This is a genomic window from Gluconobacter vitians (genome assembly GCF_015244565.1).
Classification (GTDB): domain Bacteria; phylum Pseudomonadota; class Alphaproteobacteria; order Acetobacterales; family Acetobacteraceae; genus Gluconobacter; species Gluconobacter vitians.
Map to the genome: position 1 here is coordinate 1 of NZ_JABCQG010000018.1, position 42558 is coordinate 42558.

Below are 42558 nucleotides of genomic sequence, written 5' to 3' on the forward strand. Positions count from 1 at the left end.
CTTCAGGATCCCTATGATCTGCTCTTCCGTAAAACGACTGCGCTTCATCCGTCCGTATCCTTCTCGATCGGACTCTACTTTTAAATGGTTACATTTCCGGGGGGCACGTCAGCTCGGCGGACTGGTCGTTATCCAGAAAGATATTGGTATAGGCGCCTACAGGGGCACCGGCATCCAGAAACAGATTTTCAAATGCGAGGGCACATTGCGGCACGTTCGGGGCGTGTTTGGCAATGACGACATTCCCCGCCATGAGATTTGGTCCTGCAACGCGGGCAAGCTGGTAATACGGGAAATTCCAGGGTTCGATACAATAAATGATCCCCAGCGGCTGATTGATGATCTTCGCCCGTCCCGTTTTCACCTTAAGCGTTGTAGGCGCAAGAAATTCTTCTGCCCCATCTGCATAGAAAGACAGGATGTCGGCCGTAACATCAATTTCCTCAAGCGCGTCAGAGAGTGCCTTGCCCATTTCCGTGGCAATCAATCGGGCATGAAGCTCACGGTCCTTGCGGAGCAGATCAGCGGCCCTGGACACCACTTTCTTACGCTCTGCAATGCTCCGCAGCTTCCAGTCCGTTTTCCAGACCTGATCGGCGCGATCCGTAATCTCTTTCATCTGTGCTGGCGTATGCAGATCAAAGCTGCGTTCGACATTTTCCGTTGTCGGATTGAGAGTCTGATAGACGATCATGTCGGCTTTTCCTCTTCGTGAAATAACAGGAACTGTAGCCAGGGACTTCTTTCCCACTATGTGTTGTCGTGAGGAAGAAAGCAGGTGATCAGGCCGAATTGAAAACAGCACCATCCTTTTGATTCTGTCATTCAAGATTGTCCCGTTGACTTTGCCACGCAAGAACGCACATAAACCGCCATTAGTGTCAGGAATGATACCATGCCGCGAACACGTCACACGATCCTAGACTGTAGTCCAAGCTGCACAGTCGAAGCCACGCTCGAACTGTTCGGCGGGAAGTGGAAAGCGCTGATCCTTTATCATCTCTTTGAGGATCAGGTACTGCGCTTTGGCGAATTCCGTCATCGCCTGCCCAATGTCACACAGCGGATGCTGACCAACCAGCTCCGGGAACTGGAAGCAGACGGTCTCGTATCGCGAACCGTGTTCCCGGTTGTACCGCCGCATGTCGAATACAGGCTGACGGAACTGGGAAAGACCCTGAAACCCGTCATTCAGGCGCTCAAGACGTGGGGGGATCAGTATGCCCATTCAGTCGAAAGAGAAAAAAAGGCGAAATCAGATCAGACCGTGTAAATCACCGCACGTTTCAGTAGATTTTAGATGCGCTTTCTGCCGAAAGTTCCCCGCATCATCCCAATAAACACCCCAAGAAAGTCAGAATTAATTTACTTCCTGAATGGGCAGATGCGTCGTCATTTTGAATTTCGGTTTCTATTGCCTGAAAACAGGAGACACGCCATGCCCCTCATTCGCTTTGACATGCTGGAAGGCCGTTCCGAAACCAAACTGGCCGCCATTCTTGATACGGCCCATCAGGCCGTACTCGACGCATTTCATGTGCCGCCCCGGGACCGCTACCAGATTGTTCATGAACACAAGAAAAGTCGTGTGCGGATCGAGGATACGGGACTGGGCATCCCCCGCACCGATAATGTGATGATCATTTCGATCACAACGCGCCCGCGCACCGTTGAGGAAAAGACGGCTTTTTTCCGCATACTGACCGAAGCGCTGGAGCAAAAATGCGGTATCGCGCCCAGTGACGTCATGGTGAATTACGTCGAAAACACCGATGCCGACTGGTCCTTCGGCAACGGAGAAGCCCAGTTTCTGAACGGAAAACTCGGTAAACCCCAACCATCATGACGGGAGAGTTCTGTCTTTTTTAAGTGATCTGAACTCTTGCCGTCTCCAGCCATTGAGTCGTCTCATTCATGGAGGCGACAATGCCTTTCTCACAAAACGACCATCCCAGAAATCCGACAAAAGCTCCCGGCTCTCCTGATGAACGGGAACATTTTGATCCTTATCCCGACAAAAGCCCGGTCATTGACGAACCGCCTGAGGAAGACACCCCCGAGAACACACATTCTCCGGAAAAGCCGGCCCACCGCGCACAGGTCCCGATGGGTCATTGAAGGCAGGTATCTGGCAATGATGAACGGACGAGCAGACACCCCCGTTACAGCAAAGTTCGGCCCTGAACATGGAAGCGTCTCCCATTTTGCTGACCGGGCTCTTTCAGCTTTCAGATCGGGCCTCGCATCCATTCGTGGACATTCCACGGTGTGGAAAAAGCAGAGAATTGTCGCAATCCCTGTATGCAATGAGGAAGAGCATATTGCTCCATGCCTTCTTGCACTGGCGGCCCAGAAAACCCTCCCGGACAAGGTTGTGCTATGGGTCAACAATACCACAGACGATACCTGTAACCGGGCACGTTCCCTGATCGACAGACTTCCGTTTGAACTGGACATCGTCGCGGTCTCCTATGACCCGGCATTGGCCAGTGCCGGTCTGGCACGACGTGACGCCATGGCCTATGCTGCCAGAGAAGCATCGCCCGATGCCATTCTTTTCACAACGGATGCCGACAGCGAAGTTGCCTCCGACTGGATCGAAAACACGCTTGCGGCTTTCGCACATTATCCCGCCGAAGCCGTTTTCGGCCGGGTTCTGTTGATGCCGGAGGAATACAGCAAAATTCCGCTTCATCTGCATGAAGATGAACAGGCTGAAAGAGCCTACGGTGCACTTCTCGAACAGATTGGGCTGATACTTTGTCCGGAAGCGCATGACCCCTGGCCCCGGCATCAGGAACATTCCGGTGCGAGCATTGCCGTCACGCATGAGGCCTGGCGCAGGACCGGCGGCATTCCGCACGTTCCCTCTGGCGAGGACAGAGCATTTTATCAGGCCCTGCGACGCAACGGGATACCGGTTCGGCATGATCTGGAAGTCAGTGTATATGTCTCGGCACGCCTTCAGGGACGGGCCCAGGGCGGCATGGCGGAAACACTGGCCCGGCGCCTGATCACGCAGGACGAATATATTGATGATGCCTTCGAGCCGGTCTCAAGACGCCTGCTGCGGATCCGCAGGGAACAAGCTTACTGGAATGCAGATCAGTATTCATTTCCTATGCAGTCCTATCCGGACATGCCGCTCGTCCATATCCGTCGTCAGGACCTTCCCAGACATCATGAACGCGCCCGGCGTGTCCTCAATGTCCTCCGTCAGCTGAAATGCCGCTTTCCAGAAGGGTTGCAGACCGGCACAGCCGGTCAATCCGATATCCCTCTCCACGCTCTGACAGATCAGACTGCCAGCCTGCCTCACGGCAGATTTGCATGAAATGCTCAGCCGCCTGGTCACCGGTACAGGGCGTATCCGTCTCTCCCGTCCAGTTTACGAGAAGGATATGCCCTGCAGGGACAAGGCTTTCCGCCACCATGACGGCAAGGCGCTGAATATCTTCTGCCGTCAGAAAATACAGAACCTCTGAAATGAGGACGAGATCACAGCCCGAAGCCTCTGCAACAGGATAATCCACAGGCAGAAATGCCCTGAGGAACGTGACATGGTCCTGTGCCCCACATCGCTGCCGCGCAATGGACAGGGCATTTTCCGACGCATCAACAGCCAGAACCCGCCCGCAACGCTGCGCCAACGCCAGCGTACCGACACCGATCGCACATCCAAGTTCAACAGCAAATGAAACAGGGCAGTCTGGAAGACACTCCAGCACCCTCGCCAGTTTCTGCTGCTCATAGGAACTGCTCTCGAACCCCCACGGATCAGAACTGCTCTGAAACAGGCGCTCGAAAACCTCCGGTTTCCACGTTTCGCGGCTCATGACGCGATGAAGATTTCATAAGGCTGGATGATTTTTCCCAGAAGATGTTCCGGCAAAACAAAACCTTTCGGATCGTCTTCCACAACCAGACCTCTCTGGCTCCGATGCGTCTCAACGGCTTTGCGTTTCCTGTCCAGAAAATCCCGCACATCAAGGCGCCATCCCATCGGGACCGACTCATCGATTTCCATATCAGGCGGAAGTGTCAGGCCCCAAACCGGATAAGCCAGTATCCTGAGATCCGGCAGAAAAGCTTTCAGTTCCTGCCCCATAATCCAGACAGCTTCGTGATCGCAGTGCGGATCATACCGCCAGGGCACCAGAACCGTGCTGCAGTCATAACGCCTGACAATCCCGGCCAACTGTTGCAAGGCATCATCCAGCCCCCTGCCTTCACTCGGCACCGCCGTGTCCCGAAATCCCAGAAACAGCAACCGTTCGGAAGGCAGACCCAGCACAGCCGCAGCCTCCCGGCTTTCCTCCTGCCTGCACTGCGCCAGTCGCTGCGGTGGCCAGGACACAGACCCCGGATGAGACGCCGATCCATCGGAAACAATCACCACCACCGGCGGCCGTCCTTCGCTAACAGCACTGGCAATAAAGCCCCCACATCCCAGACTCTCATCATCCGGATGCGGTGAGAGCACAAGCGATGTACCGGGCGCAATCTCATCCAGAGACGCAAATGGGAAACTGGTAAAATGCCTCAGCATCTCTTCGATTTTCATGCGACATCCTCCGGCCAGTCATGGCTGACGAACCAGCCCGCAGCATCAGTCAGTGCTTCATCCGGCGCCGGCTGTCTCAGATAGGTCGCCAGATCCCGCATGACCTGTTCGACGGCCCTTCCCTTCACAAAAGCCGAAAGACCCAGCCCCCTCTGCACAAGCGTGATCAGCTCCAGAGCAGCCCGTTCAACCGCCAGCCGCGCAAGATTGACGGTCGCTGTAATCTCTTCCGGACTCACCTCCGCCTCCCCATACGCCGCCTGAGCGGCCTGCCCGGTCCAGAGCGCCGCCGTTTTCTGAAGGATAAGCGCTTCTCCGATGCGACACAGCTGATGCGGATTATCCGCCCGCCCCCGCGCCACAAGCTCCTGCCGCAGCAGATCCACCAGCCGGTCCATGGCCCCGAGAGCAACGGCCGATCCGCGCCAGGCTCCGGCAGAAAACTCGGGCTGTCGCAGATAATCGCCTGCCGATCCAAGAATATCTTCGGCTGAAACAAGCAGATCAGTGAAATCATAGGCACCGGTCCCGCTCGCCTGCATGCCCGTCAGTTTTCCGGGTCCCGGTCGCCTGCGACTGGGATCGGTGGTCGGAGCAAGCACCATGACCGACGCATCATCCACGGTTGTCGCTGTAATCAACGCCAGCCCGACCTGACTGACACCGCTGGAAAACCCCTTGATCCCAAACAGCCTGTAGCCGTCGCTTTCCTTTTGGATCGTCACAGGGGGATCGCCATCCGTCACCCATATCCCTGCCAGAACTCCGCCTTTAAGCATCCGGGCCAATTTCCTGCGCTGATCTGCACTGCCATAAAGCGCAACAAGGCGAATGACATTCACATGCCCCTCAAGGCATCGGCCAAGGGAAAGGCTGAGATACCCGGTCCGTCGCAACAGGGTCAGGAGCGCACCACGTCCCGCCGGCGAACTGGCCACACCAAGCCCTCCGTCTTCGAAAGGAAGCAACGCATCCAGTGCACCGATTTTCCTTAGAGAAGCGAGCAGTTCCTCAGGAAACATATCCTCCGAAGATCGGAACGGCCTGGCCTTCCACTCCATAAACAGGCGTTGAAGCCTGTCCTGAAACACGGCAAGGCCTTCGCAGGAGATCTCCCGACCTGAATTCAACATGCCCGAGCATCCTTCCGCGTCAGCCAGCACACGCAACGTCTGGCAAGCGGTCAGGGATGCGCAGTCGAACTCCGTTTCTTGGTCACTCTTTCGAGGGCAGGCAACCCGGGACGCCGCACATCAGGCCGGATCGGAACCATGAGGATGGGTTTCCGGCATCCCCCAGGCAAACAGACAGGCCACGGCCGCCCCCGTCAGACCAAGGATCGTGAAGGTCATACTGAACCCGTAAGCCGATGCCAGTGCACCGCCCGCAAGGTTGGACAGAAGCGCTCCGATGGTCCCCAGCGCCAGACCCAGCCCGATCAGCAGATTGCGCCGGCCGCTTCCCGAAGCGATATCGGAGAGAATGGCGTAAAATAGCACCAGAATAATGCCCGAAGACAACCCGTCTAGGATCTGAACAAGAGCCAGCGTCGGCCAGCCCGCACTCAGAATTATCAGCCCGTCACGAACAGGCTGCAAAGCGAGCGCAAGAACAAAAAGCGGCTTGCGAGGCCATTGCGGCGCCTTTCTGCCCACGAGGAGTGCGACCGGCGCCATCGTTATCTGGGCCACAACAATGCAGATGGCCGTCACATCTGCCGGATTACCAAGATGGTAAAAGGCATAACGCTCGATCATGAGCGGAACAACCGCGCCATTGGCCACATTGAACAGCAGATACGTCACCAGAAAAACGGCCAGTCGCGGCTCGGACAGCAGGCTCATAACGGCATGCAGCGTCTCACGCACAGACGCCGCTTCCCGCGACTGGCCCGAAGGCTCGTCAGCCCGCGACGAAAACCCACCAACCAGGAGAAGACTGACCGCTGCAAGCCCTCCCACACCCCATAACGGCGCCACCGGCCCCATCATGCGCCCCAGAAGACTCATCAGAAAGCCGGAAGACGCATTGCCCAGATGGTTGAAGGACTCATTGCGCCCCATCCGTTCGATATAACCCCTGGCCCCTGCCGTATGATGACTGATGGCTGCCAGAATGGGCGTAAAGAGAGCCCCCGCCCCACCGGCAATAAAATGCGCCACAACAATGGGATAGAACAGCGGCACCCAAGCCATTATCGCAACAGACACAAACGTTACAACACAGCACAGAGCCATCATCAGACGGCGACGGGCAATAATATCCAGCGCCCAGCCCCCTATGAAACGCGCCAGAACGGCCCCAAGCCCGCCCGCAGCGATGGCGGCCCCGATCCGGCTGGAAGGCCAGGTCTGTATCGTCAGGAAAGCAGTCAGGAAGTTCCCGAGATTGTCCTGAACATCCGCAAGAAGAAAGCTCAGTCCGTCGAGGGAAAGATCATCCTTCCGGTGTCGGGTCTGCGCTCTGTTTTCCGTCACACTGGTTCCCATCAAAATTTTCTGACACGCCGCACGGGTACTGAAACCCGGCCGCTTCGATATTAAACGGCCAGATCCCACTCACGTTACGAAGCCGCTGAAAGAAAAATGCTTTTTCAGCCCCCGCCCGCAGTCGCCGCCCGGTTCTTCAGCCTGACAACACTTCCGTGTCCCCGAATTATCGGGAGCAGCATGAAACTTGCCGCCAGCGTTGCTCTTACACTTCGACATACCTGCAAAAATGACGCTGAACGGAGCGAATTTCCAACGACTGATGTGTCCGTCACCAGCCCCTGTCGCCTCCAGATCAATGGAGAGCCCTGCACCGTCGATATCCCACCCAGCGTCACCCTGCTGGACCTGCTCCGGGAACGTCTGGACCTCACCGGAACCAAGAAGGGCTGCGATCACGGGCAGTGCGGCGCCTGCACCGTTCTCGTCAATGGCAGGCGGGTCAAAAGCTGCCTCATCCTCGCCGTCTCGATCCCCGATGCCGAGGTCACAACGATCGAAGGTCTGAGCCGGGACGGACAGATGCACCTCATGCAACAGGCCTTTCTCGATCAGGATGCGTTTCAGTGCGGATACTGAACACCGGGCCAGATCATGTCAGCGGTAGCGCTTATGGAAGAAGGACATGTCCACACCCGCGAGGAAATCCGCGAATTCATGAGCGGCAATCTCTGCCGGTGTGGCGCCTATAACGGCATCCTCGATGCCATCGAGCAGGTCATCGCCCAGCAACAGCAGGACCGGGCCGGAGAAGCCGCATGAGACAGTTCTCCTATTCCCGCCCCGACACGCTCGATACCGCCTGCCACACACCGGACCACACGCGCTTTCTCGCCGGCGGCACCAATCTCATTGATCTGATGAAATCGGACGTCGAACGGCCCGAACATGTCGTCGATCTCAGTGCCCTGTCCATGAGCCAGATCGAGGAACGCCCGGATGGTGGCCTGCGCCTCGGCGCCCTCGCCACCAATGCCGACACGGCGGCCCATCCGCTCGTCACCGAGCGCTATCCCCTTCTGGCCTCTGCCATCCTCGCCGGTGCCAGCCCACAGATCCGCAACAGGGCCACGAACGGTGCAAACCTGAACCAGCGCACCCGCTGCCATTATTTCTATGACCCGGACATGGCCTGCAACAAGCGCTCCCCCGGTACGGGATGTTCCGCCAAAGGCGGCCGTAACCGGATCATGGCCATCCTCGGCACCAGCGATGCCTGTATCGCCACGTTCCCATCCGATATGTGCGTGGCCCTCGCGGCCCTGAACGCGACAGTGAATCTCACAGGCCCCGAAGGTGAGCGCACCGTTCCAATGCGCGACTATCACCGCCTCCCGGAAGACACGCCCTGGCAGGACAACATCCTGCGTGCCGGTGAAATCGTCACGTCCATCGATCTGCCGTCGATCTCCTTCGGCCCCCATCACACCTATCTCAAGATCCGCGACCGCCTGTCTTTCGCCTTCGCCATCGTCTCCGTCGCAACGGGGCTACAGATGGAAAACAACACGATCCGCAAGGCCTGCATCGCCATGGGTGGCGTCGGCACAAAACCCTGGTGCGTCCCGGAGGCCGAAGCCCTCCTTGAGGGGAAAGCGCCGTCCCCCTCCCTGTTCCGCGACGCTGCCGAATGCCTGCTGCAAGGTGCTGTCACTGATCGAGATAACGCCGCAAAACTGAAGCTGGCCCCCCGCGTGATCATCCGCGCCCTTTCGCAGGCCTCTGCAGGCACGCCCCAGTCCCAGACGCAAAAGACCATTTTCTGAAAGAACCCGGGTATGACCCTCCATTCAGCAAAAATCGGACAGCCCGTCTCCCGGATCGATGGCCTTGCCAAGGTGACGGGACAGGCCCGCTATGCCGCCGAACCCCATCCTGCCGGCATGCTGTACGGTTTCATCGTCAACAGCCCCATCGCCCGCGGCCGGATCGAGGCGATCCGGGATGAGGCCGCCCGCGCAGTGCCGGGTGTGGTGGAGATCATGACGCATCTCAACCGCCCCCACAGCGCGCTTTTTGAAAAATCCTACATGGATGGTCTGAGCGTCCCCGGCTCTCCCTACAGACCACTGCATGACGCGGAAATCAGCTTCAACGGTCAGCCCGTTGCCGTTGTTTTGGCAGAGACATTCGAAGCCGCCCGTGAAGCCGCCATGCTCCTCGAAGTGGATTACGAACGCTGGCCGCATAACGCGGATTTCGAAGCGTCCCTGCACCAGAAATACATGCCGGGCAAAACCCGCAGCAACTATGTCCCGCCCAAATCACGCGGAAACGCTGCCGAGGCCTATGCCCTCAGCCCGATCAAGGTCGAAGGGCGCTACCACCTCGCCCCCGAACATCACAATCCCATGGAGATGCACGCAACCACCGTCCTCGCCGAAGATGACGGCAGCTTCACGGTCTGGGACAAGACACAGGGTCCGCAGGCCGTCCAAGCCTATCTGACCAGCGCCCTGTCTCTTTCAAAAGATCAGATCCGCGTGCGCAATCCCTATGTCGGCGGAGCATTCGGCTCCGGCCTGCGCGCCCAGCACAACGTCTTCCTCGCAGCGCTGGGCGCAAAAATGCTCAAGCGCTCGGTCCGGATCACCCTGACACGCCCGCAGATGTTCACCCATGTCTTCCGTCCGGAAGCCGTCATGGACATCGCGCTCGGCGCGCAGCCGGATGGCACGTTGCAGTCCATGATCGTCGATGGCGTAACGGACACGTCGCGCTTTGAGCACAACATGGAAAATCTCGTGATTTGGGGCCTGATCAACTACAAATGCCCCAACGCCACGGCCGATTACAAAGTCGCCCCGCGTGACACCTACACTTCCAGCGACATGCGTGCTCCCGGAGCCGCCACGGGCGTCAATCTCTTTGAAATGGCCATCGATGAAATGGCCTATGCCTGCAACATGGACCCGCTGGCCTTTCGCCTGCACAACTATTCCGACATCGACGCCATGCATGACATGCCCCTGACCAGCAAGGCGCTGAAAGAGGCCATGCATGAGGGCGCAGAACGGTTCGGCTGGTACAACCGCCCAATGGCCCCGAAAACCATGCGTGACGGAAAAGAGCTGATCGGCTGGGGCATGGCGACAGGCATCTGGGACGCGATGTTCTCCCCCACTTCGGCCCGCGCCACACTGACCGCAGACGGACGCCTGCACATCGCAACTGCGGCCTCTGATATCGGAACCGGAACCTACACAATCCTGGCCCAGACCGCTTCGGAAACCTTCGGAATCCCTATCGAGATGATCGATATCGAACTGGGCGATTCAACCCTTCCCGAATGCCCGACGGAAGGCGGCTCATGGACAGCCGCCTCCGCAGGCGCCGCCGTCTGGCTCGCCTGCCAAAGCCTGCGCGAGAAGCTGTTTAAGGCTGTAGGCAAAAGCGGAAACATTTCCGCTTGGCTGACGGAAGGACTGTCGAACAAGACCACAGTGCTAAAGGACGGATTTCTTCAGGATAAAGGCGCAGATGAAAACCTCAGACTGTCCCTCTCCGAAGCCCTGTCCCTGACAGGTCAGGAAAAGCTCGAAGTCGAGGAAACAGCAAAGCCGGGCCTGCGCGGCACCATCAGCCAGATGAGAAAAGCCCGCTTCACACACAGCGCGGTCTTCTGCGAGGTCCGCGTGGATGAGGAACTTGGCATTGTCCGCGTGACACGGCTGGTCAATGCTGTCGCGGCCGGTCGCATCATGAACCCCAAAACTGCAGCCAGTCAGGTCCGTGGCGCCATGGTCATGGCAACAGGCATGGCACTTCACGAAGAGTCCCTGATGGACGAACGCGTCGGCCGCTTCATGAACCACAATTTCGCCGAGTATCACATCCCGGCCCATGCCGACATTCCGGACATGGAGGTTCTTTTCGTCGAGGAAAAAGACCGGGAAGTCAGCCCGCTCGGGGTCAAGGGCGTGGGCGAAATCGGCATGTGCGGAACAGCCGCCGCCATCGCCAACGCCATCTTCCATGCCACGGGCCAGCGCCACCGCAGCCTGCCCATCACACCCGGAAGCTGATGATCCCCAAACCTCTTCCGACACACCAGCCGGAAGAGGCGCAGAGAAACATCCTCAGCCGTTAATGATCATACCGCCATTCACATGCAGCGTCTGTCCTGTCACGAAGGACGCATCTTCGCTCGCCAGGTAGACATAGGCCGGACCAAGCTCGGCCGGATCACCACAACGCCCCATCGGCGTATCCTTGCCTAGATCGGCCACGGACTGCGGATCAACGACACCCCAGCTCGCCGGCTGAAGCGGCGTCCAGACCGGCCCCGGCGCCACGGCATTCACCCGGATCCCCTTCGACACCAGCTGAAGCGCAAGAGACCGCGTCATCCCCATCTCCGCCGCCTTGGTCGTGGAATAGGCCAGAAGCGCCTTGTTTCCCGCAAACGCATTGATGGATGACGTGTTGACGATGGCGCTTCCCTTCTTCAGATGCGCAAGCGCCGCCCGGACGAGATAGAAATAGCCGTTGATATTGGTGTCCATATGGCGCTGCCATTCCTCATCAGAGATGGCTTCGATGTCTTCCTCGACAATCTGCACGCCGGCATTGTTGACGAGAATATCGAGACCGCCCAGCTCATCCACCGTGCGTGCGACGGCATCATTGCAGACCTGACTGGAAGAGACATCACCGGCAATGGCCAGCCCCTTGCGCCCTTCCTTCTCAATGAGCCGAACAGTCTCCTGTGCATCCTCATGCTCCTCCAGATAGAGGATCGCCACATCCGCACCCTCACGAGCGAAATGGATAGCCGCAGCACGTCCGATCCCGCTATCGCCACCGCTGATCAGGGCCTTCTTTCCCTCAAGCTTACCGCTTCCACGATAATCAGGCCGGATATGAATGGCCTTAGGCTGCATCAGTCCTTCAAGACCGGGCTGGTGATCCTGCGATTGCGGAAGAATATGATCAGGCATGAAACAGTACTCCAAAAGAGTTCTGGCGCTTTCAGGGGTCAGCACCTCTGCCATGATCAACCATCGAAGCCGACAAGTGTTGCCTCAACTCATCCTGTCGCGGCCCCGGATGAAGCATAGTTCATGGAAAACCGCAGCCACAACCAGCCGACCAGCGCAGAAAAAACAGAGCCGGCAAAGATGCCCAGCCTGGCGGAAGATGCGAGGTCCGGCGCGGGAAAAGCCAGCCCGGCAATAAACAGACTGATCGTAAATCCGATCCCGCACAGCAGCGACAGACCAAAAATCATCCTCGTGGATGTTGCGACCGGAAGGTCGGCAATTTTCAACTTTGTCGCGATCCATGTCGCACCAAAAACGCCCAGAGGTTTGCCGATCACAAGCCCTGCCATGATCCCCAGCGGAACAGCCTTCAGCATCATTTCCGGACGGAAACCCGTCAGCGACACCCCCACATTCATGAAGCCAAACAGCGGCAGAACACCCCAGGTCACGAAAGGTCCCAGCTCAGCCGCTACCCGCTCAAGCGGAGACGCGTCTCCCACAACCCGTCCGGACACACCCGCAGGCAGACACAGCCCGGTCACAACCCCGGCAAGTGTCGGATGCAGACCGGAATACCGCAGCGCGATCCACAGCAGAACGCCCCCGATCCCATAATTCCACAGGTTCATGATCCCGGCCCTGTTCGCCCCGATCAGCGCTCCCGTAAGGATCATGACGGCACCCATCGCCGGCCAATACAGGGCGTGCCCGTAGAACAGGGCAATCACCATAATCCCCAGAACATCGTCGAAAATGGCCAGTGCCATCAGCCAGGCTCGGGCCCCCGGAGACACGTGTCTGCCAAGAGCCAGAATGATCGGCAGCGTAAACGCGGCATCCGTTGCAACCGGAACAGCCCAACCCCGGACCGCCTCCGGATGCCCATATGTTACCAGCAGATATATCAAGGCAGGCACGATCATCCCACCCACCGCCCCGATGAGCGGAAGGGCGATACGGCGGAATGACGAGAGATGCCCGGAGACAACTTCCTTTCTGATCTCAAGAATAACCACCAGAAAGAACAGGCTCATCAGCCCGTCCGATACCCATGCACCAACTGTCCCCGGACCGCCCGCTCCCAGCCAGGAAAGCCGCAAAGGAAATGTCGTCAGGCCAGCATAAGCTGAGGCCCATGGTGAATTCGCCAGAACAAGCCCTGTAAGCGACGCAAGCAGAAGAGCAGAAGCCCCCCATGCGGGAGACGCCAGAAGACGTCTGAGATACGCACGGGGTCCGGCAGAAAAGTCAGTCATTCCGTCTTGTTGGAGGATACGGATCATCAGCACAAGCGACCACTGTTACACGGGATCGTCCTGTGCCCGTTTGTCAGGAATTTCGGCTGGACTGACGCAGCGCTTCAAACAGCGTTCTGATAACCGGCCGGACACCATGACCGGAAAACTGCTCGATATAGTAATTCCCCAACCCTGAAATAGCAGGGAGAACAGTGCAGACACTCAGCCCCAGCGCTTTAACCAGATTCTGGGACGCAGGCCAGGGAACAAGGGCCAGAGCCGAACTTTCCTTGACCATCATGAGCGCCAGCGGGGTCATGTCCACCGATTCCACCATCAGGGAAGGCTCGTCGGAAAGCCCGGGATAGCGGGCCAGCAACGTGTTCCACCCGACCGCATGTGACCTGACGTCAAGCAGCTTGAAACCGACGACATCATTTGCCGAAGTGATCCGCTCCACATCCTGCGGCTGACCCACAACAACATGGCTGATCCCCATCAGCCATCCCGGATGCTCCCGCGTCGACATGGCATAATCGAAACGGATGGCAAGATCCGGCTCCCGGTGCCTCTGGGAGTCTTCGATAATGACATCCACCCGCACGGAAGGATGGTTTTTTTCAAACTCGCACAAGCGCCGCGGCAGCCAGCTCATCGCCATCAATTGGCTGGCAACAAGAGAGACGCGCTCCACATCCCGTCTGGGAAACAGTGCAGCGGATTTCGCCTCTATGGCCCGGAGGGAAACCTGAACGGTAGGAAGAAATTCGTTGCCTTCCTGCCTCAGCCTGACCTTGTTGGCACTGCGCAGGAACAGGGGCTTCTTGAGATAGGTCTCTAGCGCAAGGATCTGCTGGCTGACAGCGGCGGCCGACATGTTCAATTCACGCCCAGCGGACGCAAAACTCTGGTGCCGTGCCGCGGCATCAAAGACGCGAAGCCAGTTCAGGGACGGAATACGATGAGGCTGCATTCCTCAAGCGTAAGCTCAGCTTATGCTTTCTGCCAAGAAGAAATATATTCCGATATCGCATTCAACGCCATAAAGCGGTGAGTGAGCCTTTTTTGCAAACGTCTCAGCGGAAACTCCATGGATGTCTGTTCGTGCGACATGTCTGCTCCTTCCGTTTCTGCTTCTGGCCTTTCCGCCCCTTGCCACCGCAGAGGATCTTCCCCGCCACATCACGATTGGCACGGAAGGCACCTATCCGCCCTGGACCTTCGCAAAGCCAGACGGCTCCTATGCCGGCTATGAAATGGATCTCGTGAAGGTTCTCTGCCAGCGGATGCACGCAACCTGCAAGGTCGTCACACAGGACTGGAACGGGCTTATCCCCGGGCTTCGCGTAGGGCAGTACGACGCCATCATCGCCTCCATGGACGTTACGGACGAGCGGCGCAAAGTTGTCTCGTTCTCGCATCCCTATACCCGGGCGCCGAACGGTTTTCTGACATCGGGCACAGGGTCCCTGACCCGTCTGGCCCATACGGGTGTGCCTTTTGACCTGACGCGCGGGCCGCAGGAGGCACAGGCGGCCCTTGCGGAGCTGAAGACTGCCCTGGCCGGGAAGGTCATCGGGGTGCAGACGGGCTCGACGGCGGCGGGGTTTGCCGATGCCTATCTTCAGGGCCTGAAGATCATGGAATACCCTTCCCTCGACCAGCTTGGACTGGAGCTGATTGCCGGGCGCATCGATATTGCCATCGCCAATGTCACCACCTTCGGGACGATGATGGAGGCGGCTCCCCAAGGGGCGCTCGTCATGACCGGGCCGACATTCTCGGGCGGAGTGCTGGGGTCGAACACGACCAATATCGCCTTCCGCCCGGATGATGATGCGCTGCGCAATGCCTTTGACGCGGCCCTGACATCCGTCAATCGCGACGGCACCAATCAGAAGCTGTCAGAAAAATGGTTCGGCACGGACATCTCGATCCATGAATGAGTCCTTAACCCGCCCCGCCTTTGCCTATTCCTCTGGCCTTCAACCGGGACCGAAGATGTTTTCAGACCTCGCCCCCCTCACCGATGCGGTCACCCTGTCTGTTGACGGGCAGCCGGTCCGAGCCCGTGCGGGTGAGACCGTTGCGGCCTGTCTGCTGCGGGCCGGGGTGCCGTATAACCGCCTGACACCGGTTTCCGGCGCCCCACGCCTGCCCTACTGCATGATCGGGCACTGTTTTGAATGTCTCGTCGAAATCGACGGGATCGGGAACCGGCAGGCCTGCCTGACGCTGGTGCGCGACGGCATGAAGGTACGCCGGCAGGACGGGGCGCCACCGGCGCTGGAGCCGTCCGTCCCATGAGCATCAACGCGCCTCTCCCTGATGCGGATGTCATCATCGTCGGTTGCGGGCCGTCCGGAATGGCGGCTGCGGTCGAACTGGCGGAAGCAGGCTGCTCCGTCATCGTACTGGACATGCAGCCCACGCCCGGCGGCCAGATTTTCCGGAACCTTGAAGCCAATCTGTGCGACACGAGCCTCGCAGGCCAGAGCCTTCTGGCCGCGCTGGGGCCTGCCTATCGGGCAGGTGCGGATCTGATCCAACGTTTCAGGGCCTGTTCCAGAATTGATTACCGGCCGCAGACCACCGTGTGGGAAGTGCGGCCCGATGGAACCGTGGGCTGGCTGCAGGGCATGAATGTCGGATATGTGCGGGGGCGGCAGGTTCTGCTCGCGCATGGAGCGATGGAGCGGCCTGTGCCGTTCCCGGGCTGGACACTGCCCGGCGTCATGACGGCCGGTGCGGTGCAGACGCTGCTCAAGGCCGGGCATCTGAAGCCTTCGGGCAGGATCGTTCTGGCGGGGACGGGGCCGCTACTGCTGCTGCTGGCCAACCAGTTGCACCAGCTTGGCGTCAAACCGGCGCTAGTGGGCCGGACCGACCGGCTTTCCGATAGTGTGCGAGCTATGCGGCATCTGCGTCCGGGTGGGCTTGTGCTGCTTGTGAAGGGGCTGGGCTGGCTGGGGCGTCTGAAGCTGGCGGGTGTGAAATCCGTGACGGGGCTTGAGAACCTGGCCGCGGATGGGGCGCAGAGCGTCGAGAGCGTGAGCTTTACGGTTGGGGGCAAACGGCAGACGCTGCCCTGTGATCTGCTGATCGTGCATGACGGCATCGTGCCCGCCATCGATATTCCCAATGCGGCCGGGCTGCGTCTGCAATGGGACGGGCCCAATGCGAGCTGGCGTCCGGCGACGACGCCGGATGGGCTGGGCGCCTCCACTCTTCCGCCGGAAATGTCCGCAGGGCCGTGCGTGCTGCGTGTTACGGGTGATGCCCGGAAGATCGGGGGCGCGGATGCGGCCATGGCGCATGGCAGAGTGGCCGCGCAGGCCATTCTGGCGGCGCTGGATCATGGTGCGGGGCCGTCCGCAGAGGCTCTGCGGGCGGTCGATAAGGCGCTGTCCGTGCGTCCGTTTCTGGATGCGGCGTTTCCGCCCGGCTTAGCGCAGGATCTGCCGGATGATGACACGATCGTCTGCCGCTGCGAGGAGCTGACGGCCGGGGATCTGCGGGCGAAAATCCGCTCGGGCTTTCGGAACATGGATGCGCTGCGCGGCGAAACACGCTGCGGCATGGGGCCGTGTCAGGGCCGGAACTGCATGGTGACGGCGGCACGGCTGCTTCAGGATGAGACGCGTGCTGCGGGTTGCCTGCCGACGTTCCGGGGACGGCCGCCGATCCGGCCGATCCCGCTTGGGGCGGTGGCGAGGCTGTCGGGTCTTGCCCCCCGCGCCACCATCCGGCTGACACTTGAAGACAAGCCCGAAAATGCATCAGAGGATACGGTCGATGCCCCGGCAGAATGAAACCGCTCTGATCATCGGTGCCGGACTTCAGGGTTGTTCGATCGCCCTGTTCCTGGCGCGTGCGGGCTGGAATGTCACGCTGCTCGACAAGAATGTCGCGGGGCGTCATGCCTCCAGCGTCAATGCGGGGGGCCTGCGGACGCTGATGCGGGACTGGCGGGAATATCCGCTGTCCGAACTGGCCATGGAGCACTGGCGGCATCTCGACCGGCTCGTCGGCGCGATAGCGGCGGAAAGCTGTGAGGTTCGGCTCGGCGTCGGGCAGATCGCGGTGGCGCTTGATGAGGCGGAGATGTCCTGGACGCTGGGCCGCGTGCAGGAGATGGAGCGGCGGGGACTGGGGACGGAAGAGCTTCTCTCCGCCACGGAAGTCCGGAAGATGCTGCCCGGTCTGACGGATCAGGCTCTGGGCGGGCTTGTTTCGCGCGGGGACGGACATGCCAATCCGGCCGCGTCGACCCGGGCTTTCAGGCAGGCCGCCATGGCGGCGGGGGCAAAAATCGTCGAGAACTGCCGTGTTCTGGGGCTGGAGCGTCTGCCGGGCGGCGGATGGTCCGTTGCGTCATCGTCGGGGCGGTATGAGGTGGGCATGCTGGTCAACTGCGCCGGGGCCTGGGGAGCGCAGGTGGCGGCCATGGCGGGGCAGACGCTGCCGCTGAAGGTGGTCGCCCCCTCCATGATGGTCACGGCACGGGCGCAGCCGTTCCTTGAGCCCGTTGTCATCGGGATCGACCGTCCGCTGTCCTTCAAGCAGAGCGCTGTTGGATCGCTGGTGATCGGCGGGGGCATTCTTGGAAAGCCCTGTGCGGATCATGACACGTCCTTTACGGTCATGGACCGGATGCCCGAGGGCGCGGCCGCCACGCTTGAGGCGTTCCCGGCCCTGGCGCATGTGCCGGTCCTGCGGACATGGACCGGGCTTGAAGGCGCGACGCCGGACGGGATTCCCGTGATCGGGCCGGGCGAAGGCACGCCGGATCTGTGGCATGTCTTCGGGTTCTGCGGGCATGGGTTCCAGCTTTCGCCGGCGGTGGGCGATGTTGTGGGACGCTCTCTGGTCAGCGGGACGGTTGATCCGCTGCTTGCGCCGTTCAGCGGCAGGCGCTTTGACGCGGGAGACGCCGCGTGAGCACACCGGCCTTCACGCTCATCGGGTTTGGCCCGGAAGGCTGGGGGAAGCTCCTGCTGCTGGCGGCCGGGCTGACGCTCGTGGCGGCGGTATGCAGCTTTGCTCTGGGCAGTCTGCTTGGAGCGGCAGGGGCGGTGCTCAAGCTGGCATCGTCGCGGAGTCTGCGGGGAATTGGCACTTTTTACACGACGGTTTTTCGCGGGATTCCGGAGATCCTCGTCGTCTATCTGTTCTATTTCGGGGGCTCGCTCGCGCTGACGCGGCTGATGCATCTGGCGGGGTTTCCGGGGTTCTTCTCCCTGCCCTTTTTCATCATCGGTGTCGTGGCCATCGGGTTGGTTTCGGGGGCCTATCAGACCGAGGCCTATCGCAGCGCCTATCTGCGCCTCGAACGCGGGCAGATCGAGGCGGGCAAGGCCTGCGGCATGTCCAGGTTTGTCCTGCTGTGGCGTGTCATAGCGCCGCAGACCCTGCGGTTTGCGCTGCCTGCCCTGGGCAATATCTGGCAGTCCGTCCTGAAAGAGACGGCGCTTTTGTCCATCATCGGGCTTATCGAGCTTCTGCGGCAGTCCACGATCGCGTCCGGCGCGACACGGCAGCCGCTGCTGTTCTACGGTGTGGCTGCTCTGCTTTATCTTGTCATGGGGCAGATCACGGCGCTGGGCATCCGGACTGTCGAGAAACGTCTTGCACGCTGCTGGGGGCGATAGGATGGACTGGCCTTTTCTTTTCGCAACGGCAAAGACGCTTCTCACGGGCGTGCCGCTGACCCTCCGGCTGGCAGCAACGTCGCTCTGCGCGGGGTTTGTGCTGGCGGTCGGGATCGCTGCCCTGGCCGGGAGCCGGTTTGCTCCGGCGCGCTGGATTGCGGCGCTGTATGTGATGCTCTTTCAGGGCACGCCGCTGCTGGTGCAGATTTTCATCGTCTATTACGGCTTCGGGCAGATCGATTTCCTGCGGGCGTCCTTTGCCTGGCCGTTTTTGCAGCAGGCCTATTGGTGCGCCGTTCTTGCGCTCTCGCTCAACACCTCGGCCTATGGTGCGGAAATCATCCGTGGCGCCATCGCGGCGGTTCCCGCGCGGGAGATCGAGGCGGCGCGCGCGATGGGCATGTCCGGGTTGCTGCTGCGCCGGCGGATCATCTGGCCGCAGGCTCTGCAATACGGGCTGGCGAATTACGGTAACGAGGCCATCCTGCTGCTCAAAGCAACGTCGCTCGCGAGTGTGATCACGCTGATGGATGTCACAGGTCTGGCTTACAGGCTGGTCTCGAAGACCTATCGTTCGGAAGAAATCTTCACGGTCGCCGGTCTGATCTATCTTGCGCTGACTTTCGTGATTGCCACGGGGGTCCATCTCCTTGAACGCCGCCTCACGCCCTGTCGCCAGGTCTGACCCGGACGCCCCCGTCTTTTCCGGAGTTTCCATGGAACCGATCCAGTCCGCCACAGGGGCCCTGTCCGCCTCCCCCGTCATCAGCGCCACCGGCCTGACGAAACGCTATGATGCCCTGGACGTCCTGCGGGGCGTTGATCTGGACGCGCATGAAGGCGAGGTGATTTCGATCCTGGGGGCTTCCGGCTCGGGAAAATCCACGTTCCTGCGCTGTCTGAACCTTCTGGAAGTTCCTTCGGGCGGCGCGTTCAACGTGCTGGGCGAGGATGTCCGTTTCCGCATGAAGGGCGCAGAGCGGCAGATTGCGGATGCGCGGCAGGTCAACCGGCTGCGGTCGCAGGTCGGCATGGTGTTCCAGAACTTCTGCCTGTGGAACCACCGGACGGTGCTGCAGAATGTCATGGAAGGGCCGGTCCATGTTCAAGGACGCAACCGCCACGAGGTGCGTGAAGAAGCCGAAAAGGCTCTGGACCGTGTCGGTCTGCTGAACCGGGCGGATTACTATCCGTCCCAGCTCTCCGGCGGGCAGCAGCAGCGGGTCGCGATTGCCCGCGCCATCGTCATGCGCCCGCGCGTCCTGCTGTTCGATGAGCCGACCTCCGCGCTGGACCCGGAACTGGTCGGCGAAGTGCTCAAAGTCATGCAGGGTCTGGCGGCCGAGGGCAGGACCATGCTGATTGTCACGCATGAAATGGCGTTCGCGCGGGATGTCTCAAGCCGGGTCGTGTTTCTGGAAAAAGGAACCGTCCGCGTCCAGGGTGCCCCGCAGGATCTGTTCAAAGGCGGTATGGATGAGCGCTTCGACAGGTTTGTCAGCCATTTTTCGCGTCAGGGCTGAAGCCCGGGCGCAGAGTATCGGAAAGGAGTTGAGATGAAGACGTGCCAGATTCTGGGAGTCCCCACCCAGAGCGGAACCTCCGAAAGAGGCTGCATCATGGGCCCGACGGCCTTTCGCATCGCGGGACTGCCCGAAATCCTGCAGGAGCTCGGATGGCAGGTTGAGGATGTGGGAGACGCCGTGCCGGCTGCGATGCCGGATGTGAGCCATTCCAACCCCGCCGTGCGCAATCTGGACGCGATCATCGCCTGGACGAAAAGCGTCGGTGAGCGGGCCTATGAGATGGCGAAAGCCTGCGATTTCCCGATTTTCCTGGGTGGCGATCATTCCATGTCCGCAGGAACGGTCTCCGGCGTCGCCCGCCACACGCAGGAGCTGGGGCAGCCCCAGTTCGTCCTGTGGCTGGACGCCCACACCGACCTGCACACACTGCACACGACCACCAGCGGCAACCTGCACGGCACGCCTGTCGCCTATTTCACAGGACAGTCGGGGTTCGAGGGCTTTCCGCCACCAGCCGCGCCCGTCGATCCACGCAATATGTGCATGATGGGCATCCGCTCGGTCGATCAGGCCGAGAAGCGCCATGTCGCGGAAATCGGCATCACCGTCTTCGACATGCGCGCCATTGACGAGCAGGGCATCGTCGGACCGCTGAACAGCTTTCTGGACCGCGTTCGCGCAGCCAATGGCCGCCTGCATGTCAGCCTGGACGTGGATTTCCTCAACCCGGACATCGCACCCGCGGTCGGCACCACCGTCAATGGCGGCGCGACCTTCCGCGAGGCACATCTCATCATGGAGATGCTTCATGACAGCGGGCTCGTGACGTCGCTGGATCTGGCGGAGCTCAACCCGTTCCTCGACGTCCGCGCCAAGACCGCCCTGCTCATGACCGATCTGGCCGCCAGCCTCTTTGGCCGTCGTGTTCTCAAACGCAAGACAAGGACCTACTGAGATGACTTCCTCCGCCCCTGCCCCTTCCCATCTCGCCTTCGTGCCGTTCGTCTCGGTCGAGAACATGATGGCGCTGGTCCACACCATCGGGATCGAGACCTTCCTGCGCGAGCTTGCGGAGTATCTTGAAGCCGACTTCAAACGCTGGCCGGAATTCGACAAGACCCCGCGCGTGGCCGCGCATTCGGCTGAAGGCGTCATCGAGTTGATGCCGACGAGCGACAGCAGTCTGTATGGCTTCAAATACGTCAACGGCCATCCCAAGAACACGAAGGAAGGCCTCCAGACGGTTACGGCGTTCGGCATGCTGGCGGATGTGGCTTCGGGTTATCCGACGCTCCTGTCCGAAATGACGCTGCTGACGGCCCTTCGCACGGCGGCAACGTCGGCCATGGCTGCGAAATATCTGGCACCGGCAAATTCGAAGACGATGGCGATCATCGGCAACGGTGCGCAGTCCGAGTTCCAGGCCATGGCGTTCCGCGAGATCGTCGGGATCCGCGCGCTGCGGCTGTATGATCTGGACCGGACGGCTTCGGAAAAATGCGCCCGCAATCTGAGCGGACAGGGCTTCGACATCACGATCTGCGGCAGCAGTGAAGAGGCCGTGGACGGGGCGGACATCATCACGACCGTCACGGCTGACAAGCAGTGCGCGACGATCCTGTCCGACAACATGGTTGGCGCGGGGATTCACATTAACGCGGTGGGCGGGGACTGCCCGGGCAAGACGGAGCTTCAGCGCGACATCCTGCTGCGGTCCTCGATCTTTGCGGAATATCCGCCGCAGACGCGCATTGAAGGCGAGATCCAGCAGTTGCCAGAAGACCATCCGGTGACGGAGCTGTGGCAGGTCATCAATGGCGAGGCGAAGGGCCGCGCCAGTGACAGCCAGATCACGCTGTTTGATTCCGTAGGCTTTGCGATCGAGGATTTCTCGGCCCTGCGCTATGTGCGCGACAAGCTGGACGCAACCGGCCTTTACGAGAAGCTGGACATGCTCGCCGATCCGGATGATCCGCGCGATCTGTTCGGAATGCTCCAGCGCTCCAAGGGCGCTGACACGCCCTGAGACAGGCTTCTGGCTGCCGCGTCGGGGCAGCCAGAAGCGGCCTTCAGAGGCCGCCCTGTTCGACGATGAAGCGGGCGATTTCAGACACACCTCCGCCGGCGCGGATATTGGCGAAGACGAAGGGCCGCGTACCGCGCATCTTTTTGCTGTCACGGTCCATTACGCCCAGATCGGCACCGACATAGGGCGCGAGATCAATCTTGTTGATGACCAGCAGGTCGCTTCGGGTAATGCCGGGGCCGCCCTTGCGTGGGATCTTGTCGCCGGCCGAGACGTCGATCACATAGATCGTCAGATCAGCCAGTTCGGGACTGAAGGTCGCGGCCAGATTGTCGCCGCCGCTTTCCACCAGAACCAGATCCAGCCCTTCGAAGCGCTCCGTCAGTTCGGCGATGCCTGCCAGATTGATGCTGGCGTCTTCGCGGATGGCCGTATGGGGGCAGCCGCCCGTTTCGATCCCCTTGATCCGTTCCGGTGGGAGGGAGCCCGCGCGGGTCAGGAACTCGGCGTCTTCGCGCGTGTAGATGTCGTTCGTGATGGCGGCGATGTTGTAGTCGTCACGGAAGGTCCGGCACAGGGCATCCATCAACGCCGTCTTGCCCGTTCCGACCGGACCGCCGATCCCGACCCGCAGCGGGCCGTGTTTTGCTTTTGTCATGTTCTGAACAACCTTGTTGTCTGGGTTTCGTGATGCATGGCCGCAAGGTCGGAGCGGAAACAGGCGCCCCCGACATCGTCCAGGGTCCGGTTTTTCGTAACGGTTACAGCGCGCGAGAGAAGCGGTTCCAGCTTGGCCAGCGCGTGCAGGCCGTCCGTCTGTCCCAGTGGCACGAGGCGCACGGCTGCGGAAACGAGAGCGGCGATGGTGGCGTATCCACCCGAGAGCAGCGCCTGTTCCAGCGCCAGACCGCCGCGCCGGAAGACCAGCCCCTGCGCGACTGGAAGCGGCCAGCGCGTGCCGCGCAGTTCGGACGGATCGGGCGTGACCGGCCAGACGGACGCGGCCTTGAGGAAGGCTTCGCCCTGATAGATGGTTTCGTCATAGCGCTCCCGCGATGAGGCGCAGGCGCAGGCAAATTCCGCCAGTTCGTGCAGACGGGGCATGTCGTGCGCGGCGCTCCATGCTTCCTGAAGAATGATCAGGTCGCTGCCCGGCGCGCCGTGCTCCAGCAGGCAGCCGATCCAGTCGCAGAGTGTTGCGACATCCGTGACGTCTCCGCTTTCCACCGCCCATTCCAGACCGTGGCTATAGGCATATCCGCCCGTCGGAAAGGCTGGCGACACCCAGGACAGGAGGCGCAGGAAGGCGGCGCCTGTCTGCGGGAGCGGGGTTTCAGTCATGCGTGTGGTGATGGTGCCCGTCTCCGTGGTGGTGCGGCTCGTGGCCGCCCGCGCGGGAGGCATAGGCTCCGCTTTCCGGGTCGAATGGCGCTTCCACCATGCGCACATGTCCGCCCAGACCATGGATCATGTCGGCAATGACGTGATCGCGGCGCACGAGAATGGCGTGTTCCGAAATGGCGGCTGGCAGGTGGCGGTTGCCCAGATGCCAGGCGAGCTGAAGCAGTTGCAGCGGGTTGTGGGCGGTGACTTCCATCAGCTCTTCGGGCAGCGCTTCCACGCGGATGATGCGGCCGTCCTCCAGACGCAGCCCCTCCCCGGCCTGAAGCAGGCGGGCATGTTCCAGCTCCAGCCGGATTTTCTCGCCGTTTTGCAGGGTCAGCATCATGCGGCGCCGGTGCCGCCCTTCATAATCGGCGGCGAAGGTGCCGCTGGCCTCGGCTTCAAGCCAGCTTCCGGCGGGAAGGATATCCAGGATTTGGGTCATCAGAACAGGAAATACCTCTGGGCCATGGGCAGGACTTCGGCGGGCTCACAGGTCAGGAGCACGCCATCAGCCCGCACTTCATAGGTTTCGGGATCGACTTCGATATGGGGCATGGCGTCGTTATGGATCATGCTGCGCTTGCCGATCCCGCCGCGCACGTTCGAGACAGCCGAGAGCGGCCGGCGCAGACCCAGCTTGCGTCCGATATCGTCTTCCAGGGCGGCCTGTGACACGAAGGTCAGGCTCGTATGGGTCAGCGCGCCACCATAGCCGCCGAACATCATGCGCCCATGCACGGGCTGCGGCGTGGGGATCGAGGCGTTGGGATCACCCATCATCGCATAGACGATAGCCCCGCCCTTGATGACCAGATCGGGTTTGACGCCGAAGAAAGCGGGGTCCCACAGGACCAGATCCGCCAGCTTGCCGACTGCGACCGATCCGACTTCATGGGAGAGACCATGCGAAATGGCGGGGTTGATGGTATATTTGGCGATATAGCGCTTCACGCGGGCATTATCCGCAGCCCCATCCCCGAGCAGAGAGCCGCGCTGGATTTTCATTTTATGGGCCGTCTGCCATGTGCGGAGCGGGACTTCGCCCACGCGGCCCATGGCCTGACTGTCCGACGACATCATCGAGAGCACGCCCATGTCATGGAAGATGTCCTCGGCGGCGATCGTCTCGCGGCGGATGCGGCTTTCGGCGAAGGCGATGTCTTCCGGCACGCGCTGGTCCAGGTGATGGCAGACCATCAACATGTCCAGATGTTCGTCCAGCGTGTTGACGGTGAACGGGCGCGTGGGGTTGGTCGAGGACGGCAGGACGTTGGGCAGGCCGGCCACGCGGATGATGTCCGGCGCATGGCCCCCGCCCGCGCCTTCCGTATGGAACGCATGGATCGTGCGGCCCTGAAAAGCGGCGATCGTGTCCTCGACGAAGCCGCTTTCATTCAGCGTATCGGTATGGATCATGACCTGCACATCCATGCGGTCGGCCACGCTCAGGCAGCAGTCGATGGCGGCAGGAGTGGAGCCCCAGTCTTCATGCAGTTTGAGGCAGCAGGCCCCGGCGCGCACCATTTCCTCCAGCCCGTCCGGACGGGAGGCGTTGCCCTTGCCCGCAAACGCCAGATTGACCGGGAAGGCCTCTGCCGCCTGAAGCATCCGCGCCAGATGCCAGGGGCCGGGAGTGCAGGTCGTGGCGGCCGTGCCGGTGGCGGGGCCGGTTCCGCCGCCGAGCATGGTCGTGATGCCCGATGCCAGCGCTTCCTCGATCTGCTGCGGGCAGATGAAATGGATATGACTGTCGATCCCGCCGGCGGTCAGGATTTTGCCCTCGCCCGCGATGATTTCCGTGCCCGGGCCGATGATGATGTCCACACCCGGCTGGATGTCGGGGTTGCCCGCCTTGCCGATGGCCGCGATCCGCCCGTCGCGGAGTGCGATATCGGCCTTCACGATCCCCCAGTGATCGATGATGACGGCGTTCGTGATGACGGTATCCGCCGCCCCTTCGGCCCGCGTGACCTGTGACTGGCCCATGCCGTCACGGATGGTTTTGCCGCCGCCGAAGCGGACTTCCTCGCCATAAATCGTGTGATCACGCTCGATTTCCACGAGCAGCGCGGTATCGGCGAGGCGCAGGCGGTCGCCGACCGTGGGGCCGAACTGTCCGGCATAGTCATGTCTGGAAAGACGCATCACTGATCCACACTTCCCATGACATCGCCCCGAAAGCCCACGACGCGCCGCAGCCCGCGCAGGGGGACAAGCGTGACTTCACGATCCTGCCCCGGCTCAAACCGGATGGCCCCACCGGATGCGACGTCCAGACGCCAGCCTGTGGCCTGCGCACGGTCGAATTTCAGGGCCGGATTGACCTCGGCAAAATGATAATGGCTGCCGACCTGCACCGGCCGGTCGCCAGTATTCGTCACCAGAAGCGTCCGGCGCGGCTGGCCTTCGTTGAGCACGATCTCGCCTTCGGCGGGCAGGATTTCGCCGGGAATGGCACCGGCTGTGAGGGATTCAGCGTATCGGGTCATGAACGGTCACCAGCTTTGTGCCATCGGGGAAGGTCGCTTCCACCTGCACGTCATGAATCATCTCGGCCACGCCCTGCATGACCTGGTCGCGCGTCAGAACGCGGCCACCACTGGCCATGAGTTCGGACACGCTTTTGCCGTCCCGCGCGCCTTCGACGACGTGATCAGTGATGAGGGCCACGGCTTCCGGATAATTGAGCACGACACCGCGTTCCAGCCGCCGGCGCGCAACGTTTGCCGCCATCGCCACCAGCAGCTTGTCCTTTTCACGGGGGGTAAGTTTCATGTCCTGCTCCGTTCCGAACTCTGTGTCATGACCGCCATGTGGCCGGCATGGGGCGCCCGTCCCGCAGGACCGGCAGGATCTGTCTGATCGTCTTTTCCAGCGGCCAGCCGCCCGACGCCACCCCGCGGATAACCAGCATGCCATTCCACGCCGATGCTGCAAACTCGTGCGGCGCGATCGTGTCCAGCACGTCCCGCACGGCGTCGAGATGCGCTTCTGCGCCGGGCGAAACCAGCACCAGCGTGGCGACCGCAAGCTGATCCGCACTCACAGCTTTCCGGGCCATCAGGGCGGAGACATCCTCGCTCTCCAGCCGCACGAAGTCTTCCAGAATGAGACGGCCGTCCCGTCGGATTGTCAGGCGGTCGCGCAGGGTAAGTGTCTGCAGGATTTCGCCTGAGCCGGTGCGGCCGAACATCCGGCTTTCAAGGAAGAGGAAGCTGGATAAGGCGGCCATCTCCACCGTCATGTGTCGGCGGAGCTGACTGCCATCGAAGAAGATTGTGCCGTGGGGCAGCCAGTCCAGCCGGGCTCCGGCCGCGATGTGGCAGGATGTGAGAATTTCGGCTGGGGTATCGCTGGCGCGGGCGCGATAGATGCGTTCTGCGGCCTGCGATGTGACCAGAAGTTCAGTGTCCGGAGCGCAGGCGATGCGGCCTTCAATCCGGTCTCCGCCTGCGATGCCGCCCGAAATATTGACGGTGACGGCTTCCAGGGACGCGCCGTCTACGCGTGGGAACAGCAGGCGGCAACATCCGCCCTGCTCCAGATCGCCACGGACGGTCTGCCCGTCACGGAGTTTTGCCGTCAGGCCGAACCAGCCCCGGGCGCGTTGCAGAACTGCCGTACTCATGCAGGCTCCTCCCGGCCGGATCGCAGCAGGAGCCATCCGAGGACGGAGGCGCAGAAGACAGCGGCGCCGATCAGTTCAAAATGATCGGAGAGCAGGCTGGCGAGAGATGTGAGCGTTTCCAGTCCCGGCAAATGGTCCGCAAGAAGGTTCACCAGTTCGATCCCTGCAATGATGAGCGCCAGCATAACGGAGATGGTGGTCAGGGCCAGATTCCAGTTCATCCTGCGCCCTGCCCTTTGGTACAGGCCGTGCATCAGAACGCTGTCGGCCGTGTCCAGCAGGGCCATTCCGGCGGTGAAGAGCAGCGGGAACATCATGATCTGCCAGATCGGCAGGCCGTGCTGGTTCTGGACGATGGAGATGCCCAGAAGGCTGATTTCCGAGGCGGTGTCGAAGCCCAGGCCGAAGAGAAAGCCGACCGGATAGAGGTGCCAGCTCACGGACACCTGACGCAGGACCGGGGTGAGCAGCCGGGCGAGGCCTCGGGGGGACATTTCGGGGGAAGTGGTTTCTGCGCCGCACCGTCTGCGCCACAGATCATGCAGGGTTGTGGCGTTGAGGGTGGCGATGACGAGCAGGAACAGAATGGAGATCCATGTTCCGAACAGGCCGCCCTGCACCGCAAACGCATTAATCTGCGTGCGGTAATGCTGTCCGGCGAGGACGATCACGAGTGTGGCCAGACAGACGATCGTGGAGTGGCCCAGCGAAAAGAAAAGTCCGGCCGCACGGGCCTGCCGGTTCTCGCGCAGGGCGGCGCGGGTGACGTTGTCGATAACGGCGATATGGTCCGCATCCAGGGCGTGACGCAGGCCCAGTCCATATGAAAGGGCGGCGGCACCCAGAAGAAGCGCGTTCCCATGAAACAGCACAAATGCCAGAAGCCACGCCAGACCGTTAGCCCCAACCAGAGGACTGATCAGGCGCAGCATTCCGGAACGATGACGGATACCCTTCCCTGTCAGGAGCTTTCTCCCGTATCTGGCACCCTCATGAAGCGCGTTTCCTAGAAGTTCAGATTGGCCTGCAGGTAGTAGTATCCACCGTTATAGCCGAGCTGTTCAATCTGATAGTCGTACTGGAACGCACCAAGATAGCGGAATTCCTTGGGAATGCGGCGCTGCTTCGCATTGCCGACATTATTCCCGCCAAGCGTCAGTCCAAGCCGCGGCAGGACCTGATAGGACACGGCCAGATTGGTCTCGAAACGGGCCTTGTTCACGTAGCGCATGAAGTCGGTATTCGAATAGGCCAGCGGGCCTTCATAATAGGTCAGGGACGAAGTCGCGTGGCCGTAGCGGACTTCATGGACCGAGACGCCAAGCTTTTTATACTGCCAGGTTCCGCCGAAGATCAGCTTGTTTTTGGGCGTATAGCTCGTGATGTAGGCGGCCTGCTGGGAGTTCAGCAGACTATTGCCGTTCCCGTCCTTTCCGGTATGGGTCAGATCCGTCTCGTTGAGGTTCAGGGCCACGTCCCAGTCGATCTTGCCCCAGTCGCGGAAGCGGGTTTCATAGCGGGCGGTCACGTCCAGGCCCCGCGTCCGCGTGTCAGCCGCATTGGCGTAATAGGACGCGGTAACGGCATTGGACTGGAGCGTAGACGGCACCGTAAAGCCGTCGAGACGGAGGGCTTCGATGGCATTCGCGCCGTTATAGACGCCTGCCGCCAGGATGCGGTTCTTGATGGCGATCTGATACGCATCCACACTGATATGCAGCCGCGGCAGCGGGTCCAGCGTAAAACCGGCGCTGTAGCTCATCGTGTGTTCCGGATGGAGCGGCTTGGCCCCGATCAGACGAGCGCCGGCGGAATTGACCGGCAGATAACCCGTGGCATAGGTCGGCGCGACGGACAGGTTGGACCAGTGTTCCTGAAGCAGGGAGGGTGCGCTGAAACCGTTCGAGATCGTGCCGCGCAGGGCGAAATACTTATTGAAATCGTAGCGCGTGGAGACCTTGCCGGTCTTCGTGTCTCCGGCATCCGTGTAATATTCGTAGCGCCCGGCGAAATCGACCTGCCAGTTCTTCAGCGGCCGCATGGAAAGCTCGACATAGCCGGCCGTGACATCACGGTTGCTTTCACTGGCGTTCTGCGGGCTCAGGCCGTGCAGCCCTTGTGGACCAGTGCCGTAATACGAGTTCGCGTCACCGGACATGATGTCGAATTCATCATACCGGTACTGTGCGCCCATCGCGAGGTTGATCGGGCCTGCGAAGATCGGCGTGTGGAAGCTGCGATGGATGCCGAAATCGTTCGTCCACTGGGTGTTGGTGAACGCCATTTCGTGGAAGCTCGTCGGAGAAGCCCCCATTGCCGCATAGAGCGATGGATTGACGGTGTTGAAGAGATCCATTGACGTATGGTCGCTGCCATAGGTCGTGCTGAGATCCCAGTTCCAGCCGAACTTCTCGCCCTTCAGGCCGAGGGTGACACTGTAATCGTCTTCGGAAACGCTCTCCTTCGGGCTGAAGCCGTTGGGATACATGGGCCAGTCCGAAGACGCGACGCGCGCATCCTGATAGCTCTCGCCATAACGATGGCCGTAAGTCGAGAACGAATACAGCGACAGGTCCGGCAGGAAGTCATACTGCATGTTGTAGGAAATGGTGCCGCGCTGCTGACGCGGATCTCCTTCGTCCTTGAAGTCATACTTGCCGTTCCGGCTGTCGGCCGAATTGCGAATGGTGTGATCCTGGTATTTGTATTCCGCGCTCAGGTCGAAAAAGCCGCGTCCCATCAGGTCAAAGCCCGCATTGATGGACTCGCCAGACTGAAAACCATCGCCAGCGTAGCGCCCGCCATTGGTGGCCTGCATCGTGATACCGGACTTGCGATGTTTGAGAATGATGTTGATGACGCCTGCCACGGCATCGGAGCCGTAAAGGGCGGCAGCGCCATCCTGAAGGATTTCCACATGATCGATCGCGGAGATCGGGATCATGTCGATATCAACACCGTTCGATCCCTGCTGCGGCCCGGAATTGTTGGACAGCACAGATGTCGCGTGACGGCGCTTTCCGTCAACGAGGATCAGGTGTGGTTGGGGGACAGGCCGCGCAAACGCAGGACATCCACCATGTTGGCATTGCCGATCAAAAGCGGCGCACGCGTCAGGGATGGTGTCAGCTGCGTCAGGGCATCACGGAGATCGGACTGGCCCGTGCGGGAAATTTCGGCAGAGGTGACGACCTGGATCGGACTGGCACTCTTGCGGACCGTCTGGTGCGGGTCACGCGTTCCGGTCACGATGACGGTTTCGTCTTCCTTGGGAAGCGACGCCGCGTTTTGTTTTGAAGCCGCACGAATGCCTGCTGCCTTGCGTGCCGTGGCGCTGCCTGTTTCCGGTGAGGGATTTGCCACGTAGGCCTGCATGCAGATCAGCTGGCTCGCAGCACATGTGAGCAGCATGACACCCAGAGGAATGGAGACTGTATTCATCGGCTGATCTTCTTCCCGTTCGTCCACCACATGCCCGTCGCTCAACCCGGACATCAGAGCGTTCTGAATATTTCCCGGTGACCTCCCGCACTCAGCCGATCACCTTGCGGAAAAATCTAATGAACTTCGGAACGATAACGGAATGTATGTTTTTTCTATCCTACCGTAAGTTGTTCTTAGCCTTCCCGACACTAGGAACACATCAACAGGCAAGAGCAGCCCCCATCACGGTAAGAGACAGCAGCACTCCTTTTCTCCCACAGACCAAGGGCGTACAGTGCTCCATCATCATGGCCCGGACCCAAGGAAACCGCTCATGTCCCTCCGCATCGGCGTTGCCGGCTGGTCAATCCCTTCTGCAATGGCCGGGCAGTTCCCCCCGGACGGCACACATCTGGAGCGCTACGGAACACGTCTGTCCTGCGTCGAGATCAACAGCAGTTTCTACAGGCCACATCGCCGTACAACCTATGAACGCTGGGCAGCAAGTGTCCCGCCCACATTCCGCTTTTCCGTCAAGCTGCCCAAGGCAATTACGCATGAACGCCGCCTGATCGACTGCCAGGACCTTGTTGAAAAATTCGTCGATGAAACGAGTGGTCTGGGCAACAAACGTGGCCCTGTCCTGGTCCAGCTTCCACCGAGTTTTGCTTACCCTGGTGAAACCGCTGAAGCCTTTCTCGAGGAACTGAAACGCCTTCTTACCGGACCGGTCGTGCTTGAGCCCAGACATGCCAGCTGGTTCACTCCCGAAATCGACCGGATGCTGCAGAAGCAACAGGTCTCACGGGTCGCAGCCGATCCAGCCAAGCCCGTCCCTGCCGTGGCCCATCCCGGAGGATGGCAGGGTCTGGCATATTTCCGACTTCATGGCTCGCCACGCATCTACGAATCCCCCTACGAAAAAGAAGCCATCGCAGAACAGGCAGAAACCGTGACAACTCTCATAGGTCAGGGCACTGAAGTCTGGACCATCTACGACAATACAACCTTCGGAGCCGCCACACGGAACGCATGCGAACTCACCGAGGCCCTCTCCACACAAACCGACTGAAGAGATCAGCCTCTTTTCTGCATTCAGACACTGGCAGCGGCCCTGTCCAGAATGACTGTGACATTGTCATGAAGCCGGATGGCCGTGGCGCTCACGGCCTCGCTGATGGGGCCGTTTAGGGTTTTCTCGATGATGGCCGCCTGCCCTGTCTCCGAAAATTGCGCTCAAAGGAAGATCCATCTGTTCAGGTGATGTATCAAGAGATAACGTCGATAAGCTCGATTTAATACTGAAAACAGATTTTACTTACCCTGCTTCCAGATTGAATCGTAAATTCGAATAGTTTTAGATTTTTATAATCTATTTTTTTTGGATAAGTTTATAATATAAATAATAATTGATATTACTTTATTGCAGAATTAATATTCGTTAAGTTTCGAAGATGTTTTGTTATTGATCGGTATTATATCTCTCTATATTGAAACGAATAAGGGACATGCTTCATGCGCTTTGCCGACATAGCCGTAATCTGCGCATATTTCCTGTTGCTTCCCCTCGTGGCGATCATGGTGTCGCGGCGCGGAAAAACGCCCGGCGATTTCCTGTCCGCATCACATGACCTTCCGTGGTGGGCGATCTGCCTTTCACTCGTGGCAACAGAAACCTCGACCCTGACATTCATCAGCATTCCGGGCATTGGCTATACGTCAGGCATGGTGTTTCTGGGCTTGGCCGGAGGGTATCTGATAGGCCGGCTGATCGTGGCGATCTGGTTTCTGCCGCTTTACGCACAGGGCCAGATCAGGAGCGCCTACCAGTATCTTGGCGAGCGTTTTGGCCCGGGGCTGCAATGCGCGGCATCCGGCGCCTTCCTTGTCACGCGGCTTCTGGCCGAGGGCGTCCGCCTTTCTGCGGGACTACTGCCCTTGACATGGATGCTGGAACACAATGGAATTTTCCTGAACCATCTGCTCGTCCTCGCCCTCATTATCGCCTTTACGCTGGCTTATACGGTTCTGGGCGGCCTGAGAGCCGTTGTCTGGTCTGATACCATCCAGCTCTGCATTTATCTTTTTGGGGCCGCAGCCTGTGCTTTTCTTCTCATGCAACATCTCCCTTCTGGAGGATGGAAGCTGGCATGGGCTGCGGGAAAGCTGTCACCCTTTCATGCCCTGCATGTCAGGACTCTGCTGTCCGATCCCTTTACGCCGCTCGCAGCCCTTGTGGGAGGCGGCATCCTTTCAGTTGCGTCCCATGGTTCAGACCAGCTCATGGTGCAGCGACTGTTGGCGGCCAGAAATCTTCGTGATGCCCGATACGCCCTTGTAGGAAGTGCATTCGTTGTAGCGTTTCTGTTTGGCTTACTGTCCCTCGTCGGCATACAGCTCTGGATCACGCATGCAGGCGCCCCCCTGACCGCTCTTGGACTGCATTCACCCGACGAACTGTTTCCAAGCTACATCGTCTCAGGCCTGCCAGCCGGACTTGGGGGCCTGCTTTTGGCCGGCGTCCTGAGTGCCACGATGGGTTCCCTGTCTTCCACCCTTAACGCCATGGCCGGCGCATCCCTGACGGATTTCGGCCCCCTGCCAGCCCGCTTGCTCAGACGATGGGGGCAGTCTTTCGGGTTTAGGGAAAGCCCCCTGTTCGCTCCCCGTCTCATGACGCTGTTATGGAGTATCGCACTTGTTCTGGCCGCACTCTGGTTCACACAGGGCGATCAGTCCGCTGTCATTCTGGGCCTGACAATCGCAGGATGGTCCTATGGGCCGACCCTCGGGGCCTTCCTCTTCGGCATGCTCTATCCCGCCGCCCAAGCGCGCGATGCCCTTGTGGGTTTCCTGACGTCACTGGCAGGCATGGCAGCGGCAATGAAGTTCCTGCAATATGCCGGCTATCATGTAGCTTTTCCCTGGCTCGTTCCTTTGGGCATAGCAGGAATGCTGATAGCCGCCCGTTTTTCCATGCTTTTGACCGGGTCGTCCCGACAGGAATGCCTGTCGGGTCATGACACCCGAAAGGATTGAGGCCAATGATCGCCAAGGACACGCCCCTGACATCCTCGATTGTCCCGAGCGGGACCGAGCAGCAGGACCCGCGTTATGGAGACATCGACCTGTGGCCGGCGACTTCAGTGCTGGATGCCCTGGCTGAAGCCCAGATGACGGCCACAGCCGTCGCCCGCGCAGCCGTTCCCCAGATGAATGACGTCGTCACGGCCGCACTGCCACGCCTGCGCGCAGGGGGAAGGCTGTTCTATGTCGGGGCCGGTACGTCGGGCCGCGTAGGACTTCAGGACGGCGTGGAGCTCACACCAACTTTCGGCTGGCCCTCCGAACGCCTCATCCTGATGCTGGCAGGCGGAACAACAGCCCTGTTCGAAGCCGTGGAAGGGGCGGAAGATCGTGAAGAGACGGCATGCACGGAAATCCTGTCCCATAATCCCGGCCGGAACGATGTCGTGTTCGGCATCGCAGCCAGTGGCGCAACTCCCTATACCTGCGCCGCCATTGCGGCCGCGCGTAACGCAGGTGCACTAACCGTCGGGATCAGCTGCAACAGAGATGGCCGTCTGCTCAGGGAAGCAGAACTGGGAATAGCCATCGTGACAGGCCCCGAAGTCATTGCAGGCTCCACGCGGCTCAAGGCGGGCACAGCGCAGAAAGCCGTCCTGAACATGCTGTCCACGACGTTGATGATCAAACTCGGACACGGCTATCGCGGACAGATGGTGGATATGCGTGTCGTCAACGCCAAGCTTGAAAAGCGGGCGGCCCGCATGGTGCATGATCTGGCTGGCGGAACGCCTGAAGAAATCGAAGCCGCGCTGCAGGCCAGCCATCAGAACGTCAAGCGTGCCATTCTCATCCGCTCCGGCCTGACGGCGGAAGAAGCAGAAACCGCACTGATGCAAAACGCAGGCGACCTACGCGCTGTTATGGCAGCGCAGACAGACCGGGGCTGAGGCTTTTATGGACGTGAAGCACACGGAAGACATTTTTGCCGCCCTGAAACCCGACCAGACGGACCGCAAACCTCTGTATCTGCAGCTGGCTGAACGCCTGCGCGAACTGATCAACAGCGGAACGCTCCGCGGTGGCGACGCCGTTCCGCCTGAGCGCGAACTGGCCGAACTGACAGGCGTATCGCGTGTGACCGTCCGCAAATCCCTTGAACAGCTGGTGACGGCCGGGCTGTTAACACAGCGCCCCGGTGCAGGAACATTCGTATCCCGCAGGATCCAGCAGCCGCTTTCGGTCCTGATGGGATTTTCCGACGACATGCGCGCCCGTGGCTACGAACCGGCATCAATCTGGCTGGACAAACGCGCGGCAGGGGCAAGCCCGGATGAAGCCATGGCGCTGGGTATTGCCCCGGCGGCCCCGGTCCTGCGTCTGAAACGGATCCGGACCGCAGACGGCGAGCCCATGGCCATCGAGACAGCTGTCATCTCACGTCGGGATCTGGCATCTCCGGAACTGGTCAGGGAGTCGTTTTACGCGGCCCTGAAAGCCCATGGATTGCTGCCGGTGCGGGCGCTTCAGCGAATCCGGGCACGAATGGCCACGCTGCACGAAGCCGAACTGCTCCATATCAGCCATCCCACGGCCATTCTCGAGATCGAGCGGCGTTCTTTCCTTCCGGACGGCCGCGTCCTCGAGGTCACATTTTCCTGCTACCGCGCCGATCTCTATGATTTCGTCGTGGAACTCCAGACATCCGAGGAGCACGACTGATGCGATGCCTGACCGCCATAGGACTGATGAGTGGCACTTCGCTGGATGGCGTGGACGCAGCCCTTGTCCGCACGGATGGCGAGAAAATCGTCTCGCATGGCCCCGGTCTGAGTCTGGAATATTCTCCGGAACTGCGGAACCGTGCCCGTGACCTTCTCTCCCGTGCAGCAACGACAAGCACGGACGATCCAGAGCTATGCGCGGTCGAGCGGGACATCACCCGACGCCATATCGAAGCCGTCGAACTCCTGCGACGCCAGACAGACACGATCGACCTGATCGGGTTTCATGGACAGACCATCCTGCACGCACCAGAACGACGGCTGACCTGGCAGATTGGCGACGCTGCCCTGCTGTCCCGGGAAACCGGCCTTCCGGTTATTCATGATTTTCGCAGCGCGGATGTGGCGGCTGGCGGCGAAGGAGCCCCTCTGGCGCCCTGGTATCATGCCGCGCTGCTTCGCGGGCATAAGGGGCCTGTTGCCATCCTGAATATCGGAGGCGTTGCGAATGTGACTTTGGTGGACTCTGACGGACGTATTTATGCCTGTGACACCGGTCCGGGAAATGCCCTGCTGGACGACTGGGCGTTTCTTCATACAGGGACCGCCTGTGATGTTGATGGCAGGTTGGCGCGTGCCGGAACGGTTCATGAGGACATTCTGGAGCCGTTACTGGCAGACCCCTATTTTGCGCGCCCGGCACCGAAATCACTGGACCGTCTGACGTTTCACCGTGCCATGGATGCGGTCAGAACGCTCTCACCGGAGGACGGAGCAGCAACGCTCTTGGCATTTACGGTCGAAGCCATTCGGCGGACACCGCTGCCATGCCAGCCAGCAGCCTGGTATGTCTGTGGAGGTGGTCGCCACAATGCGACGCTCATGGCGCAACTTAAAGGCGCCCTGTCTGCACCAGTATTACCTGTCGAAACACTGGACTGGAACGGTGACGATCTGGAAGCAGAATGTTTCGGATTTCTGGCCGTCCGCGCCCTGCGAAAACTACCACTTTCCGCTCCAACCATTACCGGCAGCCCTACCCTTCTGACAGGAGGACGACTGACCTGTGCTGGCCTTTCTCCCCTTCCTTCGTGGTTGGCCCTCTGAAATCACGTAACCTGTCTTCAAAATCCTCTGCCCGCTATGGCGGCAAATGGGACGGGTAAGCCCGTGTGTCCAAAGATGACGGAGCAGACAGGTTAGCTGTTCCTCGCATCGCACCCAGAAAGATTCCCGGTAAAAACCCGGAAGCGGATTATGGCGTTCGAAACTTGCGGAGCTACAGCAGCAGGATCTCCGTGAAAGGACGCCGATGCATTCTCTGAGTCTTTCGGACGGGTGGCAGGATGTCATGGTCCGTCTGGCAGCTGCCCTGATTACGGGAATGGTTTTCGGCCTGAACCGGGACGAACATCAGCGCGCTGCCGGCTTGCGCACGACCACCCTTGTCTGTCTTGCAGCCTGCCTGGCCATGGTGGACGCTAATCTTCTGCTTCAGACCGGGGGAAAGACGGCAGGCTCTTTTGCGACCCTCGATCTCATGCGTCTGCCGCTGGGCATTCTGTCCGGAATGGGATTTATCGGCGCTGGCGCCATTCTGCGGCGGGGAAATATCATTCACGGCGTTACCACCGCGGCGACGCTATGGATTGTCACGGTTCTGGGGCTGTGCTTTGGCGGGGGCCAGATCCTGCTGGGACTGACAGGCGCAGGGCTGGGTTTCGCTGTTCTGTCAGGACTGAAATACGTTGAACGGTATCTGCCGCAGAGACAACGCTGCATGCTGGTCTTCAAGACCCGCCATCAGGACTCGGGGTGGCACTATATCCTGAAAAAATGTGCCGAGCATTCTGTTCATATAAAACAGCGTCAGGCCCGCTATCAGAATGACGAGCAAACCGCAGAAATTCACCTTGAACTGTCATGGCAGAACAGAACGGCCATGCTGGATCCACTGTTCCTGCAGTCGCTTAATGATCACCCTGATATTCTCTGGCTGGACTGGCAATCGCTTGAAATGGAAGAATGACGGTCCTTCAGACCTTTTCGAGGTGTTTTTGGAATTCTTCCGCAGTCCAGGTTGTAATCTGGTTTGTAAAGCGCAGGCGATAAAAGCCCAGCAGCTGGTCATGGGTAGAATCAATTGAACTGTAAACGCCGTCAGTAATCAGAACTGTTCTGTAATTGTAATCAAGCGCGCCGAGCAGGGTTGCCAGGACACAGACATCCGTTTCTCCCCCGGTGATCACGAGAGTTTCGATATTCTGGCCCGCAAGATGTTTCTGCAGCTTCCCTTCATGCCAGGGCGAATAACCCTTTTTATCGACCACCTGTGCTGGCGGAATAAAGGCTTTCAGATCATCGACAACATCCAGCATATCCTCTCCGAGCCGGGAGCGCGTCATCTGATGCCAGTGCCGATAATAATCCCGCCAGGCGCCTGATGCGTCCTCGACATCAACGGGAGGAATAAAGCGGGTAAAAACCGTTTTTTCGGGCTGCGTGGCAACAAGCTGGTGAACCGTAGGGAGAATGCGGGCCAGCCAGGGCGCATGCCAGGCAGTTTTTTTGAAAAACATGTTCTGCATATCAACGCAGATATGGCGCCAGCGCCCGCTCTTCAGACTGTCTTCCAGACCCATTGCACGCTCTCCATTCGCCAGAGTGATGAAAGGCCCTGTTGGCTGCAAATCCCCGGACAGTTTCTCCAACAGGTCCTGACTGACCTCAACGTAGAGCGTGCTCTTCGTCGCAATCTGAAAATTTTCAAAAATCAGATAGGCAAAGGAGGTTCTGGTGGTTTTACCTACTGCGGTTGCACGGTTTCATGCGTCATAACCAGGGTCTCCAGAAGGTTGACATGCGCCAGATGCGTCAGCCCCTGAGGCATGTTACCCAGCCATGATCCATCATCTGGATTGACCATCTCGGTCCAGACCCCGACACCTCCCTGAAGAGCATCCGTAAGCTCTGACAGCGCTTTTCGGGCTTTCTCTACATGTCCCAGAAGTGCCCATGCTTCAGCAATCCAGAACGAACAGGCGAGGAAACATCCTTCCTCATCCGACATATCACTGTATCGGTAGTGATAGGGGCATGTCCCCAATTCCTGATCGAGGGCAGCCAGCGTCTGGCGAAGGCGGTTCTGGTTTTCAAACCGGAACCGTACAGCCAGAGCCATCGCAGCATCGAGTTTCTCGGACCCCGGATACATAACGTAGGACTGCCTGTTGTCAGACCAGCAATGCTCGTCGATCCAGGCCGCAATCCGATCCCGTTCCCGAACCCATCGGTCACGGCATGTTGTGGGAAGTTGTCCTCTGTCCGCGAGTTCAACAGCCCGCGCGAGGGCCTGCCAGCAACTGATTTTCGAAAACGTATAATGCTGCTCTTCTGACAGTTCCCAGATCCCGGCATCTTTCTGCCGCCAGATATCCGTGCATTCATCGGCAATATGCGACAGAAGTTCAGCGCTGGCATTATCGAGAATGTTCCCGGCTTCGATAAAGCGCCACGCTGTCCCGAAGATGTCACCATAAATACCATGCTGGTGCTGACTGGCAGCCTGATTGCCTGTCACAACCGGCCGTGAATTTCTGTAGCCTGCCCTGCCAGTTTCCTGGACGTCAGAAACTTTCTGCCCCTCCAGAGTATAACAGACGAGAGGACCATGTTCCTGGAGGCGTTTCAGAAGCCATGTAAAAGCAGCCTGCGCCTCGGGTTGGGCATTAATAGCCAGAAACGCCTTGATTGTGTAGCCGGCATCCCGGATCCATGCGAAGCGGTAATCGTAGTTTTTCTTCCCTCCGATTTTTTCCGGAAGGGATGTGGTCGCTGCTGCCGCAATGGCGCCCGAAGGAGAGAAAAGGAGAAATTTGAGCGCAAGTGCACTTCGGACAAAACCGTCCCGATAGGGTCCCTGATAGCTGATCGCACTGGACCAGAGCTGCCATGCGCGATCGGAAATATCGATACGCGCATCAATATCCTCAATCGGCGGCACCACCAGTGGCTCGTCCTGTCCAGCAACGATGGCCAGAACCTGTCGCTCGCCCTTGCGAACCACAAACTGACCTGTAACGCCCTCGTCACTCTGGTCACATGTGACGCCTGATGTATGCAGGAAGAGTCCCAGAACATCTCGCACATGGAAAACCGTGTAGCGCCCAATCTGGGACCTGTAAGGGCTTGCCGTATCAGCGCGTCGGCTGAACAGGATTTTCAGACTGAAACGGACACTCCCTTCCAGCCCCTCAATGCGTCGCGCCAGTTCCGACCAGGGAAGACGCCCGGCATGGCTGCTATTGAGTGATTCCGTCAGCCTGGCCTTACCGTCGCGTGTCTGGAAAATCGTTTCCAGAACATTGCTCTCCGGCAGGTAATACCGCTCTGTCTGAAACTCACCTTCGGGCTGGATAACGAAATACCCGCCTTCGCCAGCATCAATAAGACGATCAAAAAGAGGGGGAGAGCTGATTTTGGGAACACACCACCAGTCAATCGACCCGTCAGCCCCGGACAGAGCGACGGACCGGCCATCGCCGAGCGCCCCGTAATCTTTAAGAGGCAGATAACCTCCGGTTCTGATCGGATATGATAGTTCTCGCTCTGCCTCAATGGCACGATCACTTTGCATCTGGCGGTTTCCCAATACTTGAGATCTTCACCCTTCGGATTGAGGAAAATCTGCTATCGGATCAGCGCATAGGAGTGGAAAAGGTTCAGATGCAGAGCAACACGTCCCCTGTCCGGTATCAGGTTTAAGCATTGGGGAACGGCAGCAGGAGCCGTTAGCCATGCCTCAATCTCCTCCCGACTTTCCAAAATCACAAGTATAACTTTTGGATGATAGGCCGATACCACAGCATTTGCTTCAGTATTCAGAAACCGAAAAAATGGGCCGTAGCTTTTCTTTCTCTACTTTCAATTCAAGCGCAGCAAACTATACTGTACGAGAGTAAAGGCAGATGCCAAATACGCACCAATTTTCTATGCTCGTCGTTCCAGAGGCTTGCGGCAGCAAGATCTGGAAAGCTCATGAAAGACGGGACCGTCTTGTAGTAGCGTGTGAGAATACGCTGCGTTTGTTTGAGCTGGTTTCGCATTAGTTTGATGCAGTTTGCATGCGGTCTCGCATCCGTATAGCGCTTTCAATCTTTTTTAAAGAGTATTTTGACCTTTGAATGATGAAATAACCGGTAGGATCCTAGAGATCAGCAGGGCATGCAGGATACCATTGAATAACCGATGGTTCTGTCGCTCTAGACGTACCTAACTTCCATGCCCAAGCAATGGAAACGTATCAATAATTATCCATTCCTGATCAATTGGATCATCTTATGCCATACTTTCTCCACCGTATTTATTACGCTAAGATAACCAATGAGCCATATCTTGACCTAGATTAATAAACTTTTGATAACCTAATCTAGCTATAATTTCTCTTACAAAGGAGCAGGAACAGGCGCAGCTTGAGCAACCAGTTTTTTCTGCTTGAGTTCACTCCAGAAGCTCGCAGGAATCGAGACTTCCATGGATTTCGCATTAGCCTGCATCTGGGCCGCATTGCGCGCCCCTGGAATGACAGCCGCAACAGTTGGATGAGCGGCCGCAAACTGAAGCGCCGCTGTACGCAGATCGATGGCATGCTGTCTGGCAACAGACTCCATCGCCGCCCGCTTACGTGCCATTCCGGACGGAATAGTACCCCCGTAGTCGTATCGATTGCGTCCTGCAGCATAGCCGGCATTCAGGGGGGCACCGACAACAGCCGAAATGCCACGTGAGGCCAGTGCAGGGAGAGTGTGGGTCAAAGCCTCGTCATGTCGCAGGATGGAATACTGGGTTGCCAGAAGGACGATATCCGGGTCTCCAATCTCGAGGGTTCGCAAGACAGCCTGAGGCGTATTAACCCCAAGCCCCCACCCCTTGATGAGCCCTTCCTCTCGCATCCTGGTCAATGCTGGAATGGCGCCTTTGACAGCTTGGTCAAAATAAGTCGTCCATCGCGGCCCCATATCCTTGTTTTCTGGCGACAGGTCATGGATGTAAACGATATCGAGCCGGGAAATACCCAGTCTTTGGAGGCTGTCCTCGATTGAGCGCCGAACGCCATCTGCCGTATAATCATAACGATAGGCGAAAGGGGAAGGGTCGTACCACATCGTCCCACTAGGCGGCTGTGGGGCGGCAGTCAGCAATCGCCCGACCTTGGTGGACAGGACAAATTCATCCCTTGGTCGCGTATGCAGAAAGTGACCAAACCGCCGTTCACTCAAGCCCAGACCGTACCAAGGTGACGTATCGAAATAACGCACCCCTGAAGCCCATGCCGCTTCCAATGCGGCTTCGGCATCTTCATCTGTCCCAGCCGCAAAGCCGTTTCCAATCGGAACTCCACCAAGCCCTATACGCGTCGGAGGACGAAATCGCTGCCCCGTCTGCACCACGTTTAGTGGCAGTGTATTGCGAACCACATCTCCCATGGTCGGAGTAACATCTCCGGCATGCTGTGCATCCTGAGCCTGTCCGCTTCGGGTCATCAGAACTGCAGCACTTCCCAAAGCAGAAAGTGCGAGAAGATCGCGTCGGGTGGCTGTCATTACGCCCTCACATAATGTGGATACAGCCGTTAATGCTTATAACAAGGCAAAGTTCTAAATGGTCTGGGGCAAAGAGAAAGGACTCACGTCGTTGTGTGAGAAGGCATTTCCATCCCAACGCGAAAAACGCCCTGAGCGTGGCTCTAGGGCGTTTTTCGAAGATGGTTGCTTTCGAAGATGGTTGCGGGGGCAGGATTTGAACCTGCGGCCTTCAGGTTATGAGCCTGACGAGCTACCGGGCTGCTCCACCCCGCGGTGGTGTTGGTGATGTTGGGGGATTTTTTGTGGT

At 59.4% G+C, this 42558-nt stretch carries 39 protein-coding genes, 1 tRNA gene and 3 pseudogenes; 21 read left to right on the plus strand and 22 right to left on the minus strand.

Translation table 11 applies throughout. The annotated features are described in order from the left end of the window. Window positions 1-109 precede the first annotated feature (109 nt). Window positions 110-694 (minus strand): annotated as a pseudogene (locus tag HKD24_RS12230) (aldehyde dehydrogenase family protein); the annotation flags it as partial. A 201-nt stretch (window positions 695-895) separates the two neighbouring features. Between HKD24_RS12230 and HKD24_RS12235 the strand changes: the two are divergent. From HKD24_RS12235 to HKD24_RS12245, 3 genes are all read left to right on the plus strand, one after another. After that, window positions 896-1273 carry a winged helix-turn-helix transcriptional regulator gene (locus tag HKD24_RS12235; protein WP_194260534.1) on the plus strand — a complete coding sequence of 126 codons (378 nt, stop codon included), beginning with the start codon at window positions 896-898 and terminating at the stop codon, window positions 1271-1273. A gap of 165 nt (window positions 1274-1438) precedes the next feature. Then, on the plus strand, window positions 1439-1846 hold the full coding sequence (locus HKD24_RS12240) for a tautomerase family protein (RefSeq protein WP_194260564.1): 408 nt from the start codon (window positions 1439-1441) through the stop codon (window positions 1844-1846). 288 nt (window positions 1847-2134) lie between these two features. Continuing rightward, window positions 2135-3334, plus strand: coding sequence for a glycosyltransferase (locus HKD24_RS12245; protein ID WP_228124378.1), 1200 nt, complete (start codon window positions 2135-2137; stop codon window positions 3332-3334). Between the two features lie 73 nt (window positions 3335-3407). Here the strand turns inward: HKD24_RS12245 and HKD24_RS12250 are convergent. The 4 genes and pseudogenes from HKD24_RS12250 to HKD24_RS12265 form a co-directional block, all read right to left on the minus strand. After that, window positions 3408-3836: pseudogene (locus HKD24_RS12250) on the minus strand (class I SAM-dependent DNA methyltransferase); the annotation flags it as partial. Beyond that, window positions 3833-4564, minus strand: a complete 732-nt coding sequence (locus HKD24_RS12255) for a PIG-L deacetylase family protein (protein WP_194260536.1) — start codon at window positions 4562-4564, stop codon at window positions 3833-3835. The gene HKD24_RS12255 and the pseudogene HKD24_RS12250, both read right to left, overlap by 4 nt. Next, entirely contained in the window at window positions 4561-5697 is a 1137-nt protein-coding gene (locus tag HKD24_RS12260) for an acyl-CoA dehydrogenase family protein (RefSeq protein WP_194260537.1), read from the minus strand. The genes HKD24_RS12255 and HKD24_RS12260 overlap by 4 nt, the downstream gene beginning before the upstream one ends. Before the next feature lie 120 nt (window positions 5698-5817). Next, complete coding sequence (locus tag HKD24_RS12265; protein WP_194260538.1) at window positions 5818-7053, minus strand: MFS transporter; 1236 nt, start codon at window positions 7051-7053, stop codon at window positions 5818-5820. 264 nt (window positions 7054-7317) lie between these two features. Here HKD24_RS12265 and HKD24_RS12270 point away from each other — a divergent pair. From HKD24_RS12270 to HKD24_RS12280, 3 genes and pseudogenes are all read left to right on the plus strand, one after another. Beyond that, window positions 7318-7815 (plus strand): annotated as a pseudogene (locus HKD24_RS12270) ((2Fe-2S)-binding protein). Continuing rightward, the gene (locus HKD24_RS12275; protein WP_194260539.1) at window positions 7812-8819 is read left to right on the plus strand and encodes an FAD binding domain-containing protein; all 1008 of its coding nucleotides are present in this window, start codon (window positions 7812-7814) and stop codon (window positions 8817-8819) included. Before HKD24_RS12270 ends, HKD24_RS12275 begins: the two are co-directional and overlap by 4 nt. Before the next feature lie 12 nt (window positions 8820-8831). After that, window positions 8832-11078 carry a xanthine dehydrogenase family protein molybdopterin-binding subunit gene (locus HKD24_RS12280; protein ID WP_194260540.1) on the plus strand — a complete coding sequence of 749 codons (2247 nt, stop codon included), beginning with the start codon at window positions 8832-8834 and terminating at the stop codon, window positions 11076-11078. A gap of 54 nt (window positions 11079-11132) precedes the next feature. On the opposite strand, the gene HKD24_RS12285 is transcribed toward HKD24_RS12280, so the two are convergent. The 3 genes from HKD24_RS12285 to HKD24_RS12295 all read right to left on the minus strand — a co-directional run bounded on the left by HKD24_RS12285 (window position 11133) and on the right by HKD24_RS12295 (window position 14249). Continuing rightward, a complete protein-coding gene (locus tag HKD24_RS12285; protein ID WP_228124379.1) occupies window positions 11133-11993 on the minus strand; it encodes a glucose 1-dehydrogenase in 861 nt (286 codons plus the stop codon). An 89-nt stretch (window positions 11994-12082) separates the two neighbouring features. Continuing rightward, window positions 12083-13294, minus strand: coding sequence for a Na+/H+ antiporter NhaA (nhaA, locus tag HKD24_RS12290; protein WP_194260541.1), 1212 nt, complete (start codon window positions 13292-13294; stop codon window positions 12083-12085). Between the two features lie 73 nt (window positions 13295-13367). Then, the gene (locus HKD24_RS12295) at window positions 13368-14249 is read right to left on the minus strand and encodes a LysR family transcriptional regulator (protein WP_194260542.1); all 882 of its coding nucleotides are present in this window, start codon (window positions 14247-14249) and stop codon (window positions 13368-13370) included. A 121-nt stretch (window positions 14250-14370) separates the two neighbouring features. Between HKD24_RS12295 and HKD24_RS12300 the strand changes: the two genes are divergently transcribed. The 9 genes from HKD24_RS12300 to HKD24_RS12340 are packed head-to-tail and all read left to right on the plus strand — an operon-like array spanning window position 14371 to window position 22479. Continuing rightward, the gene (locus HKD24_RS12300; RefSeq protein ID WP_194260543.1) at window positions 14371-15222 is read left to right on the plus strand and encodes a transporter substrate-binding domain-containing protein; all 852 of its coding nucleotides are present in this window, start codon (window positions 14371-14373) and stop codon (window positions 15220-15222) included. Continuing rightward, window positions 15215-15583 carry a (2Fe-2S)-binding protein gene (locus HKD24_RS12305; protein ID WP_407646373.1) on the plus strand — a complete coding sequence of 123 codons (369 nt, stop codon included), beginning with the start codon at window positions 15215-15217 and terminating at the stop codon, window positions 15581-15583. Before HKD24_RS12300 ends, HKD24_RS12305 begins: the two co-directional genes overlap by 8 nt. Then, window positions 15580-17088 (plus strand): FAD/NAD(P)-dependent oxidoreductase, encoded by a 1509-nt coding sequence (locus HKD24_RS12310; RefSeq protein WP_194260544.1) that lies wholly within the window; start codon window positions 15580-15582, stop codon window positions 17086-17088. Before HKD24_RS12305 ends, HKD24_RS12310 begins: the two co-directional genes overlap by 4 nt. Next, window positions 17072-18217, plus strand: a complete 1146-nt coding sequence (locus HKD24_RS12315) for an NAD(P)/FAD-dependent oxidoreductase (protein WP_194260545.1) — start codon at window positions 17072-17074, stop codon at window positions 18215-18217. Before HKD24_RS12310 ends, HKD24_RS12315 begins: the two co-directional genes overlap by 17 nt. Continuing rightward, the gene (locus HKD24_RS12320) at window positions 18214-18927 is read left to right on the plus strand and encodes an ABC transporter permease (protein WP_194260546.1); all 714 of its coding nucleotides are present in this window, start codon (window positions 18214-18216) and stop codon (window positions 18925-18927) included. The genes HKD24_RS12315 and HKD24_RS12320 overlap by 4 nt, the downstream gene beginning before the upstream one ends. A 1-nt stretch (window position 18928) precedes the next feature. Next, entirely contained in the window at window positions 18929-19612 is a 684-nt protein-coding gene (locus HKD24_RS12325; protein WP_194260547.1) for an ABC transporter permease, read from the plus strand. Window positions 19613-19643: 31 nt separating this feature from the next. Further along, window positions 19644-20450 carry an ATP-binding cassette domain-containing protein gene (locus HKD24_RS12330; protein ID WP_194260548.1) on the plus strand — a complete coding sequence of 269 codons (807 nt, stop codon included), beginning with the start codon at window positions 19644-19646 and terminating at the stop codon, window positions 20448-20450. Between the two features lie 33 nt (window positions 20451-20483). After that, on the plus strand, window positions 20484-21407 hold the full coding sequence (gene rocF / locus HKD24_RS12335; protein ID WP_194260549.1) for an arginase: 924 nt from the start codon (window positions 20484-20486) through the stop codon (window positions 21405-21407). 1 nt (window position 21408) lies between these two features. Continuing rightward, window positions 21409-22479: an ornithine cyclodeaminase gene (locus HKD24_RS12340; protein WP_194260550.1), complete on the plus strand. Its 1071-nt coding sequence runs from the start codon at window positions 21409-21411 to the stop codon at window positions 22477-22479. Window positions 22480-22522: 43 nt separating this feature from the next. On the opposite strand, the gene ureG is transcribed toward HKD24_RS12340, so the two are convergent. From ureG to HKD24_RS15315, 10 genes are all read right to left on the minus strand, one after another. Beyond that, a complete protein-coding gene (gene ureG, locus HKD24_RS12345; RefSeq protein WP_194260551.1) occupies window positions 22523-23137 on the minus strand; it encodes an urease accessory protein UreG in 615 nt (204 codons plus the stop codon). Next, window positions 23134-23820 (minus strand): urease accessory protein UreF, encoded by a 687-nt coding sequence (locus tag HKD24_RS12350; RefSeq protein WP_194260566.1) that lies wholly within the window; start codon window positions 23818-23820, stop codon window positions 23134-23136. The genes ureG and HKD24_RS12350 overlap by 4 nt, the downstream gene beginning before the upstream one ends. Further along, the gene (locus tag HKD24_RS12355) at window positions 23813-24307 is read right to left on the minus strand and encodes an urease accessory protein UreE (RefSeq protein ID WP_194260552.1); all 495 of its coding nucleotides are present in this window, start codon (window positions 24305-24307) and stop codon (window positions 23813-23815) included. The genes HKD24_RS12350 and HKD24_RS12355 overlap by 8 nt, the downstream gene beginning before the upstream one ends. Next, on the minus strand, window positions 24307-26013 hold the full coding sequence (ureC, locus tag HKD24_RS12360) for an urease subunit alpha (RefSeq protein ID WP_194260553.1): 1707 nt from the start codon (window positions 26011-26013) through the stop codon (window positions 24307-24309). Before ureC ends, HKD24_RS12355 begins: the two co-directional genes overlap by 1 nt. Then, window positions 26010-26354 (minus strand): urease subunit beta, encoded by a 345-nt coding sequence (locus tag HKD24_RS12365; protein ID WP_228124381.1) that lies wholly within the window; start codon window positions 26352-26354, stop codon window positions 26010-26012. Before HKD24_RS12365 ends, ureC begins: the two co-directional genes overlap by 4 nt. Then, complete coding sequence (locus HKD24_RS12370; protein ID WP_077803551.1) at window positions 26338-26640, minus strand: urease subunit gamma; 303 nt, start codon at window positions 26638-26640, stop codon at window positions 26338-26340. The genes HKD24_RS12365 and HKD24_RS12370 overlap by 17 nt, the downstream gene beginning before the upstream one ends. Window positions 26641-26665: 25 nt before the next feature. Further along, window positions 26666-27493, minus strand: a complete 828-nt coding sequence (locus HKD24_RS12375; RefSeq protein ID WP_194260554.1) for an urease accessory protein UreD — start codon at window positions 27491-27493, stop codon at window positions 26666-26668. After that, on the minus strand, window positions 27490-28425 hold the full coding sequence (locus HKD24_RS12380) for a HoxN/HupN/NixA family nickel/cobalt transporter (RefSeq protein WP_194260555.1): 936 nt from the start codon (window positions 28423-28425) through the stop codon (window positions 27490-27492). Before HKD24_RS12380 ends, HKD24_RS12375 begins: the two co-directional genes overlap by 4 nt. A 74-nt stretch (window positions 28426-28499) precedes the next feature. After that, complete coding sequence (locus HKD24_RS12385; protein ID WP_322783315.1) at window positions 28500-30491, minus strand: TonB-dependent receptor plug domain-containing protein; 1992 nt, start codon at window positions 30489-30491, stop codon at window positions 28500-28502. A 35-nt stretch (window positions 30492-30526) separates the two neighbouring features. Continuing rightward, the gene (locus HKD24_RS15315) at window positions 30527-30988 is read right to left on the minus strand and encodes a Plug domain-containing protein (protein WP_228124382.1); all 462 of its coding nucleotides are present in this window, start codon (window positions 30986-30988) and stop codon (window positions 30527-30529) included. 262 nt (window positions 30989-31250) lie between these two features. On the opposite strand from HKD24_RS15315, the gene HKD24_RS12390 reads away from it, so the two are divergent. The 6 genes from HKD24_RS12390 (at window position 31251) to HKD24_RS12415 (ending at window position 37696) form a co-directional block, all read left to right on the plus strand. After that, on the plus strand, window positions 31251-31988 hold the full coding sequence (locus tag HKD24_RS12390) for a DUF72 domain-containing protein (protein WP_194260556.1): 738 nt from the start codon (window positions 31251-31253) through the stop codon (window positions 31986-31988). Window positions 31989-32431: 443 nt separating this feature from the next. Next, on the plus strand, window positions 32432-33955 hold the full coding sequence (locus HKD24_RS12395) for a sodium:solute symporter (protein ID WP_194260557.1): 1524 nt from the start codon (window positions 32432-32434) through the stop codon (window positions 33953-33955). A gap of 5 nt (window positions 33956-33960) precedes the next feature. Continuing rightward, window positions 33961-34893 (plus strand): N-acetylmuramic acid 6-phosphate etherase, encoded by a 933-nt coding sequence (locus HKD24_RS12400; RefSeq protein ID WP_194260558.1) that lies wholly within the window; start codon window positions 33961-33963, stop codon window positions 34891-34893. Between the two features lie 7 nt (window positions 34894-34900). Next, entirely contained in the window at window positions 34901-35665 is a 765-nt protein-coding gene (locus tag HKD24_RS12405) for a GntR family transcriptional regulator (protein WP_194260559.1), read from the plus strand. After that, the gene (locus HKD24_RS12410; protein ID WP_194260560.1) at window positions 35665-36774 is read left to right on the plus strand and encodes an anhydro-N-acetylmuramic acid kinase; all 1110 of its coding nucleotides are present in this window, start codon (window positions 35665-35667) and stop codon (window positions 36772-36774) included. Before HKD24_RS12405 ends, HKD24_RS12410 begins: the two co-directional genes overlap by 1 nt. Window positions 36775-36979: 205 nt before the next feature. Next, window positions 36980-37696 (plus strand): MgtC/SapB family protein, encoded by a 717-nt coding sequence (locus HKD24_RS12415; RefSeq protein ID WP_228124383.1) that lies wholly within the window; start codon window positions 36980-36982, stop codon window positions 37694-37696. Window positions 37697-37703: 7 nt separating this feature from the next. On the opposite strand, the gene HKD24_RS12420 is transcribed toward HKD24_RS12415, so the two are convergent. The 4 genes from HKD24_RS12420 to HKD24_RS12435 form a co-directional block, all read right to left on the minus strand. Beyond that, entirely contained in the window at window positions 37704-38309 is a 606-nt protein-coding gene (locus tag HKD24_RS12420) for a cysteine hydrolase family protein (protein WP_194260561.1), read from the minus strand. Between the two features lie 164 nt (window positions 38310-38473). Then, on the minus strand, window positions 38474-40303 hold the full coding sequence (locus tag HKD24_RS12425; RefSeq protein ID WP_194260562.1) for a glycoside hydrolase family 15 protein: 1830 nt from the start codon (window positions 40301-40303) through the stop codon (window positions 38474-38476). A gap of 808 nt (window positions 40304-41111) precedes the next feature. Further along, window positions 41112-42152 carry an aldo/keto reductase gene (locus HKD24_RS12430; RefSeq protein WP_228124384.1) on the minus strand — a complete coding sequence of 347 codons (1041 nt, stop codon included), beginning with the start codon at window positions 42150-42152 and terminating at the stop codon, window positions 41112-41114. A gap of 295 nt (window positions 42153-42447) precedes the next feature. Then, window positions 42448-42524 (minus strand) — tRNA-Met (locus tag HKD24_RS12435). Window positions 42525-42558: the final 34 nt, after the last annotated feature.

Excerpts from the sequence above, each read along its gene's own strand:
- HKD24_RS12375 (WP_194260554.1), bottom strand. The coding sequence starts at position 27,493 with ATGAGTACGGCAGTTCTGCAACGCGCCCGGGGCTGGTTCGGCCTGACG.
- HKD24_RS12280 (WP_194260540.1), top strand. The coding sequence starts at position 8,832 with ATGACCCTCCATTCAGCAAAAATCGGACAGCCCGTCTCCCGGATCGAT.
- HKD24_RS12350 (WP_194260566.1), bottom strand. The coding sequence starts at position 23,820 with ATGACTGAAACCCCGCTCCCGCAGACAGGCGCCGCCTTCCTGCGCCTC.
- HKD24_RS12245 (WP_228124378.1), top strand. The coding sequence starts at position 2,135 with ATGATGAACGGACGAGCAGACACCCCCGTTACAGCAAAGTTCGGCCCT.
- HKD24_RS12425 (WP_194260562.1), bottom strand. The coding sequence starts at position 40,303 with ATGCAAAGTGATCGTGCCATTGAGGCAGAGCGAGAACTATCATATCCG.
- HKD24_RS12405 (WP_194260559.1), top strand. The coding sequence starts at position 34,901 with ATGGACGTGAAGCACACGGAAGACATTTTTGCCGCCCTGAAACCCGAC.
- HKD24_RS12400 (WP_194260558.1), top strand. The coding sequence starts at position 33,961 with ATGATCGCCAAGGACACGCCCCTGACATCCTCGATTGTCCCGAGCGGG.
- HKD24_RS12365 (WP_228124381.1), bottom strand. The coding sequence starts at position 26,354 with ATGACCCGATACGCTGAATCCCTCACAGCCGGTGCCATTCCCGGCGAA.
- HKD24_RS15315 (WP_228124382.1), bottom strand. The coding sequence starts at position 30,988 with ATGTCCGGGTTGAGCGACGGGCATGTGGTGGACGAACGGGAAGAAGAT.
- HKD24_RS12265 (WP_194260538.1), bottom strand. The coding sequence starts at position 7,053 with ATGGGAACCAGTGTGACGGAAAACAGAGCGCAGACCCGACACCGGAAG.
- HKD24_RS12315 (WP_194260545.1), top strand. The coding sequence starts at position 17,072 with ATGCCCCGGCAGAATGAAACCGCTCTGATCATCGGTGCCGGACTTCAG.
- HKD24_RS12305 (WP_407646373.1), top strand. The coding sequence starts at position 15,215 with ATGAATGAGTCCTTAACCCGCCCCGCCTTTGCCTATTCCTCTGGCCTT.
- HKD24_RS12240 (WP_194260564.1), top strand. The coding sequence starts at position 1,439 with ATGCCCCTCATTCGCTTTGACATGCTGGAAGGCCGTTCCGAAACCAAA.
- rocF (WP_194260549.1), top strand. The coding sequence starts at position 20,484 with ATGAAGACGTGCCAGATTCTGGGAGTCCCCACCCAGAGCGGAACCTCC.
- nhaA (WP_194260541.1), bottom strand. The coding sequence starts at position 13,294 with ATGACTGACTTTTCTGCCGGACCCCGTGCGTATCTCAGACGTCTTCTG.
- HKD24_RS12355 (WP_194260552.1), bottom strand. The coding sequence starts at position 24,307 with ATGACCCAAATCCTGGATATCCTTCCCGCCGGAAGCTGGCTTGAAGCC.
- HKD24_RS12310 (WP_194260544.1), top strand. The coding sequence starts at position 15,580 with ATGAGCATCAACGCGCCTCTCCCTGATGCGGATGTCATCATCGTCGGT.
- HKD24_RS12325 (WP_194260547.1), top strand. The coding sequence starts at position 18,929 with ATGGACTGGCCTTTTCTTTTCGCAACGGCAAAGACGCTTCTCACGGGC.
- HKD24_RS12275 (WP_194260539.1), top strand. The coding sequence starts at position 7,812 with ATGAGACAGTTCTCCTATTCCCGCCCCGACACGCTCGATACCGCCTGC.
- HKD24_RS12285 (WP_228124379.1), bottom strand. The coding sequence starts at position 11,993 with ATGCCTGATCATATTCTTCCGCAATCGCAGGATCACCAGCCCGGTCTT.
- HKD24_RS12235 (WP_194260534.1), top strand. The coding sequence starts at position 896 with ATGCCGCGAACACGTCACACGATCCTAGACTGTAGTCCAAGCTGCACA.
- HKD24_RS12260 (WP_194260537.1), bottom strand. The coding sequence starts at position 5,697 with ATGTTGAATTCAGGTCGGGAGATCTCCTGCGAAGGCCTTGCCGTGTTT.
- HKD24_RS12300 (WP_194260543.1), top strand. The coding sequence starts at position 14,371 with ATGTCTGTTCGTGCGACATGTCTGCTCCTTCCGTTTCTGCTTCTGGCC.
- HKD24_RS12340 (WP_194260550.1), top strand. The coding sequence starts at position 21,409 with ATGACTTCCTCCGCCCCTGCCCCTTCCCATCTCGCCTTCGTGCCGTTC.
- HKD24_RS12255 (WP_194260536.1), bottom strand. The coding sequence starts at position 4,564 with ATGAAAATCGAAGAGATGCTGAGGCATTTTACCAGTTTCCCATTTGCG.
- HKD24_RS12430 (WP_228124384.1), bottom strand. The coding sequence starts at position 42,152 with ATGGGAGATGTGGTTCGCAATACACTGCCACTAAACGTGGTGCAGACG.
- HKD24_RS12395 (WP_194260557.1), top strand. The coding sequence starts at position 32,432 with ATGCGCTTTGCCGACATAGCCGTAATCTGCGCATATTTCCTGTTGCTT.
- HKD24_RS12380 (WP_194260555.1), bottom strand. The coding sequence starts at position 28,425 with ATGCTGCGCCTGATCAGTCCTCTGGTTGGGGCTAACGGTCTGGCGTGG.
- HKD24_RS12370 (WP_077803551.1), bottom strand. The coding sequence starts at position 26,640 with ATGAAACTTACCCCCCGTGAAAAGGACAAGCTGCTGGTGGCGATGGCG.
- HKD24_RS12410 (WP_194260560.1), top strand. The coding sequence starts at position 35,665 with ATGCGATGCCTGACCGCCATAGGACTGATGAGTGGCACTTCGCTGGAT.
- HKD24_RS12415 (WP_228124383.1), top strand. The coding sequence starts at position 36,980 with ATGCATTCTCTGAGTCTTTCGGACGGGTGGCAGGATGTCATGGTCCGT.
- ureG (WP_194260551.1), bottom strand. The coding sequence starts at position 23,137 with ATGACAAAAGCAAAACACGGCCCGCTGCGGGTCGGGATCGGCGGTCCG.
- HKD24_RS12330 (WP_194260548.1), top strand. The coding sequence starts at position 19,644 with ATGGAACCGATCCAGTCCGCCACAGGGGCCCTGTCCGCCTCCCCCGTC.
- HKD24_RS12420 (WP_194260561.1), bottom strand. The coding sequence starts at position 38,309 with ATGGGTCTGGAAGACAGTCTGAAGAGCGGGCGCTGGCGCCATATCTGC.
- HKD24_RS12295 (WP_194260542.1), bottom strand. The coding sequence starts at position 14,249 with ATGCAGCCTCATCGTATTCCGTCCCTGAACTGGCTTCGCGTCTTTGAT.
- HKD24_RS12390 (WP_194260556.1), top strand. The coding sequence starts at position 31,251 with ATGTCCCTCCGCATCGGCGTTGCCGGCTGGTCAATCCCTTCTGCAATG.